This is a genomic window from Arthrobacter silviterrae (assembly GCF_011045165.1).
In the GTDB taxonomy this organism is placed as follows: Bacteria; Actinomycetota; Actinomycetes; order Actinomycetales; family Micrococcaceae; genus Specibacter; species Specibacter silviterrae.
Map to the genome: position 1 here is coordinate 1 of NZ_JAAKZI010000023.1, position 56,507 is coordinate 56,507.

The 56,507-nt window shown below is 66.6% G+C and carries 53 protein-coding genes and 1 pseudogene (1 of these 54 running past the window's edge); 27 read left to right on the forward strand and 27 right to left on the reverse strand.

What is annotated here, in order from left to right:
* Together G6N77_RS12965 and G6N77_RS12970 are read left to right on the forward strand one after the other, a co-directional pair.
* Positions 1-907: carbohydrate ABC transporter permease (locus G6N77_RS12965; RefSeq protein WP_165182591.1), on the forward strand; the 907-nt coding region annotated here is incomplete at its 5' end.
* Positions 908-1,011: 104 nt separating this feature from the next.
* Entirely contained in the window at positions 1,012-1,803 is a 792-nt protein-coding gene (locus tag G6N77_RS12970; protein WP_240902135.1) for a carbohydrate ABC transporter permease, read from the forward strand.
* Positions 1,804-1,923: 120 nt separating this feature from the next.
* Here the strand turns inward: G6N77_RS12970 and G6N77_RS12975 are convergent, their stop codons facing one another.
* Positions 1,924-2,496 (reverse strand): CGNR zinc finger domain-containing protein, encoded by a 573-nt coding sequence (locus G6N77_RS12975; protein WP_165182593.1) that lies wholly within the window; start codon positions 2,494-2,496, stop codon positions 1,924-1,926.
* Positions 2,497-2,569: 73 nt separating this feature from the next.
* On the opposite strand from G6N77_RS12975, the gene G6N77_RS12980 reads away from it, so the two are divergent.
* Positions 2,570-3,601 carry an EamA family transporter gene (locus G6N77_RS12980; protein ID WP_165182594.1) on the forward strand — a complete coding sequence of 344 codons (1,032 nt, stop codon included), beginning with the start codon at positions 2,570-2,572 and terminating at the stop codon, positions 3,599-3,601.
* A 4-nt stretch (positions 3,602-3,605) separates the two neighbouring features.
* On the opposite strand, the gene G6N77_RS12985 is transcribed toward G6N77_RS12980, so the two are convergent.
* The 4 genes from G6N77_RS12985 to G6N77_RS13000 form a co-directional block, all read right to left on the reverse strand.
* Positions 3,606-4,298 (reverse strand): SDR family oxidoreductase, encoded by a 693-nt coding sequence (locus tag G6N77_RS12985; RefSeq protein ID WP_165182595.1) that lies wholly within the window; start codon positions 4,296-4,298, stop codon positions 3,606-3,608.
* 84 nt (positions 4,299-4,382) lie between these two features.
* A complete protein-coding gene (locus tag G6N77_RS12990) occupies positions 4,383-6,758 on the reverse strand; it encodes a heavy metal translocating P-type ATPase (RefSeq protein WP_165182596.1) in 2,376 nt (791 codons plus the stop codon).
* Between the two features lie 18 nt (positions 6,759-6,776).
* On the reverse strand, positions 6,777-7,004 hold the full coding sequence (locus G6N77_RS12995) for a heavy-metal-associated domain-containing protein (RefSeq protein WP_165182597.1): 228 nt from the start codon (positions 7,002-7,004) through the stop codon (positions 6,777-6,779).
* Between the two features lie 4 nt (positions 7,005-7,008).
* Complete coding sequence (locus G6N77_RS13000; RefSeq protein WP_165182598.1) at positions 7,009-7,332, reverse strand: metal-sensitive transcriptional regulator; 324 nt, start codon at positions 7,330-7,332, stop codon at positions 7,009-7,011.
* Between the two features lie 136 nt (positions 7,333-7,468).
* On the opposite strand from G6N77_RS13000, the gene G6N77_RS13005 reads away from it, so the two are divergent.
* A complete protein-coding gene (locus G6N77_RS13005) occupies positions 7,469-8,581 on the forward strand; it encodes a WD40/YVTN/BNR-like repeat-containing protein (protein WP_165182599.1) in 1,113 nt (370 codons plus the stop codon).
* Positions 8,582-8,591: 10 nt separating this feature from the next.
* Positions 8,592-8,879, forward strand: a complete 288-nt coding sequence (locus tag G6N77_RS13010; RefSeq protein WP_165182600.1) for a MoaD/ThiS family protein — start codon at positions 8,592-8,594, stop codon at positions 8,877-8,879.
* Between the two features lie 38 nt (positions 8,880-8,917).
* Here G6N77_RS13010 and G6N77_RS13015 read toward each other — a convergent pair whose 3' ends face one another.
* Entirely contained in the window at positions 8,918-9,196 is a 279-nt protein-coding gene (locus G6N77_RS13015) for an HPr family phosphocarrier protein (RefSeq protein WP_165182601.1), read from the reverse strand.
* Positions 9,197-9,259: 63 nt separating this feature from the next.
* A complete protein-coding gene (ptsP, locus tag G6N77_RS13020; protein ID WP_165182602.1) occupies positions 9,260-10,945 on the reverse strand; it encodes a phosphoenolpyruvate--protein phosphotransferase in 1,686 nt (561 codons plus the stop codon).
* Positions 10,946-11,093: 148 nt separating this feature from the next.
* On the opposite strand from ptsP, the gene G6N77_RS13025 reads away from it, so the two are divergent.
* The 4 genes from G6N77_RS13025 (at position 11,094) to G6N77_RS13040 (ending at position 16,892) form a co-directional block, all read left to right on the forward strand.
* Positions 11,094-11,816: a TetR/AcrR family transcriptional regulator gene (locus G6N77_RS13025; RefSeq protein WP_165182603.1), complete on the forward strand. Its 723-nt coding sequence runs from the start codon at positions 11,094-11,096 to the stop codon at positions 11,814-11,816.
* Between the two features lie 63 nt (positions 11,817-11,879).
* A complete protein-coding gene (locus tag G6N77_RS13030; protein ID WP_165182604.1) occupies positions 11,880-13,805 on the forward strand; it encodes a PTS mannitol transporter subunit IICBA in 1,926 nt (641 codons plus the stop codon).
* On the forward strand, positions 13,805-14,950 hold the full coding sequence (locus G6N77_RS13035; protein WP_165182605.1) for a mannitol-1-phosphate 5-dehydrogenase: 1,146 nt from the start codon (positions 13,805-13,807) through the stop codon (positions 14,948-14,950). The genes G6N77_RS13030 and G6N77_RS13035 overlap by 1 nt, the downstream gene beginning before the upstream one ends.
* 193 nt (positions 14,951-15,143) lie before the next feature.
* A complete protein-coding gene (locus G6N77_RS13040) occupies positions 15,144-16,892 on the forward strand; it encodes a pyruvate dehydrogenase (protein WP_165182606.1) in 1,749 nt (582 codons plus the stop codon).
* 32 nt (positions 16,893-16,924) lie between these two features.
* On the opposite strand, the gene G6N77_RS13045 is transcribed toward G6N77_RS13040, so the two are convergent.
* Both G6N77_RS13045 and G6N77_RS13050 read right to left on the reverse strand, forming a co-directional pair.
* The gene (locus tag G6N77_RS13045; RefSeq protein ID WP_165182607.1) at positions 16,925-18,292 is read right to left on the reverse strand and encodes an MFS transporter; all 1,368 of its coding nucleotides are present in this window, start codon (positions 18,290-18,292) and stop codon (positions 16,925-16,927) included.
* A gap of 140 nt (positions 18,293-18,432) precedes the next feature.
* Positions 18,433-18,663 carry a hypothetical protein gene (locus G6N77_RS13050; RefSeq protein ID WP_165182608.1) on the reverse strand — a complete coding sequence of 77 codons (231 nt, stop codon included), beginning with the start codon at positions 18,661-18,663 and terminating at the stop codon, positions 18,433-18,435.
* A gap of 291 nt (positions 18,664-18,954) precedes the next feature.
* Between G6N77_RS13050 and G6N77_RS13055 the strand changes: the two genes are divergently transcribed.
* The 3 genes from G6N77_RS13055 to rlmN all read left to right on the forward strand — a co-directional run bounded on the left by G6N77_RS13055 (position 18,955) and on the right by rlmN (position 21,034).
* Positions 18,955-19,347 carry a DUF1304 domain-containing protein gene (locus G6N77_RS13055; protein WP_165182609.1) on the forward strand — a complete coding sequence of 131 codons (393 nt, stop codon included), beginning with the start codon at positions 18,955-18,957 and terminating at the stop codon, positions 19,345-19,347.
* Between the two features lie 60 nt (positions 19,348-19,407).
* A complete protein-coding gene (locus tag G6N77_RS13060) occupies positions 19,408-19,599 on the forward strand; it encodes a hypothetical protein (RefSeq protein ID WP_165182610.1) in 192 nt (63 codons plus the stop codon).
* 178 nt (positions 19,600-19,777) lie between these two features.
* On the forward strand, positions 19,778-21,034 hold the full coding sequence (gene rlmN, locus G6N77_RS13065) for a dual-specificity RNA methyltransferase RlmN (RefSeq protein WP_165182611.1): 1,257 nt from the start codon (positions 19,778-19,780) through the stop codon (positions 21,032-21,034).
* A 605-nt stretch (positions 21,035-21,639) separates the two neighbouring features.
* On the opposite strand, the gene G6N77_RS13070 is transcribed toward rlmN, so the two are convergent.
* The gene (locus G6N77_RS13070; RefSeq protein WP_306987201.1) at positions 21,640-22,299 is read right to left on the reverse strand and encodes a peptidyl-tRNA hydrolase; all 660 of its coding nucleotides are present in this window, start codon (positions 22,297-22,299) and stop codon (positions 21,640-21,642) included.
* Positions 22,300-22,455: 156 nt separating this feature from the next.
* Here G6N77_RS13070 and G6N77_RS13075 point away from each other — a divergent pair, with 156 nt between their 5' ends.
* From G6N77_RS13075 to G6N77_RS13095, 5 genes are all read left to right on the forward strand, one after another.
* A complete protein-coding gene (locus G6N77_RS13075; protein ID WP_262454486.1) occupies positions 22,456-23,481 on the forward strand; it encodes a LacI family DNA-binding transcriptional regulator in 1,026 nt (341 codons plus the stop codon).
* A gap of 13 nt (positions 23,482-23,494) precedes the next feature.
* Entirely contained in the window at positions 23,495-24,229 is a 735-nt protein-coding gene (locus G6N77_RS13080; protein WP_165182613.1) for an HAD family hydrolase, read from the forward strand.
* Between the two features lie 29 nt (positions 24,230-24,258).
* Complete coding sequence (locus G6N77_RS13085; protein ID WP_165182614.1) at positions 24,259-26,625, forward strand: glycoside hydrolase family 65 protein; 2,367 nt, start codon at positions 24,259-24,261, stop codon at positions 26,623-26,625.
* Positions 26,626-26,717: 92 nt separating this feature from the next.
* A complete protein-coding gene (locus G6N77_RS13090) occupies positions 26,718-27,929 on the forward strand; it encodes an aminotransferase class I/II-fold pyridoxal phosphate-dependent enzyme (RefSeq protein ID WP_165182615.1) in 1,212 nt (403 codons plus the stop codon).
* 120 nt (positions 27,930-28,049) lie between these two features.
* Positions 28,050-28,466 (forward strand): DUF2695 domain-containing protein, encoded by a 417-nt coding sequence (locus G6N77_RS13095; protein ID WP_165182616.1) that lies wholly within the window; start codon positions 28,050-28,052, stop codon positions 28,464-28,466.
* Between the two features lie 14 nt (positions 28,467-28,480).
* On the opposite strand, the gene G6N77_RS13100 is transcribed toward G6N77_RS13095, so the two are convergent.
* Positions 28,481-28,915: an acyl-CoA thioesterase gene (locus G6N77_RS13100; protein ID WP_165182617.1), complete on the reverse strand. Its 435-nt coding sequence runs from the start codon at positions 28,913-28,915 to the stop codon at positions 28,481-28,483.
* Positions 28,916-29,062: 147 nt separating this feature from the next.
* On the opposite strand from G6N77_RS13100, the gene G6N77_RS13105 reads away from it, so the two are divergent.
* Positions 29,063-29,512 carry a hypothetical protein gene (locus G6N77_RS13105; RefSeq protein WP_165182618.1) on the forward strand — a complete coding sequence of 150 codons (450 nt, stop codon included), beginning with the start codon at positions 29,063-29,065 and terminating at the stop codon, positions 29,510-29,512.
* Positions 29,513-29,691: 179 nt separating this feature from the next.
* Complete coding sequence (locus G6N77_RS13110; protein ID WP_165182619.1) at positions 29,692-30,462, forward strand: nuclease-related domain-containing protein; 771 nt, start codon at positions 29,692-29,694, stop codon at positions 30,460-30,462.
* A gap of 106 nt (positions 30,463-30,568) precedes the next feature.
* Here the strand turns inward: G6N77_RS13110 and purB are convergent, their stop codons facing one another.
* A complete protein-coding gene (gene purB, locus G6N77_RS13115) occupies positions 30,569-32,011 on the reverse strand; it encodes an adenylosuccinate lyase (protein WP_165182620.1) in 1,443 nt (480 codons plus the stop codon).
* Positions 32,012-32,145: 134 nt separating this feature from the next.
* Here purB and G6N77_RS13120 point away from each other — a divergent pair, with 134 nt between their 5' ends.
* On the forward strand, positions 32,146-32,466 hold the full coding sequence (locus G6N77_RS13120) for a hypothetical protein (RefSeq protein ID WP_165182621.1): 321 nt from the start codon (positions 32,146-32,148) through the stop codon (positions 32,464-32,466).
* Positions 32,467-32,472: 6 nt separating this feature from the next.
* Positions 32,473-34,065, forward strand: a complete 1,593-nt coding sequence (locus G6N77_RS13125; protein WP_165182622.1) for a hypothetical protein — start codon at positions 32,473-32,475, stop codon at positions 34,063-34,065.
* Between the two features lie 4 nt (positions 34,066-34,069).
* On the opposite strand, the gene G6N77_RS13130 is transcribed toward G6N77_RS13125, so the two are convergent.
* The gene (locus tag G6N77_RS13130; protein WP_165182623.1) at positions 34,070-34,483 is read right to left on the reverse strand and encodes a phage holin family protein; all 414 of its coding nucleotides are present in this window, start codon (positions 34,481-34,483) and stop codon (positions 34,070-34,072) included.
* 64 nt (positions 34,484-34,547) lie between these two features.
* Here G6N77_RS13130 and hisC point away from each other — a divergent pair, with 64 nt between their 5' ends.
* The 5 genes from hisC (at position 34,548) to G6N77_RS13155 (ending at position 40,220) form a co-directional block, all read left to right on the forward strand.
* Positions 34,548-35,669 carry a histidinol-phosphate transaminase gene (gene hisC / locus G6N77_RS13135; RefSeq protein ID WP_165182624.1) on the forward strand — a complete coding sequence of 374 codons (1,122 nt, stop codon included), beginning with the start codon at positions 34,548-34,550 and terminating at the stop codon, positions 35,667-35,669.
* Positions 35,670-35,949: 280 nt separating this feature from the next.
* The gene (gene pdhA, locus G6N77_RS13140; protein ID WP_240902141.1) at positions 35,950-37,059 is read left to right on the forward strand and encodes a pyruvate dehydrogenase (acetyl-transferring) E1 component subunit alpha; all 1,110 of its coding nucleotides are present in this window, start codon (positions 35,950-35,952) and stop codon (positions 37,057-37,059) included.
* Positions 37,056-38,030, forward strand: coding sequence for an alpha-ketoacid dehydrogenase subunit beta (locus G6N77_RS13145; RefSeq protein WP_165182626.1), 975 nt, complete (start codon positions 37,056-37,058; stop codon positions 38,028-38,030). The genes pdhA and G6N77_RS13145 overlap by 4 nt, the downstream gene beginning before the upstream one ends.
* Positions 38,031-38,041: 11 nt before the next feature.
* Complete coding sequence (locus G6N77_RS13150) at positions 38,042-39,355, forward strand: dihydrolipoamide acetyltransferase family protein (RefSeq protein ID WP_165182627.1); 1,314 nt, start codon at positions 38,042-38,044, stop codon at positions 39,353-39,355.
* An 85-nt stretch (positions 39,356-39,440) separates the two neighbouring features.
* Positions 39,441-40,220, forward strand: a complete 780-nt coding sequence (locus G6N77_RS13155) for an SGNH/GDSL hydrolase family protein (RefSeq protein ID WP_165182628.1) — start codon at positions 39,441-39,443, stop codon at positions 40,218-40,220.
* Here the strand turns inward: G6N77_RS13155 and G6N77_RS13160 are convergent.
* The 5 genes from G6N77_RS13160 to ald form a co-directional block, all read right to left on the reverse strand.
* A complete protein-coding gene (locus G6N77_RS13160; protein ID WP_165182629.1) occupies positions 40,217-41,530 on the reverse strand; it encodes an aminotransferase-like domain-containing protein in 1,314 nt (437 codons plus the stop codon). The two genes, G6N77_RS13155 and G6N77_RS13160, sit on opposite strands and share 4 nt — an antisense overlap.
* A 59-nt stretch (positions 41,531-41,589) precedes the next feature.
* A complete protein-coding gene (locus tag G6N77_RS13165; RefSeq protein WP_165182630.1) occupies positions 41,590-42,231 on the reverse strand; it encodes a hypothetical protein in 642 nt (213 codons plus the stop codon).
* A 123-nt stretch (positions 42,232-42,354) separates the two neighbouring features.
* Positions 42,355-42,975: a dihydrofolate reductase family protein gene (locus tag G6N77_RS13170; RefSeq protein ID WP_165182631.1), complete on the reverse strand. Its 621-nt coding sequence runs from the start codon at positions 42,973-42,975 to the stop codon at positions 42,355-42,357.
* Entirely contained in the window at positions 42,972-43,763 is a 792-nt protein-coding gene (locus G6N77_RS13175) for an alpha/beta fold hydrolase (RefSeq protein ID WP_165182632.1), read from the reverse strand. Before G6N77_RS13175 ends, G6N77_RS13170 begins: the two co-directional genes overlap by 4 nt.
* 74 nt (positions 43,764-43,837) lie before the next feature.
* Positions 43,838-44,950, reverse strand: a complete 1,113-nt coding sequence (gene ald, locus G6N77_RS13180; RefSeq protein WP_165182633.1) for an alanine dehydrogenase — start codon at positions 44,948-44,950, stop codon at positions 43,838-43,840.
* Between the two features lie 231 nt (positions 44,951-45,181).
* On the opposite strand from ald, the gene G6N77_RS13185 reads away from it, so the two are divergent.
* Positions 45,182-46,408, forward strand: a complete 1,227-nt coding sequence (locus tag G6N77_RS13185) for a PucR family transcriptional regulator (protein WP_165182634.1) — start codon at positions 45,182-45,184, stop codon at positions 46,406-46,408.
* Positions 46,409-46,411: 3 nt separating this feature from the next.
* Here the strand turns inward: G6N77_RS13185 and sucB are convergent.
* The 9 genes and pseudogenes from sucB to aceB all read right to left on the reverse strand — a co-directional run.
* A pseudogene (sucB, locus tag G6N77_RS13190) lies at positions 46,412-47,827 on the reverse strand (2-oxoglutarate dehydrogenase, E2 component, dihydrolipoamide succinyltransferase); the annotation flags it as partial.
* Positions 47,709-49,100 (reverse strand): allantoinase AllB, encoded by a 1,392-nt coding sequence (gene allB / locus G6N77_RS13195; RefSeq protein WP_165182636.1) that lies wholly within the window; start codon positions 49,098-49,100, stop codon positions 47,709-47,711. The gene allB and the pseudogene sucB, both read right to left, overlap by 119 nt.
* Complete coding sequence (locus tag G6N77_RS13200; protein WP_165182637.1) at positions 49,093-50,247, reverse strand: glycerate kinase; 1,155 nt, start codon at positions 50,245-50,247, stop codon at positions 49,093-49,095. The genes allB and G6N77_RS13200 overlap by 8 nt, the downstream gene beginning before the upstream one ends.
* Before the next feature lie 9 nt (positions 50,248-50,256).
* On the reverse strand, positions 50,257-52,041 hold the full coding sequence (gene gcl, locus G6N77_RS13205) for a glyoxylate carboligase (protein ID WP_165182638.1): 1,785 nt from the start codon (positions 52,039-52,041) through the stop codon (positions 50,257-50,259).
* Between the two features lie 49 nt (positions 52,042-52,090).
* A complete protein-coding gene (locus G6N77_RS13210; protein WP_262454489.1) occupies positions 52,091-53,029 on the reverse strand; it encodes a 2-hydroxy-3-oxopropionate reductase in 939 nt (312 codons plus the stop codon).
* Positions 52,996-53,787 carry a hydroxypyruvate isomerase family protein gene (locus G6N77_RS13215; protein ID WP_165182640.1) on the reverse strand — a complete coding sequence of 264 codons (792 nt, stop codon included), beginning with the start codon at positions 53,785-53,787 and terminating at the stop codon, positions 52,996-52,998. Before G6N77_RS13215 ends, G6N77_RS13210 begins: the two co-directional genes overlap by 34 nt.
* Positions 53,788-54,063: 276 nt before the next feature.
* Positions 54,064-54,876 carry a bifunctional allantoicase/(S)-ureidoglycine aminohydrolase gene (locus G6N77_RS13220; protein ID WP_165182641.1) on the reverse strand — a complete coding sequence of 271 codons (813 nt, stop codon included), beginning with the start codon at positions 54,874-54,876 and terminating at the stop codon, positions 54,064-54,066.
* 11 nt (positions 54,877-54,887) lie between these two features.
* Entirely contained in the window at positions 54,888-56,156 is a 1,269-nt protein-coding gene (locus G6N77_RS13225; RefSeq protein ID WP_165182642.1) for a DUF6986 family protein, read from the reverse strand.
* A protein-coding gene (gene aceB, locus G6N77_RS13230) for a malate synthase A (RefSeq protein WP_165182643.1) crosses the window boundary here: on the reverse strand, positions 56,153-56,507 show its end. The gene runs 1,265 nt beyond the window's last position; 355 of the gene's 1,620 nt are visible here — the last part of the coding sequence; its start codon lies off the right edge, out of view — the gene reads right to left on this strand; it ends in the stop codon at positions 56,153-56,155. Before aceB ends, G6N77_RS13225 begins: the two co-directional genes overlap by 4 nt.

A 56,507-nucleotide genomic window follows, 5' to 3' on the forward strand; every position in this document is an offset into this window, starting at 1 on the left:
CAGCTTCATGGTGGTCTTTTTGGGGCTGCCCCTGGTGATCTACCTGGTCTTCGTGATCTCGCCTTTCGTCCAGGCGATGTACTACTCGCTGACCAACTGGAGCGGCTTCAGCGACAAAATGCCGTTCGTCGGGTTCGACAACTATGTCAAGCTCTTCCACGACGACATCTTCATGCTTTCGGTGCGCAACAGCATCATCCTGGCCATCTTCCTGCCCATCATCACCGTGATCCTGTCCCTGGTGCTGGCCACGCTCGTCACCATTGGCGGCAGCAGCCGGGGGCAGATCAAGGGCCTGAAGGGATCCGGCTTCTACCGGATTGTCTCCTTCTTCCCCTACGTGATCCCCGCCGTCGTCATTGGCATTATCTGGGCGCAGATTTATGATCCAAGTTCCGGCCTCCTCAATGGCATCCTGACCGGCCTCGGTTTTGACGGACTGAAGTCGTATCCCTGGCTGGGAGACCCCCGCACGGCCATGATCGCCTCCATGGTGGTCATTGTCTGGGGCTTTGTGGGTTTTTACATGATTCTGTTCATCGCCGCCATCAAGGGAATTCCGGCCGAAACGTTCGAGGCTGCACGCATTGACGGTGCAGGCCGCTTCCGCACGGCCACCACCATCACCATTCCCCTGATCCGCGACAACATCCAGACGGCCTACGTCTACATGGGCATCCTGGCGCTGGACGCCTTCGTGTACATGTCGGTGCTGAACTCCACCGGCGGGCCGGCGAACTCCACCCTGGTCATGTCTCAAAAGCTGTTCACCACGGCGTTCTCTAAGGGCCAGTTTGGCCTGGCCTGTGCCATGGGCGTGGTGCTGGCCGCAATTACCCTGCTCTTCTCGGCGCTGGTCTTTCTGGTGAACCGGATCACCGGCGGCAAACAGGATGTGTCTGAATAATGTCACTCAAACTTTCCAAGAAGTCTCCGGCCGTCACAGGCCATGTGGAACGGAAGTCCCAGGAAACCAAGGGCGACAAGGTCGTGGCGGGCGTCTCGCACACCATGCTCGGCCTGTGGTCCCTGATGGTCCTGATTCCCCTGCTGTGGACCTTGATGTCGTCCTTCAAGACGACCAGCGAAATCTTCGCCTCGCCGTTCTCCCTGCCCAAGGTCTGGCAATTCAAGAACTACGTCAGTGCCTGGAACACGGCGGGAATCGGCCTCTACTTCTTCAATACTGTGATCGTGGTTGGCTTTGCGCTGGTCATTGTGATGGTGCTGGGATCCATGTGCGCCTACGTCTTGGCCCGCTATGTCTTCCCAGGCCACCGGATCATCTACTACCTGATGCTTGCCGGCCTCACGTTCCCGATCTTCCTGGCCATCGTGCCCCTGTTCTTCATCCTGAAAAACATGGGACTGCTGAACACGCTGCCTGGCCTGATCATTGTCTACGTGGCGTTTGCGCTTCCCTTCACCGTGTTTTTCCTGTTCTCCTTCTTCAAGGCCCTCCCGGGTGAAATTGCCGAAGCTGCCCAGATTGACGGTGCCGGTGAATGGCGCACCTTCTTCCAGGTGATGCTGCCCATGGCGAAGCCCGGCCTGGCGTCGGTGGCCATCTTCAACTTCCTGGGACTCTGGAACCAGTACCTGATCCCGGTGGCCATTAACACCGACCCCCAAAAGAAGGTGTTGTCCCAGGGCATCGCGGCGTTTGCCGGCCAGCAGGGCTACGCGGTGGACTTCGGTTCGCTCTTTGCCGCCTCCGTGATCGTGGTGGTGCCGGTGCTGATCGCCTACATCATCTTCCAACGCCAGCTGCAGGGCTCGGTGTCCGCGGGCACCATGAAGTAGGCAACCTTCCGCACCACCCCACCCCGACCGCACCACCCCTCCCGACCACCCCACCCCTCCCCGAACGGGCACTTAACGTGGATGTTTTCGAAAAACATCCACGTTAAGTGCCCGTTCGGGCTAGGTTTGGGCGGATTTTCTACGCCGGTACGCGGCCACGTGGGCGCGGTTGCCGCAATTGCCCGTGTCGCAATACCGCCGCGACCGGTTCTTGGACAGGTCGATCAGCACGGCCCGGCAGTCACCGGCGGCGCACACCTTCAGGCGCCCCAGTTCCTTGCTGCGGATCACGTCCACCAGGGCCATGGCCGCCTCCACACCCATGCGCTGCGCCAGCGGTGCTGCCGGCGCCGTCGCATGCAGGTGCCAGTCCCACTGGTCGTGCCTGACCAGCTGGGGGAGGGCGCGTGCACCGGCCAGCAGCGCGTTGACCCGTTCGACGGCGGTGTCCTCGCCGGCGGTCCAGATGGTGCGCAGTTCCGCGCGCATATCCCGCACGGCCGCCAGCTCGGCGGCGGAGTGTTCGCGCGAGCCGGAGAACTGCTCCGCCGCCACGAAGGCATCCAGTTCGGCCAGGGTGGCCAGCCTGTCCGCACCGGACACGCTCCCGTCCGGCAGTAGGTCGATGGGCGCCGAGTTGATCAGGTTCACGGCGGACTGCAGCGCCACTTCCGTGTCATTGCTAAAGACCATGTTGACTCCTGACATTCGACGGGCGTAATGTCATGAGTCTAACTCCTTTGACTGCTGACATACGGACACGCCCATGACTATTTCACGAAATGCCGCCACGGCACCGCCCGGGACCGGTCCTGCCCGGATCGCCTCGCCCGCACTGCTCTTTGCCTTTGCCTCGGCGGCCACTTTCGCCCTGTCCGGCCCGTTCGCGAAGTCCTTGTTCGAGGCCGGCTGGTCGCCCGGGGCTGCCGTGGCCGCCCGCATAGGCGGCGCCGCCGCGGTGCTCCTGATACCGGCGGCCATCGCCCTGGTCCGGCAGTGGGCCCAGGTCAAGGGGTCCCTGCTGCGCATCGCCGTGTATGGGATTGTGCCGATCGCACTGTGCCAGCTGTTTTACTTCAACGCCGTGTCGCACCTCTCCGTGGGCGTGGCGCTGCTGCTGGAATACCTTTCCCCCGTGCTGCTGGTGGGTTGGGCCTGGCTGAGCACCCGGACCAGCCCGCGGTTGCTGACCATCCTCGGCGCCGTCTGCGCCATGTCCGGCCTGGTGCTGGTGCTGGATTTGGCCGGCAGCACCAAGGTCAGCGTCACCGGCATCCTGTGGGGCCTGGCCGCCGCGGTGTGCTCGGCGGTGTTCTTCATCATGTCCTCCCGCAGCAATGACAACGTCCCGCCCATCCTCATGGCCGGCGGCGGCATGGCCGTGGGTGCCGTGCTGATTTTCGCGCTGGGCCTGGCCGGGCTCATGCCCCTGGCATTCACCACCGCAGATGTCGGCTTTGCCGGGCACCAGGTGTCGTGGCTGGTGCCCGTGCTGGGACTGGTCCTGGTCACCACCGTCTTCGCCTACGTGGCAGGGATCATCGCCACGCGCGGGCTCGGCTCCAAGGTGGCATCCTTCGTGGCCCTGTTCGAGGTGCTGTTTGCCGTGCTGTGGGCCTGGATCCTGCTGGGGGAAATGCCCCGGTTCATCCAGCTGGTGGGCGGGCTGTGCATCATGGCCGGCGTGGTGATGGTCCGGCTCGACGAGCTGCGCGGCCCCCGTCAGCGCGGCGCGTCCTATGCCGTGGACCTGGACGCCGTGCCGGCGGGTGCCCCGGCGCGAGGGGAACCCAACTAAGGGGCTACCAGGGGAGCGGCCCCGACCGGTCCGTGTACGTTCCCGTAGGCCCGTCGGGTCCGGCCAGGGCAGCCTTGACGATGACCTCGGCACCCTCCTCAACGGTTTGGGTGCCACGGTTGCCGTTGAATTCCGTTTTCGTGTAGCCCCGATCCACGGCATTGATCCGCAGCTCCGGGAACGCCTTCGCGTACTGGGTGGTCAGCATGTTTACCGCAGACTTCGACGACGAATACACCACCGAGTGCAGCGCCGATTCGCCTCGGGCGGGGTCGGAGGTGATGGTGATCGAGCCCATGCCCGAGCTGACATTGACGATTGTCCCGGCCGATTCCCGCAGCAGCGGCAGGAAGGCATGAATCATCCGCACCGTGCCGAGGACATTCACGTCGTAGACCTGCAGCATTGACTCTGCCGTGACATCGGCGGGGTCCGTGAACCCGCCGGAGATGCCTGCATTGTTCACCAGGACGTCCAGCCGGCCGGCCTCTCCGCGGATCCGCTGCGCAGCAGCTGCCACGGAAGCGTCCGAGGTGACGTCAAGCTCAATGAATTGCCCGCCGGCGGATTTCGCGGCGGCCAGGCCGCGCCCGGAATCACGGCAGCCAAGATATACGGTGTGACCGGCTGCCGCGAGCTGCCGGGCAGTTTCAAATCCGAGGCCCTTGTTGGCCCCGGTAATCAGGGTGGTTGTCATGATTCCAGTGTGCGCCTGTGGCGGGCCGTCACATAGGGAAGCCCGCCCCCAAAATCTTGGAGGCGGGCCGTGGAGAGGGGTCCGTTAGCGCCCGAAGCGGCGCAGCCGCAGGGAGTTGGCCACCACCAGCACTGAGCTGGCGGCCATCGCGGCCCCGGCGATCATCGGGTTCAGCAGCCCCAGTGCGGCCACCGGAATGCCGATCGCGTTGTAGAAGAACGCCCAGAACAGGTTCACCTTGATGGTGCCCAGCGTCCGGCGGGACAGTGCAATGGCCGTGGCCACCTGGCCCAAATCGCTGCCCATGACGGTCAGGTCCGCGGCAGCAATGGCCACATCCGTGCCCGAACCCATGGCGATGCCGAGGTCCGCCTGCGCCAGGGCCGCGGCGTCGTTCACGCCGTCGCCGGCCATGGCCACCGTGGCGCCGTCGGCCTGCAACCCCTTGACCGCCTCAACCTTGCCCTCGGGCAGGACCTCTGCGTAGACATCCTCCCGTGCAATTCCGACGGCGGCCGCCACCTGTGCTGCCACGGCGGCGTTGTCGCCGGTCAGCAGGATGGGGCGCAGGCCCAGGTCCTTCAACTTGGCGATGGCATCCTTCGAGCCGGCCTTGATGGTGTCCTTGAGGGCGATGAGCCCCGCAGCCTCGCCGTCCACCGCAACCCAGATGGCCGTGGTGCCGCGCTGCTGCTGCTCCGCCAATGACGCCCGGGCCCCCGAGGAAAGCACGACGCCGTTTTCCTCCAGCCAGCCCGCCCGGCCGGCCAGCACGGCGCGTCCTTCGATGACGGCGCGGACGCCGCCGCCCGGTGCGGACGTGAAGTCGTTCAGCTCGGGGAGTGTGCCTGCTTCGCGGGCATGGGCTGTGATGGCGTGCGCGATGGGGTGCTCGCTGTGGGACTCGACGGCACCGGCAAGGCGCAGGATTTCGGCGGCGGGCACCTGGGTGAGGGGGACGACGTCGACCACTGAGAGGCGGCCTTCGGTGACGGTGCCGGTCTTGTCCAGCAGGATGGTGTCCACCGTGCGGGTGTCCTCCAGGACCTGCGGGCCCTTGATCAGGATGCCCAGCTGGGCCGCGCGGCCGGTGCCTGTCAGCAGGCCCACGGGCGTGGCCAGGCCCAGGGCGCAGGGGCAGGCAATGATCAGCACGGCCACGGCGGCCGTGAAGGCGCGCTGGATTTCGGCAGGCTCAATCACCGGGCCGCTCAGCAGCAGCCACAGCGCGAAAGTCAGGACGGCGATGACCAGCACGACCGGCACGAACACGGAGCTGATCCGGTCCGCCAGCCGGGCGATGGGGGCCTTGGCGGCCTGCGCGGCGCTGACCAGCATGCCCATCTGGGCCAGGGTGGTTTCGCTGCCCACGCGGGTGGCCTTAACCAGCAGGCGCCCGGAGGTGTTGATGGTGGCGCCGGTGACGGTGTCGCCGGCCGTGACGTCGACGGGCAGGGATTCGCCCGTGATGAGGGAGGTGTCCACGGCGGAGGTGCCGTCGGTGACGATGCCATCCGTGGCGATCTTCTCGCCGGGGCGGACCACGAAGACCTCGTCCACGGCCAGCTCAGCAGCCGGGATCTTGACCTCCACGCCGTTGCGCAGCACGGTGGCTTCCTTCGCGCCCAGGTTCAGCAGTGCCTTGAGGGCGTCGCCGGCCTTGGACTTGGCGCGGGCTTCCAGGTAGCGGCCCAACAGCAGGAAGGTTACCACCACGGAAGAGACCTCAAAATACAGCGGGGCATGCCCCTCCATGGCCGAACCGTGGGCGGTCATCGACGGGTCCAGGGCCAGTTCGACGGCGGAAAACACGAACGCCGCCGTGACGCCGATGGAGACCAGGGTGTCCATGGTGGAGGCGAAATGGCGGGCGTTGATGGCCGCCGCACGATGGAACGGCCAAGCCGACCAGGTGACCACGGGCAGCGCCAGGATGCCGGCCACCCAGCCCCATTGCGGGAACTGCAGGGCCGGGAACATGGAGACCAGGAAGACCGGGACAGTCAGGATGGCCGCCAGGATGAGGCGCGGGCGCAGCGTGGCGGCGGTGCCGCCGTGGGCCATATGGTCTTCATGTGAATCATGGCCGCCGTGCGCGGCACCCTCCTGCGCGGCACCCTCCTGCGCGGCACCCTCCTGCGCGGCACCCGGGTGGGAGTCGTGCGAGAGGTGGGTAACGGCGTCGTGCTTCATGGCGGGCGGCGCGGGGGGATTTTTCAGCGTGGCCGTGTAGCCGGTGGCCTTGACGGTGTCGATGATTTGCTGGTCGGTAATGCCGGCGGGGACCGTGACCTGGGCTGTTTCCAGCGGGAGGTTCACGGAGGCGCTGACGCCTTCGAGCTTGCCCAGCTTGCGTTCCACCCGGCTGACGCACGATGCACAGGTCATGCCCTGGATGTCGATTTCGACGGTGCGGGGTCCGGGGGAGGCGGTCTGGGACAAGATTTCTGCGGCGCTCATGGCGCTCCTTAGTGTTGTTTAAGCGTTGTTGGCGACAACCAGGTAGCCGGCTTCCGCCACGGCCTCGCTGATTTCTGCCGGATCCAGGGTGAGGGTGGAGGTGATGGTGACCTCGGAGATGCCGCCGGCGTTAAGGTCGACGGCGACGTTTTCCACGCCCTTCAAATCGGAGAGTTCCTCGGTGACGGAGCTGACACAGTGTCCGCAGGTCATGCCGGAAACGTTGATGGTGGTGGTGTGGCTCATGGCTTTAGCTCCTGAGTAGGCGGGATATTGCGGCGGTGGCTTCGGATACTTTTCCGGAAACGATTTCCGGGTTGCCGGATGACTGGGATTCATGGGCGGCATTGACCACGCAGTGCGCGATGTGGTCTTCGAGCAGGCCGATGCTGACGGCGTGCAGGGCCTTGTTGACGGCGGCCATCTGGGTGAGGATGTCGATGCAGTACTTGTCTTCCTCCACCATCCGGGCGATGCCGCGGACCTGGCCCTCGGCACGCTTCAGCCGGCGCAGGTAGGCCTGCTTCTGCTCGGAGTAGCCATAGGGGCCGGCGGGTTCCTCTTCATTGCTCATGGTCTCAAGGTATACCCCCATGGGGTATGTGTCAAATACCCTGTGGGGGTATCTTGGAAACGATGCGGGCCCCGGAACGAAAGTTACCTGCCGGAAAGTCTTGCCGCCGGGGGCCTACATGACAAGACTTGACCCCATGGCTACCAACGGAGATACGTCAAAGACAACCTACCTGCTGGCCGTGGGCACCAAAAAGGGCCTGTGGCTCGGCACCAGCACGGACCGTTCGAACTACTCTTTTACCGGTCCGCACTTCCTGATGAATGAGATTCCAAGCATCGGCATCGATACCCGCAACGGCGCCACGCGCATATTGGTGGGCGTGCGCAGCGAGCACTGGGGACCCACCGTGGCGCACTCGGACGACCTCGGGGCAACGTGGAGCGAACCGGAAAACGGCGCCATCACCTTCCCTGCCGACACGGAGGCCGCACTGGAACGCGTGTGGCAGCTGCAGCCGGACACGGCGGAGCGGCCCGGCGTGGTGTGGGCCGGCTGCGAGCCCATCTCGGTCTGGAAATCCACCGACGGCGGCGAGCACTTTGAGCTCAACCGCGGGCTGTGGGACCATCCCCACCGGACGGAATGGGGTGCCGGCTTTGGCGGCGCCGCCGCCCACACCGTGCTGCCCAGCCCTTCGGACCCCAACACCATCCATATCGCCATGAGCACCGGCGGCGTCTACCGCAGCACCGACGGCGGGGAGTCCTGGGAGCCGCGGAACAGGGGGATTGGCGCCGACTTCATGCCGGACGAGACACCCGAATTTGGCCAGTGCGTGCACAAGGTGGCCCGGGACGCGGTCAAGCCGGAGGTGCTTTACGCCCAGAACCACGGCGGGGTGTACCGCACGGATGACAACGGCGACACCTGGACGTCCATCGCGGAGGGCCTGCCGGCGGACTTCGGCTTCACCATGATGGCGCACCCGCGCCGCTCCGGGACCGCCTGGGTGGTGCCGATCACTGCCGACAGCGAGCGGATTCCGCCGGGCGGCCAGCTGGCCGTGCACCGCACGGACGACGGCGGCGCCTCGTGGACGCGCCTGGCCGAAGGCGTGGTGGAGCCGGACTACAATGTGGTGCTCAGGGACGCGGCATCCGTGGACACGGCCGAGCCCGTGGGCGTGTACTTCGGCACCCGCGGCGGCACGGTTTACGCCAGCGCCGACGAGGGCAACACCTTCACGCCCGTCCTCAAGCAGCTGCCGGACGTATTGTGCGTCCGCGCGGCCGCCGTCGAACTCTAAGGGAGGGCACATGCCGGAGGTGACGGTGCTCATCCCCAGCCTGCTGCGCCCGCTCACCGGCGGGCAGGAGCAGCTGCGCCTGGACGTGGGCGGCGGCGCCACGGTGGCGGAACTGCTGGACGCCATCGGCGGAGGCTTCCCCACCTTTGGCCGGCGGGTCCGCGACGAAACCGGGGCGCTGCGCCGCTTTGTGAACATTTACCTTGACGGCGACGACGTCCGGCGCATGGCCGGGCTGGCCACGCCCGTGGCCGCCGGCCAGGAACTGATGATCATCCAGTCCGTGGCCGGCGGCTGACGCGCGGCCGGCGCTTGCGTGCCGGCAGGTGGAAGGGCCTAGACGGCGTCCAGGTCCGTTTCCAGCATGGCCGCGAGCTTGTCGAGCGCCGCATCGGCGCCGTCGCCCTCGGCACGCAGCACCACCACGCTGCCGTGCTCGGCGCCCAGGGTCATGAGCGAGAGGATGCTGCTGGCGTCCATGGCGTCCTCGGCCGGCGCCCCGTCCATGGCGATGGTGACTTCCACGCCCACTTCGCCGGCGGCTGCGGCGAACAGTGAGGCGGGGCGGGCGTGCAGCCCGGAGCTGCTGGCTACGGTTGCTTTGCGTTCGGACATGGTTCCTCCTGTGGGACGGGGTGGATCAGGCGGGTCCGGAAAGGCCCCGCCAGGTGTGTCTGCTCATAGCCCAAGCTTGGCAAGGATGGGCAGCTTCTCCCGCGCCCAGTCCTTTGCCTGCGCGGGACTGTTTGCCGAGAGTGCCAGTGTAGCGATTTCCTGCGCCTCTTTCAGCGTCACTGTGGCCAGGACCGCGCCGACGGCAGCCAGCGAGCGGGCCGTCATGGACAGGGTGGACACGCCCAGCCCCACCAGCACGACGGCGAGGGCCGGGTCCGCGGCAGCCTCGCCGCAGACGCCCACCGGCTTCCCACTGCCCTCGGCCAGGGCCCCGGCCACCGTGAGGCGCACCAGCTGGAGCACGGCGGGCTGCCACGGGTTGTTCAGGGCGGCCAGGGGGCCCAGCTGGCGGTCCGCGGCCATGGTGTACTGCGTGAGATCGTTGGTGCCCAGGCTGGCAAAGGCCACCTCCCGCAGGATGGACTCGCTGGTCACGGCGGCAGAGGGGACTTCCACCATGACGCCGGGAACCTTCAGGCCGGCCGCCGTGCACATGGCGGCAAAATCGGCGGCCTCCGCCGGGGTGGAGATCATGGGCGCCATGACCCACACGTCCGCCTCGGAGCCGCCGGCGGCTTCGGCGACGGCGGCAAGCTGGCGTTCCAGCACGCCCGGTGAGGAGGTGTCCGTGCGGTAGCCGCGCACACCCAGGGCGGGGTTTGGCTCCGTGGCGTCGGTGAGGAAGGGCAGGGGCTTGTCTGCGCCGGCGTCGAGCGTGCGGAGCACCACTTTCTTGCCGGGGAAGGCGTCAAAAACCCCGCGGTAGGCAGCCACCTGTTCCTCGCGGCTGGGCTCGGTGTCGCGTTCAAGGAAGCAGAATTCGGTGCGCAGCAGCCCCACGCCCTGGGCGCCGGCCGCGGCGGCCTTGACGGCGTCCGCAGCCCCGCCCACATTGGCGAGCAAGGGCACCAGGTGGCCGTCCGCCGTGGTGCCGTTGCCGTCAAAGACCGACAAAAGGGAGGAGTTCGCGGCCCAGGCGGCGGCAGCGGCGCGCTCTGCCTCGCCGGGTTGGGTGGTGATGGTGCCGGCCGCGCCGTCCACGTACACCTCGGTGCCGTCGGGCAGCTGGTCAATGCCGACGGCGGCCACCACTGCGGGCAGGCCCAGGGACCGGGCGATGATGGCGGTGTGGGATTGCGGGCCGCCTCCTGCCGTGAGGAGCGCCGTGACCTTTTCCGGATCCAGCGTGGCGGTGTCGGCCGGGGCCAGGTCCTCGGCAACGAGGATGAACGGCTGGTCCGAGGAGGGGATGCCAGGTGCCGGGACGCCGCGCAGGGACGCGACAATGCGTGCGCGCACATCCAGCACGTCGGTGGCACGCTCGGCCATGTAGCCTCCCAGGTTCACCAGCATGGCGGCGACAGCTTCGGCAGCCTCCCAGACGGCGCGTTCGGCGGAGGTCCCGGCGTTGACCAGCTTGACGGCGGACTTGATGAGCATGGGGTCCACGGCCATCAGGGCGGTGGCTTCCAGCACTGCCTTGGCGTCGGCCCGGGCCGTGGCGGCCCGCGCCTGCAGCTCCGCCTGGACGGCCTTGGATGCCGTCTGGAGTGCTGCCGTGGCGGTGGCAGCATCGGTTCCCGCTGCCAGTTTCTCCCCGGCGGGAGGCTCCGCCAGCGGCCGCGGCATCTGCTTGATGGTCCCCGTGATGCGTCCGGGGCTGACGCCAACTCCTGGGAAACTCTGCATTGAAATTCCTCAATTCCTGTGTCTGGCCTTGGCGCCGGCCGGCGGGCCGCTGTGCCTGCCGTGGGACGCCCCGCGGGTGGGGGTTTCCTTTAAAGATAACTTGTGATTCACTTCATATAGCAATGCTATAGATGCTAGGGTAGCAGTCATGAACTTCAACGGCCAGCTTCCGCCCAAGACCCGGTTGCTGAACGCGGCGGCACAACTGCTCGCCGACTCAGATGGCGCCCCTGTCTCCACTCGGCAGATCACCGAGATGGCCGGGGTGACTGCACCAACGCTGTACCACCACTTTGGTGACAAGGAGGGGCTGTTCAACGCAGTCCTTGATGCGGGCTTTGAGGAGTATGTGGCAGGAGAGCGCAATTTTGCGCCGACCGGCCAACCGCTTCAGGATGTCCGCCGGATGTGGGACAACCACATCCAGTTCGGCCTGGACAGGCCGCAGCTTTATGCGGTGATGTTTGGCAACATTCGTCCCGGCAGCCGCTCGTCACGGGTTGCCGAAGCCGAGGCGTACATGGAGGAGATGCTGGACAAGGCGGCTTCGGCCGGCCAGCTCAGCGTCCCGCCCCGCGAGGCCGCCCGCAGCATTTTGGCGGCCAATGTGGGGGTGACGCTGATGCTCATCGCCGAGCCGGTGGCGGACCGCAACTTCGAGTTGTCAACCATGACTCGGGAGGCTGTGATTTCCGCCGTTTCATCGGATGCCGAGCTGGCATCGGCACCCACCCCCGTGGCGGCGCCGTCGGTGGTGGTGGCAGCCATCGCCTTGAACGCAGCCCTTGAATCCTCCCACCCCGAGCAGCTATCCAGCACGGAGCTGAAGATGTTCCTGGAGTGGCTGGACCGCATCGCCAAAACTTCATAGTTCCACCACCACGCAATACCAACATTCCTGCATTGGTGCAGGCTTTACGGTTAGGAAACTCTCATGGCAACACCATCAGTGACCGCCACAAAGGGCGGCGCCAGGGTCAAGGTGCAGAGGTTCGGCACTTTCCTCTCTGGCATGATCATGCCCAACATTGGGGCATTCATTGCCTGGGGCATAGTCACCGCCTTCTTCATCCCCACGGGCTTCACCCCCAACGGGACGCTGAACGAGATGGTGGGCCCCATGATCACCTACCTGCTGCCCCTGCTGATCGCGTACACGGGCGGAAAGATGGTCCATGGCGTCCGCGGCGGCGTGGTCGGCGCCGCAGCAACCATGGGTGTCATTGTCGGTACCGACATCCCCATGTTCATTGGTGCCATGCTCATGGGTCCGCTGACGGCATGGCTCATGATGAAGCTCGACAAGATCTGGGAAGGCCGCATCAAGCCCGGCTTTGAGATGCTAATCGACAACTTCTCCGCCGGCATCCTGGCCGCCATCATGGCGATCATCGGCAAGCTGGTGGTGGGGCCGGTGGTGATCGCCTTCAGCAACGGTGCCGGCAACGTGGTCCAGTTCCTGGTCCATCACGGCCTGCTGCCGTTTACCAGTATCTTCATTGAACCCGCCAAGGTCCTGTTCCTGAACAACGCCGTCAACCACGGCATCCTGACCCCGCTGGGCACCGAACAGGCACTGCAGCAGGGCAAGTCCATCCTGTTCCTGCTGGAAGCCAACCCCGGCCCCGGCCTGGGCCTGCTGCTGGCCTACGCGATCTTCGGCAAGGGCCTGGCGAAGGCCTCCGCCCCCGGCGCCGCGCTGATCCAGTTCCTGGGCGGCATCCACGAAATCTACTTCCCGTACGTGCTGATGAAGCCCGTCATGATCCTGGCCACCATTGGCGGCGGCATGACAGGCATCTTCATGCTGGTCATCACCGGTTCCGGGCTGCGCGCCCCAGCCGCCCCTGGCAGCATCTTCGCCGTATACGCCATGACGGCCAGTGACAGCTATGTGGGCGTGACCTTGTCCGTGGTGCTGGCCGCCACAGTCTCCTTCCTGATCGGCTCCTTCATCCTCAGGATCAGCCCCGTTCCGGCGGAATCCGACAACCTGGGCGAGGCCACGGCCAAGATGGAGGCCATGAAGGGCAAGAAGAGCTCCGTTGCCTCGATGCTCGCCGGTGCCGCCACCAAGGGCCCCATCTCCACCGTTGTCTTCGCCTGCGACGCCGGCATGGGCTCGAGTGCCATGGGCGCCTCGGTGCTGCGGAACATGATCAAGAAGGCCGGCTTCCCGGAGGTCAAGGTGACCAATTCGGCCATCGCGAACCTGACGGACAGCTACGACGTGGTGGTCACCCACCAGGACCTGGCCGAACGCGCGGCGCCGTACACCACCAGCGCGGCCCACTTCTCCGTGGACAACTTCATGAACAGCCCGCGCTATGCGGAAATCGTGGAGCTGGTCAAGGCCAGCAACGGCGCGGGCGCGGCACCTGCAACGGCAGCCGCCGTCGTGCCTGGGGATGATGAGGCACTCGCCGCAGGTTCCATCCTGGCCCGCGAAAGCGTGGTCCTGAACGGGACCGCCGGCACCCGGGATGCGGCCATTGACGAGGCCGGCGCGCTGCTGCTGGCCCGCGGGGCAGTGAATGCCGCGTACGTGGCAGCCATGCATGAGCGCGAGGAATCGGTGTCCACCTACATGGGCAACTTCCTGGCCATCCCGCACGGGACCAATGAGGCCAAGGGGAACATCTCCAGCTCTGCCGTCTCCATCATCCGGTACCCGGAAGGCATCGACTGGAACGGCAAGCCCGTGAAGTTTGTGGTGGGCGTGGCCGGAGTGAACAACGAGCACCTGGCCATCCTGTCCTCCATCGCCCGGGTCTTCACCGACAAGGACCAGGTGGCCCGCCTGGAGGCCGCCTCCTCGGTGGATGAAGTCCTGGACATCTTCCGGAAGGTCAACGCATAGTGAAAACAGTTCATTTTGGGGCCGGGAACATTGGCCGCGGATTTGTTGGCCTGCTGCTGCACAACGCCGGCTACGAGATTGTCTTTGCCGACGTGGCCGCTGCGCTCATCGACCAGCTGGCCGCGGCGGACAGCTATCAGGTGCACGAGGTGGGCGAGAACCCGGCCGTGCACACGGTGGACAACTTCAGGGCACTGAATTCGGCTGCCGCACCGGACGCCGTGGTCGCGGAAATTGCGACGGCGGACATGGTCACCACCGCGGTGGGCCCGAACATCCTCAAGTTCGTGGCGCCGTTGATTGCCCGCGGCATTGCGGCCCGGGATGCCGGGCTGGCGCCCTTGCAGGTCATGGCCTGCGAGAACGCCATCAATGCCACGGACATCCTGGAGGCGGCAGTCCGCGCCGACGGGGCAGCGGGGCAGGCCGCCGTGGATTCGGCGGCCGTGTTTGCCAACACGGCAGTGGACCGGATTGTGCCCAACCAGGCACCGGGCCAGGGGCTGGACGTCACGGTGGAGACGTTCTTTGAATGGGTCATCGACAAGACCCCGTTCCGCGGGGCTGAACCGGCCATTCCGGGCGTCACGTTTGTGGACAGCCTTGGCCCGTACATTGAACGCAAGCTGTTCACTGTGAACACGGGACACGCGTCCACGGCCTACTTTGGCCGGGCCGCCGGGCTGGAGAAAATTTCCGACGCCATGGCTGACCCGTCCGTCCAGGCCAGGGTCCGCGCCGTGCTGGAAGAAACGAAGCAGCTGCTGGTGGCGAAGCACGGTTTTGCCGAGGCGGAACAGGAAGCCTATGTGCAAAAGATCCTGGTCCGGTTCGCCAACGAACACCTGCCTGACACCGTGGTGCGGGTGGGCCGGGCGCCCCTGCGCAAGCTCAGCCGCCATGAGCGCTTCATTGGCCCTGCGGCCGAGCTCGCGGAAAACGGCGTGAAACCTGCGGCCCTGCTGGAGGCCATCGGCGCGGCACTGCGGTTTGACGATCCAGGTGACGCCGAGGCCGTGGAATTGGCGTCCATCCTGGCTGACAACCCCGCGGCGGCCGCCACGGAACGCATCACGGGGCTGGCCCCGGCGCACCCGCTGTTCGCCGCCGTCAACGCCGTGGTGGAAGCGGCGCAGGCGCGGTAACTGCTCATTGCGGATCCAGCCGCGTTTGTGGAACGTGAAGGGCCCGGCACCGGGGGTGCCGGGCCCTTCCGTCTGTGGGTCAGGCCCTGACGGCGGCAGAAAACAGGCCACCATGCCATGCTCCGGGCACATCCCTGCGGTAGGTTGGCGGTAACAGTTCGTGCGGATCAGCTTCCGGTTGAAGGATGTGCCCATGGCCAAGGAACTTGCCACCCAACTCATTGAACAGTTGCAGTTTGCCGGAGTGCGGCGCATCTACGGGATTGTGGGCGACAGCCTTAACCCGCTGGTGGACGCCGTGCGGAAAACCGGGGGTGCCAGCAACGGAGGAATCGACTGGATCCACGTCCGGCACGAGGAAGCGGCCGCTTTCGCCGCCGGCGCCGAAGCGCAGCTCACGGGGGAACTGGCCGTGTGCGCGGGTTCCTGCGGCCCCGGGAACCTGCACCTGATGAACGGGCTGTACGACGCCAACCGCACCGGTGCGCCCGTGCTGGCCATCGCCTCCCACATCCCCAGCAAGCAGATCGGCAGCGGGTTTTTCCAGGAAACCCACCCCGACAGGATCTTTGACGAATGCTCCGTGTATTCGGAGCTGGTCAGCACCGCGGAGCAGGCACCCAGGGTCATGCGCAGCGCCATTTCCCATGCCATCGGCCTGAGGGGTGTCGCCGTCGTGACCTTGCCGGGCGACATCGCAAGCCTTCCTGCCAGCGCACCCACGCCACACCGGCGCCCCTACACCCGCGCGTCACTGGTGCCCGCCCAGGAAAGCGTGAAGGAGCTGGCCGACGCCATTAACAGGGCGCAAAAGGTGGCCATCTTTGCCGGTGCCGGTGTGGAGGGCGCCCACGACGAAGTCATTGCGCTCGCGGAACTGGTCAAGGCGCCCATCGGGCACAGCCTGCGGGGCAAGGACTTCATCCAGTACGGCAACCCCTTCGACATCGGCATGACGGGGCTGCTGGGCTACGGTGCAGCCGCCGAGGGCATTGCCGACGCCGAGCTGCTGATCCTGCTCGGCACCGACTTCCCGTACGACCAATTCCTGCCCGGCACCCGCACCGCACAGGTGGACCGGGCCCCGGAACACCTGGGCCGGCGCACCGACGTCGAAATTGCCGTGCACGGCGACGTGCTGCCCACCCTGCAGGCCCTGATCCCACTGGTGGAGCCGAAGAACAATTCACGTTTCCTGGACCAGATGCTGAAGAAACATGACCGGCTCATGAACAAGGCGGTGGGTGCCTACACGCGCAACGCGGACAGGCTGGTGCCCATCCACCCCGAATACGCGGCCTCCCTGCTGGATGAAATTGCGGCCAAGGATGCCATCTTCACGGCGGACACGGGCATGTGCAATGTGTGGACGGCACGCTACATCAACCCCCTGGGGACGCGCCGGCTGATCGGCTCCTACCTGCACGGATCCATGGCGAATGCGCTGCCGCAGGCCATCGGAGTCCAGTCCGCCTACCCGGACCGGCAGGTCATCTCGGTGTCCGGCGACGGCGGCCTGTCGATGCTCCTCGGCGAGCTCATCACGGCGGCCGCGCACAAGCTCCCCATCAACGTGGTGGTGTTCAACAACTCCACGCTGGGCATGGTCAAGCTGGAAATGCTGGTGGACGGCCTGGCCGACTTCGGCGTTGACGTTCCGGACACGAACTACGCCGCCATTGCCGCTGCCATGGGTTTCCATGCCGTCCGTGTAACGGACCCAGCGGGCATTGCGGACGCCTACCGGGCGGCGTTTGCGTACGATGGCCCGTCTCTGGTGGAACTGGTCACGGACCCGAACGCGCTGTCAATCCCGCCGAAGATCAAGGGCGGGCAGGTGCTGGGGTTTGCCACGGCCATGTCCAAGATTGTGCTGAACAAGGGTGCGGGGGAGGCTGTCAGCATGGCCCGGAGCAACTTGCGCAACATCCCGCGCGGCTGACCCCGGTCCGGGGCCGGCCCCGCGGGAGGTGTTTATGCGGCGACGGAGTCGTCGTGGACCACGGCGCGTGCGGGGATGGGTTCCAGTTTCCCCATGAGGAGGATGTAGGAGAGGAGGCCGCCGACCAGGGCGACGCCGCCGATGATGAAGGCGAAGGCGAAGCTGCCGGTGATGTCGACGACCATGCCGGTGACGATGGGTGCGGCGACGCCGGCGAGCAGGTTGACGCAGTTGACGATGGCGGCCAGGGAGCCGGCGCTGCCTTCGGGGGCGATGAGCGCCGGGAGGGAGTTGCTGGTGACGTAGACGAGGGCGATTCCGGCGCTGCCGGCGGCGATCCAGATGATGGCGGTGGTGGCGCTGTGGCTGAAGGCGGCACCGACGGTGAGCAGGGCGACTATCATGCCGGCGACGATGATGCCTTTGCGGACTTTGTCGGCGTTGGCGCCGCGGCCGATGACCCGGTCCACCCACCAGCCGCCGATGGTCAGTTCGGAGATGAACATGGCCAGGGCGGGGACGGCGGCGTAGATGCCGCTTTGCAGGATGCTCTGGTCCATGCTTTTTTGCATGTAGCCCGGCAGCCAGGTCAGCAGCATCCAGAGGACGTAGCCGGCCCCGGCGAGTCCGAGGGAGAGGCCCCAGACCTTGCGCTGGCGCAGCAGGTAGCCGACGGTGGCCAGGTCGCTTTTGGGGCGGACTGATTCGGAGGAGGCGCCGCCGTCGACAATGTAGTTGTATTCCTCCTGGCTCATGCGCGCCTTCTTCAGGCGGGCTGCGGGTCCGCTGTACTTCCAGAGGAATGCGGCGAGGAAGACCAGTGACAGCCCGGCCTGGACCCAGAATGCTTCGCGCCAGCCCCAGGTGGCCACGGTGAAGGCGATCAGGGGCAGGCCCAGGACGTTGGCCAGGCGGGTGCCGCTGTCGAAGATGGCGGTGCACAGTCCGCGTTCGTGGCGGGGGAACCACAGGCCGGTGGCCTTCATGGCGCCGGGGAAGGCGGGGGCTTCGGCCACGCCGAGGAGAACGCGGGCCACGATGATGATCCACGCGCCGGAGGCAACTGCGGTCAGCACGGAGGCGATGAACCACAGCACGGCGCTGGCGCCCCAGATCTTTTTCACCCCGAAGCGGTCCAGGAGCATGCCGGAGGGGATCTGCATGATCGCGTAGGACCACAGGAACGCGGAGGAGAGCACACCGAATTCGGTGGCCGTGAGGCCGAATTCGTGCGAAAGCGGTGTCTGCGTGACGGAGATCGAAAGCCGGTCAATGTAGTTGATCAGGATGCCGAAGCCCATGAGCAGGGCAATGTTCCACCGCGCCTTGCCCCGGGGTTTCGCGGGGGCGCTGTGGGTGGTGGACTGGATTTTTTGGTGGTTTTCAACTGTCTTGGACATGGAGAATCCTCAGGACGGAAAGTTTTGGGCGGTACCCTGCCTGTGCGGCTTCATTGCCGGGACAGGGCGCGGACCCCGGTCGTAGGGTGTGGACGCGTGCTGCTTGGGCACCGCGGCGCGCACCGGGAATGGCTGCATGGCTAGCGGCGGGCGTGGTTGGCCAATGCCAGGACAGGCGTTCGGTGGGTGGCGGATCTCGCCGCGAGGGCCAGGGCGGTCAGTGTTGCTGCCGCCAGGACGGATTCCATGCCCCACATGAGTGGCGAATGACCGGCGTTCAGCCACAAATGGCCAAATATTGTCAATGCCACCGTGGCGAACAGAATCTGGCAGAAGGCCAGGCTGCGGGGCCTGGCCTTCTGCGGGTGCATCGAACTCGCCTTCAATGCACCGTTTTCAGAATTTTTCATCGGACTTCAACCAATCAAGTAACGGATTGTCGATGTTGCGCACCTCACATTTTGAGGATGTATCGACTCTAAAACTTTCCAGCATCTTCCACAAGAGGAAATATGATTTTCACATAGTGGAAGTATGGAATCGTGTTAAATCGGTGCTCGAGGAGTTCTGCCGCCCGGCGGACATGACCCCGTATCCTTGAGTTCCCGGACGGGCCGGGACCGGGGGCGCGGCCCCCGGAATCTGCGAGGGACAGGTTCCAGATGCTCACAACTGCAATTGTCTTTGCTGTTTTGGCAGCGGCACTCCACGTCTACATATTTGCGTTGGAATCATTTCGCTGGACTGCGGTGTCGACGCGAAAAACATTCGGCACCACGGCCGAGGAAGCGAACGCAACGAAGGAATTGGCCTTCAACCAGGGCTTCTACAATCTCTTTCTTGCCATTGTGACGCTTGCCGGCGTCATCGCTGCCGCATCCGGCCATCATTCCGTCGGTGCGGCGCTGGTCCTGGCCGGGGCTGGTTCCATGCTCGCCGCGGGACTGGTGCTGCTGATTTCCTCGCCGTCCAAGGCGAAGGCGGCCTTGGTGCAGCTCACCCTGCCGCTGGTCGCCGTCGTGCTTGTCCTGGTGTGGCTGCCGACAAACGTTTAAGCATTGAAAGGCGCCCGGAACGGGCATAGCGTTTAAGGACATCCTAAGGGGGTGCCCGAAGTGGAAATTCATCTGTGGTGGCTTGAAATGGACCTGGCGGCCAAGGAGTGGCTGCGCGAAAACCTGGAAGCGGAGACGGTTCCCGAGCACGTGCTGGCTGCTGTCAGGGCGGCCGGTGGCGAGGTGGTGGGCGGCACGCTCACGCGGCGCGAGTGGGCGTTCATTGAGACGCAATCGGAGTTTGTCGACTGACGCCGTTCCTGTTCCATCCCGTTCCTTCGCCGAGATAGCGGAAGAGCGCCGAATCCGGCAAGAATTTTCCGCACGTCTCGGCGCGGTACCGCTATCTCGGCGGGGTGCGGGGCGGGCGGAATGTGATCTTCGCGGCCCGGGCGGGACATGCGGGGCGTTGTAGTGGACAATGGAAAGGATGACTTCCCCCAAAAACGCCCCCAGCCCTGTTGCCGCGCCCGCCGTGACTGCCACCTCCACGCGCCCCACCCGCCGTCCGGCACAGGTCAAGCCTGCCACCGAGGGCTGGAAGCAGGCCACGGGACCCGAGGGACGCCCGCTGCTGCAGTTCAAGTCCCCGCGTGTTTCGCAGCCGCCAACCCACCTGGCGGACCTGACGCTGCCCGAACGCGAGGCGAAGTTCAAGGAGCTGGGCCTGCCGGCATTCCGCGCCAAGCAGCTCTCCGTGCACTACTTCCAGCACTTCACCACCGATCCCGAGCGCATGAGCGACCTCCCCAAGGAACGCCGCGCCGAAATTGTGGACACCATGTTCCCGAAGCTGCTGACCGAGGTCAAGCGCCTCACCACGGACAACGGCGACACCATCAAGTTCCTGTGGCGCCTTTTTGACGGCTCGCTGGTGGAGTCGGTGCTGATGCGCTACCCCGGCCGCGTCACCCTCTGCGTGTCCAGCCAGTGCGGCTGCGGCATGAACTGCCCGTTCTGCGCCACCGGACAGGCCGGGCTGACCCGCAACATGTCCACGGCGGAGATCCTGGACCAGATTGTCCAAGCCAACCGGGTTATCGCCGAGGGCGGGCTGGGCAACCTCCGCCGCGACGGCGGGCACGACGCCGAGCGCGTCACCAACATTGTCTTCATGGGCATGGGCGAGCCCCTCGCCAACTACAAGCGCGTCATGAATGCCGTGCACCGCATGGTCGCCGAGGCGCCCGAGGGCCTGGGCATGTCCGCCCGCGGCATCACGGTCTCCACCGTGGGCCTGGTCCCGGCCATCAACAAGCTGGCCCAGGAAGGCGTGGCCGTCACCTTTGCGCTGTCCCTGCACGCGCCCGACGACGAACTCCGCGACGACCTGATCCCCGTCAATGACAAGTGGAAGGTGGACGACGCCCTTGACGCCGCCTACAACTACTACAAAGTCACCGGGCGCCGCGTCTCCATTGAATACGCGTTGATCAAGGACATGAACGACCACCCCTGGCGCGCCGAGCTCCTTGCGAAGAAGCTGAACCAGCGCGGCCGCGGCTGGGTCCACGTGAACCCGATCCCGCTGAACCCGACCCCCGGCTCCATCTGGACCTCCTCCGAGCCGCACGTCATGCAGGAGTTCATCGACACGCTGATCGAGCACGGCATCCCCACCACGCTGCGCGACACGCGCGGCAAGGAGATCGACGGCGCCTGCGGCCAGCTCGCCGCTGCCGAGTAGCGCCCCCGCTGTCCCCACGTTTCCAAGGAACGACGCCGGAACCCGGGTTCCGGCGTCGTTCCTTGCTTGAGGCGTGGGTCCTCCACAGGCGTGGCCGGCCGCCCCGTCGTCCACATTTCGGTACGGGGCCATGGTGTGGGTCGCCTCCCGGCGCAATGCTTGAATTTCAGGCAAGGAGTCGGCATGAACACAGCGCAGCACATGGACGGGGCCCTTCCCGCAGCCGCCAGGCCCGCGGATCCCGTGCCCGGGGAATGCTTGGCTTGCTATATCCGCCGGCGGCTGCATGGCGGGTGCCACGGCCACGAACTGTTGGTGCGCTTCACCCTCCGGCGCCCGGGCCTGTCCCTGCCGGCGAACGTGCGCGGCTCCCCGTGCGACTGTGAAATTGTCCGCAAGATCTACGAACCATTCGTTTTCCAGATCAGGGCGGACGATGGCCGAGGCATTCCTCCCCGCCCGCTCGCCGAAGTTCGGGCCTGCCCGGGCGTGCCTTCACACTCAGCGGGTCCGTGCGGCCTGTGGGCCCCGACAATGGTCCACGCCGGGCCGCCCTGGAGCTGGTCGGTCCAATCCGAATGCCACTGCCGGGCTTGTCGCGGACCCTAGTGCCGGCCGAACTCCGTGACCACATAGGCGGTGGTGGAGCCTGGTTCGATTTCGGTGCGCCCGGCGTCCTGGATGACAGGCCCGGCCGCGCGGCGCGCGCCCTTGCGGAATTCCCGGGCGCCCGCATGAACAATGCCGACCGGGAACCCGGCATCCGCCCACGCAGCCACGGCGGGCTGTCCGGCGTCGAGCAGCCAGGCAAACAGGGCATGGGCGGCCTGCGCGGCGGCCTTCCCGGTGGACATGTCCAGCGAGCCGTTGAGCACGATGGTTAGCGGCTGGGGCGGGAGGGGTTCGCCGTCGGGCAGCCGGGTGCCGGAAACCTGGAGCTTGGCCAGCAGCTTTGGCATCGTATCGGCCGGCATGGGGGGCAGGCCTGCGGCGCGGGCGGCGCCCACCTCGGCCAGGGCGTGGTCGGGGAAGGCCGCCAGCACCTTGGCGAACATTTTCGCGTCCGCCCGGCGCACGGACTTCGCGAAGGCGCCTTCCGCCCAGGCGCGCCAATCGGGGTTGTCAGGCCCCAGCAGGTACGCCCGGACCGACGCCAGGGCGGCCGCGGCAATGCCGGCATCCTGGCCCGCCGGGTCCACCCGGTCCACGAGCAAAATGATGGGCTGGACCAGCTCGCGGGGCCTGCGTTCGGTAAATTCAGTCACCCGTCAAGACTATGCCGTGGGCGCGACAGGGGTTGCGCCGGAATTCGCCGCCGGATCGTATTGACGGCGGAAAATATAAGCGCTTACAGTGGTCCTTGACGGTGCGGCATGTCCACCGGAAAACACTTTTCGGAAAGGTCTGGTCCGCATCAATTGGTGATATCCCAGCGCGCCACCATCCAGGACGTCGCCCTGCTGTCGGGGCTGTCCATTTGCACTGTTTCACGGGCCCTGAGAAATCTGCCCAACGTCTCCGAAAAATCCCAGCAGCTGGTGGCGCAGGCGGCGGAGAAACTGGGCTACAAGGCATCCTCCGCCGCGGCACGGCTGGCCGGCGGGAGCACCGGCTCCGTGGCCATTGTTGCCCCGACGGCCACCTCCTGGTTCTTCGCACAGGCCGTGGAGGCCGCCGAAGAAGTGTTTGCCGACAGCGGGTGGGACCCCCTGCTAATCAGCCTGCGCAACAAGCCAAGCGTCCGCAAGCAGCTCTTTGGCGACTTGACCGCCCTGTCCCAGCGGGTGGACGGCGTGCTGCTGCTGAACGTGGACCTCGACGCCGATGAAATTGCCGCCCTCCATGCCTCCCCGCTGGCTGTGGTCAGCGTTGGCATGAGCCACGTGCCGTGGGACAACGTGGGGATCGATGACGAGCAGGCTGCCTGGACAGCCACCGGCCACCTGTTGGACCTGGGGCACTGGGACCTGGCCGTGCTCACGGGCCACGAAATGTCCGGGACGTCAGTGTGTTCCTCCCGGGACCGGCTGGCCGGATTCCACCGCGCCCTGGACTCCCATGACCTCACTGTCCACCCCGACCTGGTGGTGGCGGCCGGCTCCACCATTGAAGGCGGGCGCCGTGCCATGACGGAAATCCTGGCCAACCGTTCGCTGCCCACGGCGGTGTTCGCGGCCTGCGATGAGGCCGCGTTTGGCGCGCTCATGGCGCTGCGGGAGCACGGAAAGTCTGCGCCCCGGGACGTATCCGTGGTGGGCCTGGACGACCACCCCATGAGCTGGTTCATGGGGCTGAGCACTGTGGCCCAGCCCGTGGCAGACCAGGGCGCCTTCGCCGCCAACCTGATGTGTGAAAGGCTTCAGGATCCCCTCGTCCCGACTGAAGGGTCCCGGCATATGCTGGGAGTGAAGCTCATTGAACGCAAGACCACCCGCCGCAAGCGCTGAAGGAGCCGGAACCATGACTGAAAACACCAAACGCGACTGGACCACCGCCACTGCCCTTCTCTTTGACCTCGACGGCGTGCTGACCCCCACCGCCCTGGTCCACGAACTGGCGTGGCAGCAGCTCTTTGACGGCTATCTGGCACAGACGGGGCACCGCGGCTACAGCGGCAACGACTACTTCGACTTCATCGACGGCAAACCGCGCTTTGACGGCGTCCGGGACTTCCTAGCCTCGCGCGGGATCACCCTGCCGGAGGGGCCCCTGGACGACGACCCGGCCCACGACACCGTCCACGGGCTGGGCAACCGCAAGAACCTTGTGTTCAACTCCATCATCGCCTCCGACGGCGTGGCGCCCTACCCGGGGTCGGTGAGGTTCGTGGAAGCCGCACTGGCCCGCGGACTCAAGCTCGCCGTCGTCTCTTCCTCGCGGAACGCGCCCGCCGTGCTGAAGGCCGCCGGGCTCGACGGCGACTTCCCCGTGGTGGTGGACGGGCAGGTCGCGGCCAGGCACGGGCTGCCAGGCAAGCCGGACCACGCCACGTTCACGTACGCGGCGGAACTGCTGGGCGTGCCCACGCGCGACTGCATCGTGGTGGAGGACGCCGTCTCCGGCGTGCAGGCCGGCAGCTCGGGTGACTTCCGCGCCGTGATCGGCGTGGACCGCGGCGCCGGCCACCAGACACTGCTCGACGCCGGCGCCACCTTCGTGGTGGACGACCTCTCCGAGCTCCTCCCGACACCCTGACCGCAGCTTTTTCGAAGGAAAACCATCCCATGGCATTGATCAGCTCAGACCGCCGCCGCTTCCCCTGCGATCCGTGGAAGCTGGTGGAGGCGTCCCACAACCCCGACGACGACGGCACCATGGAAACGCTTATGGCGCTCGGCAACGGCCACCTGGGCATCCGCGGCTCGTACACCCTGGGCGGAAGCGGCGTGCTCCCCGGCACCTTCATCAACGGCTTTTATGAAACGTGGGACATCAAGCACGCCGAGAACGCCTACGGCTTTGCCCGCACGGGGCAGCGGATTGTCTACGTCCCCGACGCCAGCAACTTCACCGTCAGCATTGACGGCGAGCAGCTGTCGCTGGCGGAATCCGCGGTGCTGGAATACCGGCGCAGCATTGACTTTGCCTCGGGCATTTACGAATGCGCCGTCACCTGGGCGGCCCGCTCCGGGGCAACGGTGAAGACCAGGGTGCGCCGCGCCGTCGGCTTTGAGGCGCGCGGGCTGCTCGGCATTGAACTGGAGATTTCCGCGGACCGGGAGGTGTACGCGGACGTGGTGTCCGCCGTCGTCGACCGCCAGGACCAGCCGGCCAGCGACCAGGCACTCAGCGACCCGCGCCGCCCCGGCCGGCACGCCGACAGGATCCTGCAGCCGCTGCACCTGGAAGGCACGGACGGGACCTTGCACCTGGCATGGGAGACGGCGGCCTCGCACCAGCGCGTGGCCGTGGCCGTGGAACACCAGATCAACTCCGACGTCCAGCCCTTTGAAACCGTGGTGGCGCCGGACGAATCCACCGTCCGCTACGTCCTGGCCATTGAGCAGGGCGAAACGTTCCGGCTGGCAAAAAGCGTCAGCTACGCCGTTGCCGGGGAGAGTGCTGCCGAGGACCGCGGCGAGGAACTGGCGGCAACCGCAGCCGCGGCGCTCATCAGCGTTGACGACATCTTCGCCGACAGCACGGCCCACTACCGGCAGTATTGGGACACTGCCGACATTGTCATTGGCGGCGAGCCCGAACTGCAGCAGGCTGTCCGCTGGAACCTGTTCCAACTGGCGCAGGCCACCTCGCGGGCTGGCGTCTCCGGCATCCCCGCCAAGGGCGTCACCGGTTCCGGCTATGAGGGGCACTACTTCTGGGACCAGGAAATCTACCTCCTGCCGTACCTGACTTACACCAATCCGCAGGCTGCGCGCCAGGTGCTTGAATCCCGCCACCAGATGCTGCCCACCGCCCGGCGGCGCGCCGCCGAGCTCAGCGTGGACGGCGCCCTTTTTGCGTGGCGGACCATCAACGGGCTGGAGGCCAGCGCCTACTATGCGGCCGGCACCGCACAGTTCCACATTGCCTCCGCCATTGCCTTTGCCGCGAACCGCTACGAATGGGCCACCGAGGACCCCACCTTCCAGCAGGAGATTGGCGACGACCTGCTCATTGAGACGGCGCGCATGTGGGTGTCGCTGGGCTTCTTCGGCAAGGACGGCATGTTCCACATCCATGGCGTGACCGGCCCGGATGAATACACGGCCGTGGTCAATGACAACCTCTACACGAACGTCATGGCCCGCTTCAACCTGCGCAAGGCGGCCGCCGTCAAGGGCCGCCCGGACGTCACGGAGCGCGAGCAGCAGGTGTGGGCGCAGGCCGCCGCGCGCATGGCCCTGCCGTACGATTCCCACCTGGGCGTTTTCAGCCAGGACGCCGACTTCATGACCCTGGAGCCGTGGGACTGGGCCACGCCGCGGGAGAAGTACCCGCTGCTGCTGCACTTCCACCCGCTGGTCATCTACCGCCACCAGGTCCTCAAGCAGGCGGACACCGTGCTGGCCATGTTCCTGCAGTGGCAGGACTTCACGGCAGAGGAAAAGCAGCGCGCCTTTGACTTCTACGACCCCATCACCACGGGCGACTCCACCCTGTCCGCGTGTGTGCAGGGCATCATGGCAGCCGAGGTGGGCTACGGCCACACCGCGCTGAAGCACTTCACCGACGCCGTGTTCATCGACCTGGACAACACCCATGCCAACACGATTGACGGGGTGCACATCGCCTCCGCAGGGGGGATCTGGAGTTCGCTGGTGTGCGGCTTCGCCGGCATGCGCGACCAGGCCGACATGCTCCACTTCGACCCCCGCCTGCCTGCCGGCTGGGACAGCCTGTCCTTCAAGCTGACGGTCCGCGGCGTGCTGCTCTCCGTGGTGCTGGTCCAGGACTCCATCACCTTCAGCCTTGCCGGAGGGCACGACGCCGGCCCGCTCACCGTCGCCGTGCGCGGCACCACCGTCGAACTCATCCCGGGCGACGACGCCAAGGTGGCCCTTGAACCGGCACCTGTGGCCTCGCCGTCGATCTTCCCCAGCGCCTTCCCGACGACAGGAATCCCGATTATCGGCAAGGGGCTCTCCTAAGGAGCGCCGTGGCGTCCATGTGGCACGCTTGAGGGGGCGGCATCGCTTTCGTTTGGCCGCCGCATGCCGCCGTCGAACGCCAGGAGCCTGCCATGAACCGTCCGCTGACCGTTGCCGCACGGGCCAAGGTCCCGCCGTTCCAGGTCATGGACATCCTGTCCCGCGTGGCCGAGCTCCGGGCCGCGGGCAGGGACGTCATCTCACTGTGCGCGGGGGAACCAGGCGGGGGAGCGCCGTCGGACGTCTCTGCGGCGGCCGCGGCGGTTCATGCCGCGGGCACACCCTTGACGTATACGCCCGCCCTCGGCATCGCGGAGCTCCGGGACGCCATCGCCGGGCACTATCGGCGCTGGTACGGCCTGGACATCCCGGCCCGCAACGTGGCCGTGACCACGGGATCCTCCGGCGCGTTCCTGCTGACATTCCTCTCTGCCTTCAACGCCGGCGACCGCGTGGCACTGGCCCGCCCCGGCTACCCCGCCTACAAGAACATCCTTAGGGCCCTGGGCATCGAGGTCATTGAGCTGGACTGCGGCCCTGAATCCAGGTTCCAGCCCACCCCGGAATTGCTCGACGCCGCGGCCAGGGCACACGGTCCGCTCGCCGGGCTCATGCTCGCCTCACCCGCCAACCCCACCGGCACCATGGTCTCGCGGCCCGAGCTGTCGAAACTGGCCGCCTGGTGCGCGGACCACTCTGCCCGGCTCATCAGCGACGAAATCTACCACGGCATCACCTACCCGGAACCGGGTGCACCCGACCCCCGCGGCGTCTGCGCCTGGGAGCTGGACCGGACATCCGTGGTGATCTCCAGCTTTTCTAAGTACTGGGGAATGACGGGGTGGCGGCTTGGTTGGGCCATCGTCCCGGACGACCTCAAAGACGTAGTTGATGCGCTCGCCGGCAATGTGGCGCTGTGCCCGCCGGCTCCTGCCCAGCTGGCGGCCGTCCAGGCTTTCACCGGGCAGTCTTATGCCGAGGCGGAGCGGGCCGTTGCGGAGTTTGCACGCACCCGGGATTACCTGCTGGCGAACATGGGGCGGCTGGGCTGGGTCGACGTGGCGCCCGCCGACGGCGCGTTCTACCTTTACGCCGGCCTCGGTTCCGCGATGGACGGCTTCGCCAGTTCCCTCGACTATTGTTCGGCCGTCCTGGAGTCCGCCGGGGTTGCCGTGGTGCCGGGCCCGGACTTTGATTCCGTGGGCGGGCGGGGGGCTGTGCGGCTGAGTTTTGCCGCCGGGTACGACGCCGTCCGCGAGGGTTTTGAGCGGATCGTTGCGTTCCAGGAGGCGCGGGTCAGGTGACGTGTGGGCCCCTCGGCCCTGCACAGGCGGGGCCAGGGGAGCCCTTGTCCACAATTTCCCTGGGGTGCCTGTTGGAGGGCCATGGTGCGGGCAATTATTGGTCCATGGAAAGGAATACCCATGGAATCTGAATTGCCGATCGAAGTGCAGCGTGAACTTGCCGAGCTTGGCGTCGACCTGACGCGCATCCTCGAGAATGAATGCTTATTTTGTTATGTGTATCGAATGGTGGAACTCCACGGCTGCTTCAGCTTCCAGTGGGCCCAGCAATATTTGGACATCCGGGCGCCCCGGTCGCGGGGGACACTGCGAAAGCTGGAAGCCTGCGGAGGATTTTGTGACTGCGAAATCATCATGAATGTTGTCAGCGCCAACGAGCCCCTCTGGAACGTTCAGGACTATGGGGACGACTTCGACGGCTTTGGGATGTCGGAGCCGGAGGACAAGCCACCGTGCCACGGAGTCGGCACAGGCTCCGTCAGCCCCTGTGCACTGTGGGACGGCAGGGGGGCCTTCCGGAGGGGAAGTTACCACTAACCGGCCGGGCGGCTTCAGTCTTGGGGATGGAACTGCTCCAGGTGCTTGGTGGGCACCCTGTCACGATCGTACGTGATGGTGTCATAGCCGTGCGGGGCGGGCTTGCCATCCGCCCCGAGGTTCACGAAGACGATCTTTTCGATGGTCAGGATGGACTCGCGGGTAAACATGTTGCGCACTTCGGCGCGCATGGTCAGTGAGGTCCGGCCAAAATGGGTGGCCGTGAGGCCCATCTCGATGAGGTCGCCCTGCACGGCAGAGGAGACAAAGTTGATCTCCGACATGTACTTCGTCACGGCCAGGCCGTTGCCCAGCTGGACGATCGCATAGATTGCCGCTTCCTCGTCAATCCAGCGGAGCAGGCTCCCGCCAAAAAGGGTGCCATTGGCGTTGAGGTCCTCGGGACGGACCCATTTGCGGGTGTGAAACGTAATATCGCCGTTGCTCATGAGCTGAATTTACCGTTGAAACCGGTGAAGACAGGCATTGAGTCCTCCACTGGCGGGGCTGGCTGGCACCTTTCCCACAATTTTGGATGGGTCCCTTTTGCCATGCTCCCCGGGTTGGGAGGGTGGAATTGTCGAAAGGAAAAGTCCATGGAAGACAACTACGGGCCGGGCGCTGTTGGGCCAGGTGGAACAGATAATGAAGTGGCGCAGGTGTTCAGGGAATTGACCGGCACCTTCATGGTTCCCCACCCCAACGAGTGCCTGATCTGCTTTCTCATGCGGGGCATGTCCTTGTTGAAGCAGTCCGGCTTTGAAATGACAGCCATCTATCAGAAGTTCAACGCACCGAGGGCCACGCAACTACACCGGCGGCTCCTGGGGATGGGGGTGTACGGTGACTGCCACCTTCTTCAGCGCGGCGTGACGTTCAATGCGGCCGTCTGGGAACCGGACTGCTGCCCGGATTGCGGCCTACCCTATGCTGCGCCGAACTGCTTGGAAGTCCGGCACGGTTCCACCCAGCCGTGCAAATTGTGGCGGTGGCGCCGGGACGTGGAGCGCGAGAGGTTCAATGCCCTGTGGGACGGCCGGTATTGACGCAACGGGAGGCGCTGGCCGTCCCGCTCCGGGTGCCGTAGGGTCATGGAACCAGGCGGACCAAGCCATGACACTGCAGTCGGGCATTTTTCCCGCCGGGCAGGGGAAATCAATTGGCACCCAGCGTCGAAGGCGAATCAGGCAGCGGCCGGCCAGGGCCAGGAGACCTGCGGGACAGGATGCCCGCACAGTCAGTCATCGCCGAACTGTTGGATGGGCAGTCGCTTGTTCCGCCCCGCGGTTTCATGCGGCGCCTTTTTGGGGTCGACCCGCTGTCCCGGGAAACGAAATCCTGGTACCGTGGCGCCCTGGGCGAGCTCGAAGTGGCGCGCGTCCTGGCCGGATTGGGTCCGGAATACACGGTGCTGCATGCTGTTCCGGTGGGCGCGGGAACGTCGGACATCGACCACATAGTTATTGGCCCGACCGGTGTCTTCACGGTGAACACAAAGAACCACTCCGGGAAAAAGGTTTGGGTTGCGGGCCGGACACTCATGGTCAGCGGCGCCAGGCAGCCCCACATCCGCGATTCCGTGTTTGAGGCAAAGCGGGCAGCCAAGCTCCTCAGCCAGGCAATCGGACAGCCCGTGGCAGTGACGCCTCTCATAGTGGTGGTTGACCCAGCCGAGCTAAATGTGAAGGAAAAACCTGATGGGGTGGAAGTGCTCTCCAGCCGCAGCTTGCTGCGATGGTTCAGCCGGGGGCCCCGGCTCCTTTCAGCCGGGGAGGCACAAGGGATTGCGGCGGCGGCTTGCCGTCCCGGCCTTTGGCACCGTGATTCTCCGGATGACGGCGACCCAGTGGCGTTGATGGCCCGCTTCGAAACGCTGCGCCGTGCCGTCCGGAGCGCCTACCGGCGACGGATCGGGTGGGCGTTTGCGATGCTGGCCGGCCTCTTTGTTTCCATACTGGCCGCGTACCAGGTGTATCTTGGCCTGCTGGTCCGTTAGCGCTCGCAGCAGCCTAAATTATTGAATCCACGTTTCCCGAACCGGCACTTAACGGGGATGTTGGGCCGCAACACACCCGTTAAGTGCCCGTTCGGGGAGGGAGTGGCTACTTCGCCAGGTGGTCCACCAGAGATTCGGCAATGCCGATGTACTTGCCCGGCGTGAGTGCCAGCAGGCGTTCCTGGGCGCCGTCGGACAGGCCCAGGCCGGAAACGAACTCCTGCATGCGGGCGGCGTCCACGCGGTGGCCGCGGGTGAGGTCCTTGAGTCGCTCATAAGGGTCCTCCATGCCGGGGACCCCGGCGATGGCCTCCGCGCGCATCACCATCTGGACGGCCTCGGCGAGCACCTCCCAATTGTGGTCAAGGTCGTTGGCCAGCACGGCTTCCGCAGTGTCGAGCCGGCCCAAGCCGCCAAGGACGTTGCTGATGGCAAGCAGCGAGTGGCCGAAGGCGACGCCGATGTTGCGCTGGCTCGAGGAGTCGGTGAGGTCCCGCTGCCAGCGGCTGGTGACGAGCGTGGCGCCCAAGGTGTCGAGCAGGGCGTTGGAGATCTCCAGGTTCGCCTCGGCATTTTCAAAGCGGATCGGGTTCACCTTGTGCGGCATGGTGGAGGAGCCGGTGGCGCCGGGCACCGGGATCTGCGCGAAGTAGCCGATGGAGATGTAGCTCCACACATCCGTGCACAGGTTGTGCAGGATCCGGTTGAAGCGCGCCACATCGGCGTAGAGCTCGGCCTGCCAGTCGTGGGACTCGATCTGGGTGGTCAGGGGGTTCCAGGTCAGGCCCAGGCCCTCGACGAAGTTCCGGGCCACGTCCTGCCAGTTGGCTTCCGGCACGGACGCATAATGCGCGGCGTAGGTGCCGGTGGCCCCGTTGATCTTGCCCAGGTATTCAGTTTTGGCGATGCGGTCCAGCTGGCGGGTCAGGCGGTGTGCCGTGACTGCCAGTTCCTTGCCCAGCGTGGTGGGCGTGGCGGGCTGGCCGTGCGTGCGGGACAACATCGGGACGGCGCGGTTTTCCTCGGCCATCTCCGCGATCTTGGCGACCAAGGTACGGGCTGCGGGCAGCCAGACGTCCTCCACGGCACCCTTGACGCCCACGGCGTAGGAGAGGTTGTTGATGTCTTCGCTGGTGCAGCCGAAGTGGACCAGCGGCTTCAGGCGCTCCAGGCCGAGGGCGGCCAGGCGCTTGCCAATGAAGTACTCCACGGCCTTGACGTCATGGACAGTGACTTTTTCAAGGTCTGCCAGTTCCTTCACCGATGAGGTGTCAAACTCGGTGACAATTTTGCGCAGCCCGGCCTGTTGCTCCGCCGTCAACGGTCCCGTGCCGGGCAACACGGCATTGTCGCTGAGGTGAATGAACCACTCAACTTCCACGCCCACGCGGTCGCGGTTGAGCGCCGCTTCGGAAAGGTAGTCGACCAGCGGCGCCACGGCGCCCGAGTATCGGCCGTCAAGGGGCCCCAAGGCAACGTGCTCGGAGGAAGCGGCCAGGGACAGGCGGCCGGAAGGGATGCGGGTGGTGGCAGGTGCGGTCTCAGACATGTCCCGATTCTTTCATGAACCGCCGTTTCCTCCACAGCGGGGGTGGCGCCCGGACTTGTTCACATTTGGACAAGAAGCCCTGGCGGGGAGGTTTGCTGGTCCTTAGGGTCGAAATGTAAAGGATGGTGGGGGCGGTGAACACAGGACAGAACGGGCCGGCACAGTGCACCGGGCCCGCGGCGAATTGGCTTGTCGGCTCGTCACTGGCGGACGTCCAGTCGTTGGCTGGCAGGCTGGCGCTGCTTGCGGAGGAAGTTGACGGCGCAAGTTCAAGGTTGCAGGGAGCGGCCTCGCTTGAATGGCAGTCCATGGCCGCCGAGGCCTTCAGATCGGAATGCCAGTCGAAAATGGGTGAGCTCAGCACGGTGTCCGCACAAGTCAGGGAGGCCTCGGCAGCCGTGGCCGCCTACGCGAGGATGCTGGGAACAATGGCCGCAGCGGGGATGGGTGGTTGAGGCGGCATGGGCGACAACAATGGGCCGGACACCACGTTCACCATCACCGGCGGCCCCGGGCGAATTCAGTACACGGTCTCCGCGATTGAAGCAACAAGCCGCGGAATTTCCCTGGTGGGCCAGGAACTTCACGAGATTGCCCTGACGCTGGAGGCGGAGTCCCGCTGGCTTGCCAGCGTATCGGAAAGCCTGGTGGCAACCTCGCCCGCGGGCAGGTATGCGTCACCCTTTCACGCAACCCCTGCCCTGGACGCCATCACCTCCGCCAGGCGTTCGGCCGGAAATGCCGGGGAAAGTGTGGAAGAACTTGCACGCCACGCGGCTGCGGCAGCGGAGCGCTACGTGGCCACCGAGGGATCCGTGGCGTCCATGGAAACGGCCAAGCGGATGCAGGCACTCAGGGACGGAAGCCAGGCCTGGGCGTGGGGCCCGCTGGCCCCGGTAGTGGCGGGCGGCCAGGCGTGGAAAACGTTGCATGACGGAAGCAGGGACGGCATGCGGGACAAGGTCGAGGACATGCTCAACGACGGGCCGGCCTACCTTGCCGGATTGTTGGGGCCGGGAGTGGCGGTGCCCTACCTGCTGGGCCATTGGAACGCCAAGGGCAGGGAAGGCAACGGCGTGGTACCGGCAATCATCGCCAGGAAGCTTTTCGACTGGGCAGGGGCCGACAGGCCCGGCCACCTGGTGATGCACCAGGTTCCTTCGGGGGAGTGGGGTGATGAGCCAGAGTCCTGGGGGCCGCCGGGCCGCGCCATGCCCGACGCGTACGACGGCGTCGCCGGTGAGGTGGCCGCCACCTTCGAGTCGATGCTCGCCGGGAGCAGGGGCGCCTACTCCTATCCGCCCGGGTCCATAGTGGTACTTCAGCTTGACCGCCCGGACGGGACCCGCGCCTGGATCGTGCACCTGCCCGGGACGGAGGACTGGTCCACGCCGGACAGCAGCAACCCTTGGGACCTAGAAGGCGACCTGGAAGCCATGACCGCCGAACAGAGGAACCTTTTTGTCCAGAAAAAGATCCTGATTCAGGAACTCATCGAAGGGGCGCTGGCAGACGCCGGCGCCTTGCCCACCGACGAGGTGATGATGACCGGGCACAGCGGTGGCGGCATCCACGCGGCCTCGGCGGCCTCGGATCCGGCGTTCCTGGCCAAGGTCAACGTCACCATGGTTGTCATGGCCGGTTCCCCCGGCGCGAACCACCGGGTGGCCCCGGGAATTGATGTCCTGGACATCGAAAACGACGGCGATGTGGTGACAGCCGCAGACTACGGTCCACCGCCCGACACCCCGAACTGGGTCACCGTGACCACCCACCGGCCCGGTCCCCAAGGCGGGGTGGGCGGGGCGCACAGCGTTGACAAGTACGTCGACGACGCCGGGGAACTGGACCGCAGCGCGGACCCGGGGATCGGACGGCTGCGGGACAAGCTCAACCTGTTCCTGATGCCCGGGTTGCCCGGAGGGCCCGTGAAAGTGAGGAAGCTGGTGTACCAAGGCACTGATGTGGACGATCCAAGGCCCAAACCGCCGCCCCCACCGCCGGGACCGCCGCCACCGCCAGCGAAGGAGGGGCGCGGTGCCGGAGGGAGGTGAGTGGCTACCGGCGGTTGTCCGACTTGGTCAGCCCGCTCATCAGCATCGAGACGATGCTGATGACCACAGCGGCAAGAATTGCCGTCCAGAAGAAGCTGTCAATGGTGAAGTGGACGGGGGTGTATGAGCTCAGCCATGCCGTCAGCCACAGCATGGCGGCGTTGATGACTATGGTGAACAAGCCGAGGGTCAGGATGGTGACGGGGAGCGAAAACACTTTCACAATCGGCTTCACCAGTGCGTTGACCACGCCAAAGACCAGGCCGATGAACAGGTAGGCAAGGGCAGTGTTGAGCGTGGCATTAGACGTTTCAAGCCCGCCGTTCCCCGTGGTGGTGACGGAAATTCCGGGCAGGATCCAGCCGGCAATCCACAGGGCCACCGCATTGACAAGGACTCGAACCACTATTTTCCTCATGGGGACATGCTTTCACAGTCCCCTTGCGGCACGCTGGCAGCATCCCTGTCTTAAGCTTGGGACTATGACTTCCATTTCCGCATCCCAGCAGTCCGGCGCGCACCCGCGCCCCGTCGTGGGCCGGTTGCCCAAGTACGCGGCGGGCAAGCCGCCCGTGGCCATTCCGGGGCTGGATAGCTTCAAGCTGTCCTCCAACGAGAACCCACTGGGCCCGGTCCCGGCAGTCCTGGAACTTTTGCACGGAACGTTGGAGGTGCACCGGTACCCCGACACGAGCTGCACGGCCCTGCGCAACGCCTTGGCTGAATTCCTGGAAGTGCCCGCCGACGACGTTGTCACGGGTGCCGGCTCACTCGGCGCCTTGAACCAGATTCTGGCCGCGTTTGCAGGACAGAACGACGACGGCTCCCAGGACGAGGTTGTCTACGCCTGGCGCTCCTTTGAGGCCTACCCCATTTGCGTGGGCCTGGCCGGGGCAAAGAGCATCCAGGTTCCCGTCACGGCGGACGGACGCCACGACCTTGCCGCGATGGCTGCCGCGGTCACCGACCGGACCAAGGTGGTGCTGCTCTGCACGCCCAACAATCCCACCGGCCCGGCCCTTGGCGCGTCGGAAACTGAAGACTTCATCCGCGCTGTACCTTCCGACGTGGTGGTTGTCATCGACGAGGCCTACCAGGAGTTTGTCCGCCAGGACGGCGTGGTGGACGGCATCGCCACGTACCGCAAGTACCCCAACGTGGTGGTGCTGCGGACGTTCTCCAAGGCGCACGGCCTGGCCGGCTTGAGGGTGGGCTATTCCGTCTCCCACCCGGAACTCACCCAATACCTCCGCCTGGCGGCCACCCCGTTTGCCGTCTCCGGGATCGCGGAGCAGGCGGCCGTGGCATCACTTGAAAACTACGCCCAGGTTGTGGAAAGGGTACAAAGCCTGGTGGATGAACGAGACCGGGTCACCGCGGGTCTCAAGGAGCTGGGATGGGATGTTCCGGAGGCCCAGGGGAACTTTGTGTGGCTGGCGCTGGGTGCCAATACGCCAGACTTTGCCGCCGTCGCCGCCAGCCACGGCCTGTCTGTGCGGGCCTTCGGCGAAGAGGGAGTGCGCGTGAGCATCGGAGAGGTTGAGGCCAATACCCGTTTTCTCCAGATCTGTGCGGCCTATACAAAAGCGCCACGTCGTTCCTAGCGATTAACAAACCGCGCAAATCGGCACCGTGCGGATACAGTGGTAAATCGAAAATGGAAATATATGCACTTCGCGGAATAGATTCCCGTAGCGGCATATATTGACACCAACGAGTTGGCGCAGCGGGCCGTGTGGCACGCCGTGGGTCAGCAAACGAGGAGACCGTATGGGCGCTGCCCAGCAATCTGCCACCGGCATCGGATCTGAGAACGGAACCCGGGTGGGCCCCGCGGGCGCATCTGCGGGTGTCCTGCAACCCCACACCGTGGGGGAGCGGGACATGGTCCAGCTCCTGGACGCCGCCGGTAACCGCCGGCATGAGGACACCTTCGGCCCCTACGTGGATGAGCTGGACGCGGAGACCCTGCGCGGTTTCTACCGCGACATGGCGGTGGTGCGGCGCTTCGACGCAGAGGCGACGGCACTGCAGCGCCAAGGTGAACTGGCCCTGTGGGTGCCCGTGGTGGGCCAGGAAGCCGCCCAAATCGGTTCCGGCCGAGCCATGCGCCCGGCCGACTACGCGTTTCCCACCTACCGTGAGCATGGCGTGGCCCTGACCCGCGGCCTGGACCTGGCGGATCTGCTGAAGCTGTTCCGCGGCATTTCCAACGGCGGCTGGGACCCCCGGGAGAACAACTTCCACCTTTACACGCTGGTGCTTGCCGCCCAGACCCTGCACGCCGTGGGGTACGCCATGGGCATCCAGCGCGACGCGGCTGCGGACAGCGCAAGCGAGCCGGCCGCCGTCGTCGCCTATTTTGGGGACGGGGCCAGCAGCGAAGGCGATGTCCACGAATCCATGGTGTTTGCCGCCTCCTTCAACGCCCCCGTGGTGTTCTTCTGCCAAAACAACAACTGGGCCATTTCCGTGCCGTTTGAGGTGCAGTCGAAGGTGCCGCTGGTGAACCGGGCCGGCGGCTACGGCTTCCCCGGCATCCGGGTGGACGGCAATGACGTCCTGGCTGTCTACGCCGTGACCCAGTGGGCGCTTGACCATGCCCGCAGCGGCAAGGGCCCCGTGCTGATCGAGGCCTCCACCTACCGCGTGGGCGCCCACACCACGGCCGACGACCCCACCAAATACCGCGCCAGCGCTGAGGAGGAGGCGTGGAGGGCAAAGGATCCGCTGCAGCGGCTGGAGACCTATCTGCGCGCCGAAGGCCTGGCCGATGACGACTTTTTCGCCCAGGTGAAGAACGACGGCGACGAGCTGGCTTCCCATGTCCGCCGCGCCACGCTGGCCTTGGGTGGCGCCAACATCCGGCAAAAATTTGCCACCGTCTACGCCGAGGCGCATCCGCTGGTTGCCGAGGAACTGGCCTGGTTCGAGAACTATGAGGCGGGCTTTGCCGCCGCCGACACACAGACTTCCCAGGGCGGTGCCGCATGAAGACAATGACCATTGCCAAGGCGATCAATGAAGGCCTGCGCGCCACGCTGGCCAACGATGCCAAAAGCTTCCTCATGGGTGAGGACATCGGCTCCCTGGGCGGGGTCTACCGGGTCACCGAGGGCCTCAAGGCGGAATTTGGCGCCCACCGCGTCATGGACACGCCGCTGGCCGAGTCCGGGATCATCGGCACCGCGATCGGCATGGCCCTGCGCGGACACCGCCCCATCTGCGAGATCCAGTTTGACGGCTTTGTCTTCCCCGGTTTCAACCAGATCACCACGCAGCTGGCCAAGATCCATACCCGTTCCGACGGCCAGCTCAGCGCCCCCGTGGTGATCCGCATCCCCTACGGCGGCGGCATCGGCTCCATTGAGCACCACTCCGAATCCCCGGAAGCCCTGTTTGCCCACACGGCCGGGCTGCGCATCATCACCCCCTCCAACGCCAACGACGCCTACTGGATGATCCAGCAGGCCGTTTCGTGCAAGGACCCCGTGATCGTGTTTGAACCCAAGCGCCGCTACTGGCTCAAGGGCGAGGTCGACACGGAAAACAACCCCGGTGACCCGTTCACCGCCCACGTGGTCCGCGAGGGCAGCGACGCCACCATTGTCGCGTACGGTCCGCTGGTCCCCGTGGCCCTGGCGGCCGCCAATGCCGCGGCCGACGACGGGCACAGTGTGGAAGTCATTGACCTGCGCTCCATCTCGCCCATCGACTTCGACACCGTGGAAGCGTCGGTCAACAAGACCGGCCGGCTCATCGTTGCCCATGAAGCCCCCACCTTTGGCGGCATTGGCGGCGAAATTGCCGCACGCATCAGCGAACGCTGCTTTTACTCCCTGGAAGCCCCGGCCATCCGCGTGGGCGGCTTCCACATGCCCTACCCGGTGGCACGCGTGGAGGAACACTACCTGCCGGACATTGACCGCATGCTGGAGGCGCTGGACCGCGCCTTCGCATACTAGGAAGGCCACGCATGTCGACCTCGAATATTTTCAAGCTGCCGGACGTCGGCGAAGGCCTGGTGGAGGCCGAAATCGTTGCCTGGCAGGTCAAGGCCGGGGACATTGTGGCGGTCAACGACGTGCTGGTGGAGATTGAAACGGCCAAGTCCATTGTGGAGCTGCCCTCCCCCTATGCGGGTGTGGTGGCGGAACTGTTGGTGGCCGACGGCGACACCGTGGAGGTGGGAACCCCCATCATCCGCATCGGCGGCTCCGCCGCGGCTCCGGAGGAATCCGCCTCCCCGGCGACGCCCGCCGACGTGCCAGCCGAGGCCCCTGCCATGAAGCCGCTGGTTGGTTCAGGCCCCAAGGCCGACGCCGTTCGCCGCCGCCCGCGGGCAGGCTCCCCGGCCGCTGTGGAGGCAGCCCCTGCCGCCCCGGCAGCCCCGGCCCCCGCAAACCGCGTGCTGGCCAAGCCGCCCGTGCGCAAGGCCGCCAAGGACCTGGGCATCAACCTGGCGGACGTGGCCCCCACGGGCCTGCGCGGGGAGGTCACGAAAAAGGACCTGCTCAGCCACCGGGACCAGCAGGCCGCAGGGCCAGCAGCGGCGGGAGACTTCTGGGCGCACGCCCCCGGCCCGGCAGTGGCGGAGGACCCCCGTATCGAGCGCATCAAGGTCAAGGGCGTGCGCAAGGCCACGGCCAAGGCCATGGTGGACAGCGCGTTTTCCGCCCCGCACGTGAGCATTTTTGTTGACGTGGATGCCTCCCGCACCATGGAGTTCGTCAAGCGGCTGAAGGTCTCCAGGGACTTTGAGGGCATCAAGGTCTCCCCCCTGCTGATCCTGGCGAAGGCAGTGATCTGGGCGGCCGCGCGCAACCCCTCCGTCAATGCCACGTGGACGGGGGATGAGATCATCATCAAGCACTTCATGAACCTGGGCATTGCCGCCGCCACCCCGCGGGGGCTCATGGTGCCAAACATCAAGGACGCGCAGGAGCTGTCACTGAAGGAACTTGCCATTGCGCTGAACGCGCTGGCCACCACGGCGCGGGCGGGCAAGACGCAGCCTGCCGACATGGCCGGCGGCTCGCTGACTGTCACCAACATCGGAGCCCTGGGCATTGACACGGGCACGCCCATCATCAATCCGGGCGAGGTGGCGATAGTGGCGTTCGGCACCATCAAACAGAAGCCGTGGGTGGTCGAAGGGGAAGTGGTGCCACGCTGGGTCACCACTCTCGGCGGTTCCTTCGACCACCGCGTGGTGGACGGGGACCTCTCAGCCCGCTTCATGGCAGACGTCGCAGCCATCATGGAGGAGCCGGCGTTGCTCCTGGACTGACCCGGGCCCGGGCAGCACAGGCTTTCACAGCCAACCTCCAGCAGTCGTTGTGGTCCCCTGCGGTCAGGGTGGCTACGCTTAACGCATGACAATCCGCCGATACCACCGAGCCGGCAGGCTTGCCAGATGGCAAGGCGGGGCCGTCCTGGCCCTCACCGTGCTGGTGCTGGTGGTGGTGGCCATTGCCGCAGCGTCGGCCTCGGGGGTCCCCACGGTTGATCCGGTCAAGGCCGTCCAAGTTGACATCATTGGGGATTCCCTGAGCACCGGGTTCAAGACTCCGGGCGACACCTGGCCGGCCCAGGCCCAGGCGCTGGTCGAATCGATGGGCCTGAAGGCGAACATCACCAACGCGTCGGAAAACGGCGCGGGCTACGTCCAGCAGGGCGAGGGAGCCGATGTTTACCTGGACCTGGTCAACCGCATAGTGAACTCCCAGTCCCAGGTGGTCATGCTGTTTGGCTCGGACAACGACACTGGCGCCTCAGGCGTGGATGGGGCCATGCAGCAGACCCTGGCCCGGGTCAAGGTGCTGGCCCCAGATGCCAAGGTCATAGTGGTGGGGCCGACGTCGGAGTCCAATGACACCGCCGGCCAGCTCACCGGGATTCGCCAGTCACTGGCCAAGCAGGCATCCGCCATAGGTGCACGGTTCATTGACCCGGTGGCACTGGGCTGGTTCCAGGGCGAAGGTGCGAAAAACCTTGCGGATGACCTGGAGCATCCCAACAGTGCCGGGGAGAAGTTCCTGGCCCAGGCCATGACAGCGATCCTGGCGCCTGACATCAAGTCCGCCATGCGCCAGGACCAGCTGAAAAAGGCCATCTCCGGGAAGGTGCTGCTGGGCACCCCGCAGAAGGGCTAGTTTGCGGCGATGGCCTCCGCGAGGACCGGGGCCAGCCGGCGCACGCCTTCGCGCAGCGATTCGGGCGGCACGGCACTGAAGGCCAGGCGCAGCTTGTTGCTGGGGCCCTCGGCTGCCGAGAAGGCCGCGCCGGGCACAAACACCACCCCGGCGTCGATGCCCTTGTAGAGCAGCGGGTAGGTGTCGATCCCTTCCGGCAGTGTAAGCCAGACAAAGAAGCCGCCTTCGGGGCGCGTCCAGGTGACGCCGTCCGGCATGAACTCATCCAGCGCGGCAAGCAGGGCCGTGCAGCGTTCCTCGTACAGCTTGCGGTACGTGCTGATTTGGCCCATCCAGTCGTAGTTGCGCAGGTAGTCGCTGACCAGCATTTGGTTGAAGGTGGGCGGGCACAGGGTGACTGCCTCGCTGGCCAGGTAGTACCGCTGCTTCAAGTGGGCCGGCACCAGCGCCCACCCTATGCGCAGGCCGGGGGCGAAAATCTTGGAGAAGGAGCCCAGGTAGAGCACGTCCTCAGGGTTCGCCGCGCGCAGCGGTGCCGGCAGGACGCCGTCGAACTTCAGCAGGCCGTAGGGGTTGTCCTCCACGACAAGGATATTCGCCTCGCGGCATATATCCACGATTTCCTGGCGGCGCTCCGGGGCCAGCATCACCCCGGAGGGGTTGTTGAAATTGGGGATGGTGTAGAGCAGCTTGATGCGCTTGCCAGCGGCTTGTAGCGCGGCAATGCGTTCGCGCAGCAGGGACGGGATGATGCCGTGGCCATCGCCTGCCACAGGCTGGACATCAACCTCGTAGGCCTCGAAGGTGTTCAGCGCGCCCACATAGGTGGGGTCCTCGAGCAGGATGACGTCGCCGGGGTTGCAGAACACCTTGGCGGCCACATCCTGGGCGGACTGTGACCCGGCCGTGATGACCACATTCTCCGGGTCGGCGTCGGGAATGCCTTCGGCCGCCATGACTTCGCAGATCTGCGTCCGCAATTCCAGGGTGCCCTGGCCGCCGCCGTACTGCAGGGCCTCCAGGCCGTGTTCGGCAATGATTGCCGCGGCAGTGGCGCCCAGACGTTCCAGGGGAAGCGACTGAAGGTACGGGTTGCCGCCGGCCAGCGAGACGAGCCCGGGCTGCATGGAAATCTCAAATACGTCGCGCACGGCGGACTGCTTGATGTTTGCGGCACGCTCGGAAAGCAGGGCGTCGTGGCGGTGTGGGGGCGTGGCCGTGGCGGTGGCATGGGCCCGGCCCAGTGCGTCGACGGCTTCTTCGGACAGGGTTTCGGCGGCTGCATTGGCGCCGGCGGCTGGAGTGTTCACCGTGTCAGGATACAACCATTGTTGCTAAATAGGCATCAAAAGTTTTTACAGGAATGCTTCTATTTCAAACTCAGGGCATCTTTCAACGTTTTTCCGTTGATGGTGATGGCAACGGGTGTGCCGGCGGCCTGCTTTGCCGTCAGCAGGAGCTGCTGTTCCACCCTGGGGATGTCGCATTCCCCGCCCATCGCCAGCGTTCCTGTCAGGTGGGCCGTGACGGCGGGGCCGCTGCGGTCCACGGATTCCACCGAGAGCTGCGACTGCCACAGGGCGTTGTCCAATCCGGACTGGCCCAGCTGCCGGGAATGGTCGGACAGCAGGGCCCGGAGTGCGCCCTCCACGGGGTCGGTGTAGCTGATCGACGCACTGGTCACGGCCACCGCGCTGTCGCCGCAGCCCACCAGCGGGCCGGAGGCGCCGCCGTCGCCTTGGGCGATGTAGAACAAGGTGACCGAGGCCGTGGTGGGAAGGACGGTGGGTTCGTCCGTTGCTGTCGGCGGGACGGGCGCCATCGCCGAAGTCCCTTGGGTGGCCGCCGCCGTGGACGACGCCGTTGCCTGGCTATGTCCTGTTCCCCCGCCCCCCGTCGGGGTGCCGCTGGCCGCCGGGCCGGCAGGCGTTCCCGTGCATCCGGCCAGGGCAATGGCAGAGCCGGCCAGCAGGGCCAGCCATGGGTGCGGGGTGTGGCGTGTCCGGAACATGGGATCCTCCTCGGCGGGTCCCTTCACCTTGCGGACCCGGTCCCACGAGCCTACGGGCGCGGCAGGTGGAACCCTAGGGAGCCGGGGGAAAGGGGGCCGAAGAGCAACCTCATTGCGGCGCAGTCACGGAGTGGTGCGCCTGTATGTCAGATGGGTCACGAGGCGGGTGGCGCGGGCTCCAAGTTGCTCGAACTCCGTGAGGGGCAGTCCGGAAAAAAGCCGCTCTCCGGCCCCGAGCACCACGGGGGCGACATGGAGGCGCAGCTCGTCGATCAGGCCCGCAGCCAGGTATTGGTTGATGGTTGCGGCGCCTCCGCCAATGGCGACGTTGCGCTCCCCGGCGGCTCGGCGGGCCAATTCCATCGCTGCCTCCGGGCCGTCCGCAACGAAATGGAACGTGGTGCCGCCAGCCATTTCAATGGACTGGTGGGGGTGGTGGGTGAGCACAAAGACGGGAGCGTGGTACGGCGGGTCCTCGCCCCACCAGCCGCGCCACGGGCCGTTTGCCGCGCCGTCCCAGGACTCCCATGGGCCGCGCACGGGGCCGAACATGTTCCGGCCCATGATGAACGCGCCCGCGTCGGTGATGGCCGCCAGCTCCGGCGCATTTGCGTCGGGATCGTCAAACATCCATGTGTGCAGGACAGTGCCGGCGCCGACGCCGAGGGGGTGCTCCAGGCTCTGGTCCGGGCCGGCCACATAGCCGTCCATCGAAATGCCCACATCACAGGAAACCAAGCTCATGCCAGGCTCCCCAGAAACGCCGCGATCCTGGTGGCCATCACGTCCGGCTCCCAGCTGTGGTTCGCGGCAGGGATGACGCCGGTGCTTCCGTGGGGCACGTTGGCGGCGATGGAGTCGGCGGCCGGCGGCATGATGGGCAGCGTCTGTTCGCCGACAAGGGCCAGCGTGGGTGCCTGGATGGACGCCCACAATTCGGCGCGCGGGGCCGACTGGGTCCAGGCCAGCGACTCCGTGTCCGCTTCCAGTGACGGCCCCATGGAGGTCATGACCGGCCAGCCGGGACTGCTCCGGGCGCCCTCCAGCCATTCCGGCGGCATGTCCTTCATGTAGTAGGCGATGACGTCATCGCCGTCCCCCGCCGCAAGTTTCTCGCGCAGGCCAGCCAGGTTGGCCGCGCTGTCGGTGCCCAGTTCCTCACCCAGCGGGGTCTCCCACAGCACCATGGCTGTGACGGGCAGTCCGGCTGCGGCGGCAGCCAGGCAGATTGAGCCGCCGGAGGAACTGCCGAACAGCGCCGACGGCGCCCCGGCCGCGTCGATGAGCGCACGGAGGTCCTCAATGGTGTCCGCCAGCGTAAACGAGGGCGCCTGGGCGCTTTCACCGCGTCCCCGGCGGTCGAAGTTGATCACCGTGTACCCGCGGGCGGCCAGGAGCTTGGCCATGGCAACGGTGTTGGAGTCGAAGCCGCGGAACTGCATGGCGCCGCCCACCAGGATGACGGGCGGGCCCGATCCGTCGGCGTCGTAGGCGATCCTGGTGCCGTCGCTGGAAGTGGCGAAACTGCTCATGGCAAACGCTCCTTAAGGTTCTCTGGACGGCACGCTACGCTGCTGCGCGCGTGCCGTCCAGCACTTTTTGCCCCCTAGACCAGCTGGCGCCAGTCGTCCGCCAGCGGCAGGCCGTGTGCGGTGGAAACAGAGTGGTGGGCCACCTGCCCGCCCGCCACGTTGAGGCCCGCAACCAGTGCCGGGTCTGCCTCCAGCGCGGCGGCGGCCCCCTTGTTGGCCAGCGCAAGCGCGTAGCGGAGAGTGACATTCGTCAGCGCGTAGGTGGAGGTGTTGGGCACGGCGCCGGGCATGTTCGCCACGCAGTAAAACACGGAGTTGTGGACCGTGAACGTGGGGTTTTCGTGCGTGGTGGGGTGTGTGTCCTCGAAGCAGCCGCCCTGGTCCACGGCAATGTCCACCAGCACGGAGCCGGGCTTCATCTTGGCCACGAGCTCATTGGTGACGAGCTTGGGCGCCTTGGCGCCGGGAATCAGCACCGAGCCTATGACCAGGTCCGCCTGCAGCAGGGCGCGCTCGATTTCCAGCGAATTGGAGGCCACTGTCTTCAGCCGGCCCTGGTAGTGGTCGTCGAGCTGGTGCAGCCGGTCAATGTTGATGTCCAGGATGGTCACGTCCGCGCCGGCGCCGATGGCCATGGCCGCCGCATTGGTGCCGGACACGCCCGCGCCCAGGATCACCACATTGGCGGGCCGGACGCCGGGGACGCCGCCAAGCAGGATGCCCTTGCCGCCGGCGGGGGCCGTCAGGCATTGCGCGCCGACCTGCACCGAAAGCCGGCCCGCCACCTCGGACATGGGCGCCAGCAGCGGCAGGGCCCGGCCGATCTGCACCGTTTCGTAGGCGATGGCGGTGACGCCGCTGTCCATGAGGGCGCGGGTCAGCTCCGGCTCGGCCGCCAGGTGCAGGTAGGTGAACAGTACCAGGCCCTTGCGGAAGTACGGGTATTCAATGCTGATGGGCTCCTTGACCTTGACCACCATGTCGGCACGGCCCCAGACCTCGGCCGCGTCGGTGACCAGTTCGGCGCCGGCGCCGGCATATTCCTCATCCGTGATGCTTGAGCCGGTCCCGGCGCCGCGCTCCACCAGCACAGTGTGGCCCTGGCGGGTGAATTCGTGCACGCCGGAAGCCGTCATGGCCACGCGGAATTCGTTGTTCTTGATTTCCTTGGGAACGCCGATGATCATTGTTTTTCCTTCTCAATGGGCCGATGCGGGCCGTCATTTCCGGTGCGGCTGGTGTCCGCCTTGATACAGCCCACACTATGTCCGGATTGTGGGTCAGCTCATGGCCGGCGGAGGTGCCCGGGCAGTGGAAACCGCGCCATTGCTGGACTCCTTGGATCCCCAGCCCGACATTTGTCGAATCCCGCAGGGCCAAGTGTCGCCCACTGTCTGTTCTGCCCGTACGCTGAAACCATGCGAAACCAGGAGATCGAGGACCTTGTGGAACAGCTTGCGCTGGAACTGGGCCGCGGGCTCTCCCTGGAGGACCTTGACGGGCTGTTGCTGGCGTACAGCGCCAACCAGTCCCATGCCGACCGGGTGCGGGTGAACTTCCTGCTCAGCAAGCGCGTTCCCGCGGACGTCAGCAGCTGGCAGCTTTCCCATGGCATCGCCGCCGCCGTGCGGCCCGTGGTGGTCCCCGCCAATGCGGAACTGGGCATGCTGGGGCGGGTCTGTGTGCCGCTGCTGGTCCGCGGATTCCGCGTGGGGTACCTCTGGGTCCAGCAGGACGTCCAGGAGCAAAGCGCGACGGCGATCCTCGCCCAGCTGCCCCAAGTCCGGGATTCGCTGGACCTCCTGGCCACCCTGCTGCTGGATTCCAACACGGCCGAATCCAGCCAGCGCCGCGCCCGCGAACAGCAGTTCCTGGCAGCCGCGGACGGCGACAGGCACGCCGTGGACATTGTCGGCGAATGGCCCGAGGTCCGGCAGCGCGGGCCGTGGCAGGCGGCCACCGTGTATGCCTCCCCGGGCATGCCTCTGGACCGGCCCAAACAACGTCCTGTGCGGGACCCGCTCGCCGCAGCCCTGGTGCACCGCAGCGCCGGGCTGCAGGCCACCGTCGGCATCGACACTGCCCTGTTTACGGCAGGCCTGGGCTCGCACACGGTGATGCTGCTGCGCTCCACGCAGGGCCGCACTGCCCATGCCGCGGTGCTGGGGCGCTACGCAAGTGAGCTGGCCAAGCGGACGGGGGAGCCGGCGTCGAACGTGGTGATGGGCATCAGCGAGCCGTTCGCCTCGCTGCGGGCCCTGGCCGCGGCGTACCGGGAATCGCGGATCGCGGCGCAGGCGGCGGTGGTGGACCCCGTCCTGGGGGAAATCCTGGATGTGCGCGGCGCCGGCGTGTATGAGGTGCTGGCCGGGGGTTCGGCGGATCCTGAAGACAGCGTCTACTACCGGCTGATCAGGGGGCGGCCGGATGCCGATGAGCTGTTTCCCGTGCTGGAGCTGCTGTATGACAACGACGGCGCCGTGGCCGGGATTGCCGAGCGCCTCCACCTGCACCGCTCCACCGTGTACAACAGGATTTCCCGGGTCCGCGGGATCATCGGCGCGGACCCGCTGGCCGGCCGGGTCAGGCTCGAATTGCACCTGGCCCTGAAGGCGGCCCGCTGGGCGGGCCGCCCCCGGATCTAGCGGCTACGCGTCGAACTCGGCAGCTTCCAGTCGCCGGGTCACGGCCTGCAGGAAGCGGCCCGCGTCTGCACCGTCCACCAGGCGGTGGTCGTACGTCAGGCACAGGTACATCATGTGCCGGATGCCCAGCACGTCCGCCCCGTCCCGGTCCCTCACCACGCCGGGGCGCTTGACGATGGCGCCGACGCCGAGGATGCCCACCTGCGGCTGGTTGATGATCGGGGTGTCGAACAATGCCCCGACGCTGCCGATGTTCGTGATCGAGAACGTGCCGCCGGAGAGCTCATCGGCGGCGACCGATCCGGCGCGCGTGCGGGCGGCGACATCCGCGATGCCACGTGCCATGCCGGCCAGGTTCAGGGTGCCCGCGTCCCTGACCACGGGCACCAGCAGCCCCTTCGGCGTGTCCACGGCGAACGCGAGGTGCTCGGCGCCGTGGTATGTAATTGTGCCGGCAGCTTCGTCAAACTCTGCATTGAGCACGGGATGCTGCTTCAGCGCCCCGGCCACGGCCACTGCGATGAACGGCAGGAACGTCAGCTTCACGCCGTTCCGGTCCGCGAAGCCGGCCTTGGAGGCCTCGCGCAGGCGGACCAGTGCCGTCACGTCAACCTCGTGCACCTGGGTCAGCTGCGTCGAGGCGTTCAGCGATTCGCGCATGCGCCGGGCAATGACCTGGCGGATCCGCGGCGCCTTCACGGTGGTGCCGCAAAGCGATGAGGGCACGACGGCGGCCGCCGGCCTGGGTGCCGGCGCGGCAGCTGCCGCCGGGGCCGTGGGGGCCGCCGATGCCGAGGAAGCGGCAGCGAGGATGTCCTGCTTGCGGATGCGCCCGCCCACGCCGGTTCCCGTGACAGCGGAAAGCTTCACGCCGTGCTGCCGGGCCAGTCTGCGCACCAGCGGCGTGACGTAGCTGGCCGGGGTTTCGACCTGCTCGACTACCGGCGGCGGAGGAGCCGGCATTTTTGTAGGCGACGTAAAGGAGGGCGGAAGGCCGCCCGCGGCCGACGCAGCCGGAAAGCCGGACGGAAAATGCCGGTCCGGAGCCCCGGTCTCGACCAACGGGGCAGGCGGGGCGCCGATGTGGGCCAGCACCTGGCCAATCTCCGCCGTCTGGTCTTCGCGGACCAGGATGGCTTCGAGGACGCCGGCAAAGGGGGAGGGTAGCTCGGTGTCGACCTTGTCGGTGGAGACCTCCAGGAGCGGCTCGTCCAGCTCGACGGTGTCGCCCACCTCCTTCAGCCACCGGGTGACGGTGCCTTCGGTGACGCTTTCGCCCAGGGCGGGCAGCAGGACGGCCTCAGGCACGGGACTCCCTGGTCTCGACAGCCGGAACTGCCGGATTGCGCAGCAGCTTGCCCGTGGGGGTGACGCCGTCAATCTCGGCACCGGCCAGGAAGGTGCGCCGGACCACGCCGGTCAGGGATGCGCCGTCGTACGGGGTGATGGGGTTCTTGTGCTTGAGCCGGGTCACGTCCACCACCTGGGATTCGTCGGCGGCGAAGATGGAGAAGTCGGCGTCGGCGCCCACGGCCAGGCGGCCCTTGGCCTCGAGCCCCACCAGCTTGGCCGGTGCGGATGACATCCAGCCGACCACTGTTTCCAGCGGGATGCCGCGCTTGCGGGCCTCGGTCCAGATGAGCGGCAGGCCCAGCTGGAGCGAGGACACGCCGCCCCAGGCCACGGCGAAGTCGCCGTTTTCCAGGTCCTTCAGGTCCAGGGTGCTGGGGGAGTGGTCGGAGACGATGCAGTCGATGGTGCCGTCTTCCAGACCCTGCCAGAGCTGTTCGCGGTTGCCGGCCTCGCGGATGGGCGGGCAGCACTTGTACGCGGTGGCGCCGTCCGGCACGTCCTCGGCCTGCAGGGTGAGGTAGTGCGGGCAGGTCTCCACGGTGATCCGGACGCCGTCGGCCTTCGCAGCCGCGATCAGCGGGAGCGCCTCGGCGGAGGAGAGGTGCAGGATGTGGGCGCGGGCGCCGGTGCGGCGGGCCGCGCCGATAACCTGGGCGATGGCAGTGTTCTCGGCGGAACGGGGGCGCGAGGCGAGGAAATCGGCGTAGTGCCGGCCGGGCACGGCCGGGGCCTCCTCGATGGTCCGCGAGTCCTCGGCATGGACAATGAGCAGTGAACCGAAGGAGCCGATCTCCGCCAGGTCAGTCTCCATTTCCGCGGCTTCCAGGTGCGGGAACTCGTCCACGCCGGAGTGGATGAGGAAGCACTTGAAGCCGAATACACCCTCGTCGTGGAGGGGGTGGAGGTCCGCGGTGTTGCCCGGGATGGCCCCTCCCCAGAAGCCCACGTTGACAAACGTCTGCCCGTCGGCGGCCTGGCGCTTGAGCTCGAGGTGGGCCACCGTGGTCGTGGGCGGGATGCTGTTCAGCGGCATGTCCACCACGGTGGTGACGCCGCCGGCAGCCGCGGCCCGGGTGGCGGAGGCGAAGCCCTCCCAGTCCGTGCGCCCGGGCTCGTTGATGTGGACATGGCTGTCCACCAGGCCCGGCAGCAGGGTTTCGTCCGCGGCCAGCTCAAGGGTTTCGCGGCCTGTCAGGCCCGCGCCGAGGGGCACGACGGCGGCAATCACGCCGGCGTTCACGCCCACCTCAAATGCGCCGGTGCCTGTCGGGGTGAGGACGTTCGCGCCGCGGATGACGAGGTCAAAAGTTGTTGAGTCAGGCTGTGTTGTTTCAGACAAGGGAGGTCTCCTCTTTCAGGGCCGCGGCCAGTTCCAATCCAATGGTGGCACCGATCCGCTCCAACAGCTCCCCCGCATGGCTCATGCAGCGGGAGGTGTCGGGCTCAAGGTCGGTCAGCGCGAACGTCCGGGCAAAGCCGGCGCCGCGCAGTGTTGATTCATTCAGCGTGGTGCGCCCGCAAACGGCCAGCGTCCGGACCCCGGCCAGCTGTGCCGCGGCGGCAACCCCCACAGGGGCCTTGCCGCGCAGGCTTTGGTGGTCCAGGCTGCCCTCGCCGGTAATGACGACGGCGGCACCCGGGATCCGCTGCGCCAGTGCAGTCAGCTCCATGACCACGTCAATTCCCGGGCGGCGGGAAGCATTCAGCACGGCCAGGGCCGCAAAGCCAACGCCGCCCGCGGCGCCGGAACCCGGGTGGTCGCTGGCGTCCACCGAGTGCATGCCCAGTTCATTGGACAGCACCCGGAAGTAGCGTTCCAGCGCGTTTTCCAGCTGGTCCACCTGGGCCAGGGAGGCACCCTTCTGCGGGGCGAAGACGGCGGCTGTGCCGTCCGGCCCCAGGAGCGGGTTGTCCACGTCGCTGGCCAGGGTGAAGTGCGTGCCGGCCAGCCGGGGGTCCAGGGTTTCCAGCACGATCCGCGACACGGCGGCCAGTGCAGCCCCGCCCCGGGGGATGGGCCGCTCCCGCGCGTCCAGCAGCTTCGCGCCGAGGGCGGCCAGCATGCCGGCGCCGCCGTCGGTGCAGGCGCTGCCGCCCACGCCCAGGACAATTTCCGTGCAGCCGTGGTCCAGCGCCGCCGTCACTAGCTGGCCCGTGCCGAAACTGGACGCTGTCAGCGGGACCAGGGTGCCGCCGTCGAGCACGTTCAGGCCGGAGGCCGCTGCCATCTCGATGACGGCCGTGGCACCCTGGACGGCGTAGTCCGCTTCAACGGCGCCACCCGTGGGTCCCTCCACCGTGGCGGTGACCCGGGTGAACCCGGCTGCGATGGCGGCCTCAACCGTGCCTTCGCCGCCGTCGCCCAGCGGGACCAGCTCAATCTCCAGGCCCGGGTTCGCCGAGCGGAGGCCCGCAGCCAGGTGGTGGGCCACCTCAGGAGCGGACAGGGACCCCTTGAATTTGTCCGGGGCTAGGATGACGCGCATGGCACGGCCCTAACCCAGCATCGACAGCGCCATGATGGCGGTCGGTGCGTCGGCTGCCGTCTCGGCCAGGTCGTTGAACTCGTTGACGTTGTCCAGCTCGGTGCCCATCGCGATGTTGGTGACGCGCTCCAGGATGGCCTCGACCACCACGGGAACCTGGAACTCGTCCATGAGCCGCTTGGCTTCGGCGAACGCGGCGGGCATGTCCTCAGGGCGCTCCACGCGGACCGCCTTGCAGCCCAGGCCCTCGGCGACCTTGATGTGGTCCACGCCGTAGCCGTTGGTTTCCGGGGAGTTGATGTTCTCGAACGCCAGCGACACGTGGTAGTCCATCTTGAAGCCGCGCTGCGACTGGCGGATCAGGCCCAGGTAGGAGTTGTTGACCACCACGTGGATGTACGGCAGCTTGAACTGGGCGCCGACGGCCAGTTCCTCGATCATGAACTGGAAGTCGTAGTCGCCGGACAGGGCGACGACGGGCTGGCCGGGCTTGCCGCGGACCACGCCGAGGGCTGCCGGGCCGGTCCAGCCCAGGGGGCCCGCCTGGCCGGCGTTGATCCAGCGGCGCGGGCCGAAGACGTGCAGCATCTGCGCGCCGGCAATCTGGGACAGGCCGATCGTGGACACGTACGTGGTGTCCTCGCCGAATGCCTTGTTCATCTCCTCGTACACGCGCTGGGGCTTCATGGGCACGTTGTCGAAGTGCGTCTTGCGCTGCAGGCTGCCCTTGCGGGCGGCGCACTCGTTGGCCCAGGAGGTGTAGTCCGGGACGGTGCCTGCGGCCTTGCGCCCGCGGGCCGCCTCCAGCAGCACGTCCAGGGCGGCTGCGGCGTCGGAAACGATGCCCAGGTCCGGGGCGAAGACACGGCCGATCTGGGTCGGTTCGATGTCCACGTGGACGAACTTGCGGCCCTTGGTGTAGGTGTCCAGGCCGCCGGTGTGGCGGTTGGCCCAGCGGTTGCCGATGCCGATGACTGCGTCGGACTCCAGGAACGTGGCGTTGCCGTAGCGGTGGGCGGTCTGCAGTCCCACCATGCCCGCCATCAGCGGGTGGTTGTCCGGGATGGCGCCCCAGCCCATCAGCGTGGGGATGACGGGGATGGACAGCAGCTCGGCCAGCTCCACCAGCTGGGCGGAGGCCTCGGCACTGATGACGCCGCCGCCGGCCACGATCAGGGGGTGCTTGCCGGCCAGCAGGATGTCCAGGGCCTTCTCGGCCTGCTTGCGGGTGGCGGCCGGCTTGTTCGGGGCCAGCGGCTCGTAGGCGTCAATGTCGAATTCGATCTCGGCCATCTGCACGTCGATGGGCAGGTCCAGCAGGACCGGGCCGGGACGGCCGGAACGCATCAGGTAAAACGCCTTCTGGAAGGCGCCGGGAATCTGGCCCGGTTCCTTGACCGTCATGGCCAGCTTGGTGACCGGGGCGGCGATGGTTTCGATGTCCACGGCCTGGAAGTCTTCCTTGTGCAGCTTGGCCACGGGGGCCTGGCCGGTGATGCACAGCATCGGGACCGAATCGGCCCAGGCCGCGTACAGGCCGGTGATCATGTCGGTGCCTGCGGGGCCGGAGGTGCCGGTGCAGACGCCGATGTTCCCTTCGGCGGCGCGGGAGTAGCCGTCCGCCATGTGGGAGGCGCCTTCAACGTGGCGGGCCAGGGTGTGGTTGATGCCGCCGTGGTCCTTCATGGCGGAATAGAACGGGTTGATGGCCGCGCCGGGCAGTCCGAAGATTTCCGTGGCGCCTTCCTTCTCCAAGATCAGGATGGCTGCGTCAACGGTGCGCATTTTAGTCATGGGGTGCTCCTTGAAAAGCAGGTGGGAAAGTCAGTGGGTGGGGGTGGTGCTACTTGCGCCCGGATGAGGCCAGGGCCTGCTTGAAGAGGCCTGAGTGGTCCAGGGCGCCGTCGCCCTGGGCCACCATGGAGGTGACCAGCTGGGCCACGGCCGAGCCAAGCGGTACGGTGACGCCTGCTTCGCGGGCGGCGGCGGTGACAATGCCCAGGTCCTTGTTGTGGAGGGCCAGGCGGAAGCCGGGGTCGAAGTTGCGGGCCAGCATCTTCGCACCCTTTTGGTCCAGGACCTTGGAGCCGGCAAGTCCGCCGCCGAGCACCTTGAGGGCGGCGTCGGTGTCAACGCCGTAGGCCTCGAGGAAGACAATGGCTTCGGAGAGTGCCTGGATGTTGACGGCCACGATCAGCTGGTTTGCAGCTTTCACTGTCTGGCCGGAGCCGGAGGGGCCGACGTGGACGATCGTCTTGCCGACGGCGTTGAGCACGTCCTGGGCGTCCGCGAAATCCTTCGCGTCGCCGCCCACCATGATGGAGAGCACGCCGTCGATGGCGCCCTGCTCTCCCCCGGAAACGGGGGCGTCGAGGGGGCGGATGCCGGCCGCCACGGCGTCGTCGGAGAGGCGCTTGGCCACGTCCGGGCGGATGGAACTGGCGTCGATCCACAGGGTGCCCTTGGCGGCGTTGGCGAAGACGCCGTCGGCACCGGAAACCACTGCCTCGACGTCGGGGGAGTCAGGGACCATGGTGATGACGACGTCGGCGTCCTTGACGGCGTCGGCAATGCTGGTGGCGCCGCGGCCTCCGGCGGCGGCAAGCTTGTCAATGGCACCTTGGCTGCGGTTGTAGCCGGTGACCGTGTGGCCTGCCTTGACGAGGTTGACTGCCATGGGAAGGCCCATGATTCCGAGACCGATAACTGCAACGTTGCTCATTGTGTGTCCTTTGCGTGAAGTGCGGGTTAGTTGCTGGCGGCGGGCTGGCGGATGGCCCAGGTGAAGGCGTCCGCTGCGGCGGCCTTGTATTCAAGCCCGATGTGGCCGGTGTAGCCCAGTTCGCGGCTGCGGGTGATCCACTCGCCGAGGGGGAGGGTTCCCGTGCCGGGGGCGCCGCGGCCGGGGTTGTCAGCGATTTGGATGTGGCCGAAGTCCTTGGCGTGGTTTTCAATGACGGCGGCAACGTCGTCGCCGTTGACGGCCAGGTGGTAGAAGTCGGCGAGCAGCTTGATGTTCTCCGCCCCGGCGTTGGCGATGACGTCCAGGGCGTCCTGGGCCGTTTTGATCGGGTAGGCGGGGGTGCCGGAGACCGGTTCCAGCAGCACGGTGCCGCCGATGGCGGCGACGCCCTTGGCGGCTGCCCGGAGGTTCTCCAGTGCTGTCTCGTCCTGCGCCTGCGCCGAGGTGCCGTCTTGGCGGTTGCCGTAGAGGGCGTTGAAGCCCTTGCAGCCCAGGCGGCCGCCGATGCCCGCGACAACGTCAATGTTGTCCAGGAACTCCTTCTCGCGGCCTGTCCAGGAAACCAGTCCGCGGTCACCGGCGGGCATGTCCCCGGCGTTGAAGTTCAGGCCCGTGAGCTGCACGCCGGCGTCGGTGATGGCGCGTTCAAAGGCGGTGACCTCGGCGTCAGCCGGGACGGAGGAGGCGAAGGGCCACCAGAATTCCACGGCGTCGAAACCGGCAGCCTTGGCGGCTGCGGGGCGTTCCAGCAGGGGCAGCTCCGTGAGGAGGATGGAGCAGTTCACTGTGTACGTCATCGTGGGGTCCTTCCCGTGGAACGTCGGCGTTCCGTTGTGGCTTGTCATTCCCTTTGATTTTCATCTAGTGGAATTTAGATTCTGCTTTATGAAAAGTCTAGGCAAGGTGTGGCGCGTAGTCAAGGGGGCTGCGGGTGTTTGATGTGTCCCACTTCATCATCCGCAGGGAAACGCCTGTCCTGACCCTCCCAAACGCAAAAATGCCGCCGCTCCCGCAAAATGCCACCGGTGGAGCGGCGGCAAAATACGGGAACGGCGGCAAAAGCCGCGGGAACGCTACGTCAGCTTGATCTGGCGGTTCATGTCCTTGTACAGCAGGTAGCGGAATTCGCCCGGGCCGCCGGCGTAGCAGGCCTGGGGGCAGAAGGCGCGCAGCCACATGAAGTCGCCGGCCTCCACCTCAACCCAGTCGTTGTTGAGCAGGTACATGGCCTTGCCCTCCAGCACGTACAGGCCGTGCTCCATGACGTGGGTCTCCGGGAACGGGATCACGCCGCCGGGCTGGAACGTGACAATGTTGACCTGCATGTCGTGGGCCAGATCGGAGGAGTCCGTGAAGCGGGTGGTCTTCCAGGCGCCGTTGGTGTCCGGCATCGCGGTGGGTTCCACCTCGGAATCGCTCGTGACGAAGGACTTTGCCTCGTAGCCCTCAAGGCGCTCATAGGCCTTGCGGATCCACTGGAAAGTGACCGGGCCGTCGGAGACGTTCTCCAGGCCCCAGCTGGAACCGGCGGCCAGGTACGCGTAGCCGCCCTCCTCGAGTGCGTGCAGTTCGCCCTCGAGGGTCAGGTTGACCTTGCCCTTGGTGACAAAGATGACGCCCTCCACACCGGGCTCAAACTCGGCGCGCGGCGCACCGCCGCCGGCTCCGATCTCCACAATCAGCTGCGAGAACGTGGTGGCGAAGCCGGAGATCGGGCGTGCGATGATCCAGGCCCGGGTGTTGGTGAACCCGGGCAGGTTGCTCGTCACAATGTCCGTCATGACGCCCTTGGGGATGACGGTGTACGCCTCCGTGACAATGGCGCGCTCGGTGGTCAGGTGTGTCTGCGGCGGAAGCCCGCCTGCGGGGGAATAGTACTTGCCCATCAATGAGTCCTTTACTGGTGGACGGTGGCGAGCCGCGGGTGGGCCAGCGCCGTCAATTGTGATTGGTCAAGGCCTGCCTGGGCCTGCACTTCGTCGGCGCCGACGGCTCCGCACACCACGCCGCGCAGCACAAAGTTGGCCAGCGCGCGGGCCGTGGCGGGCTCGTCCATGACGGCGCCTTCGGTGCGGGAAACGTAGTTGGCCAGCCGGGCCGCCGCGGCCGGCAGGCCCTGGCGGTAGAAGGCATACGTGGCGGAAAAGCGGCTGGGCAGGTGTGCCGGGTGCATGTCCCAGCCCTGGTAGTAGCCGCGTTCCAGCGAACGGCGCACCAGGCGGCCGTGCAGGCGCCAGGCGTCCTCCGTGCCGTCCCCCATCGGGATGACGTTGGTGGAGCCGTCGGAGAGCCGGATGCCGGTCCCGGCCACGGCCAGCTGCATGACTTCCTTGGCAAAGTCCGCCACGGGGTGCTCCATGGACTGGTACTGCGCACTGATTTCCAGCGATGCGCTGTAATCATAGGTGCCGTAGTGCAAGGCGGTGATCCGCCCCGGCACCTCGTGCGCCAGCCGGGCCACCGGCGAGGTGCCGTCCGCGCCTATGATCAGCTGCGGTGTTTCCACCTGCACCTCAAAGCGGAGCCTGCCCGCCGGCAGCGAGTGCGCCGTCTCGAGACGCCCGACGGCGAACTCCATCGCCTTGACCTGGTCCACCGTGGTGACCTTGGGCAGTGTCAGGACAAGGCCTGCCGGCAGTTCGCCGGCGTCGGCCAGTGTGGAAACAAAGAGGTCAAGGGTGCGCAGCCCGCGGGCACGCGTGGCTTCCTCAAAGCACTTGAAGCGGATGCCGATGAACGGCGGGGCCGTCCCGGCGGCAACTGCTGCGGCCACGGCCTGGCCTGCCTTGACGGCGTCGGCGTCCTCCGCCTCGTCGCCGCGGTTGCCGTAGCCGTCCTCAAAGTCCAGGCGCAGGTCCTCGATGGGCTCGGCGGCCAGCTTGGCGGCAACGCGCGGTGCCACCTCGGCGGCCAGGGCGGCATCCTGGCCCAGCAGCGCGCCGAGGTGCTCCAGCCCGCCGTTGGCCTCGACCGTGGCCAGGGCCTGCCGGCCCCAGTCCGCGGCCAGGTCGGGGGTGAACCTGTCAGCCGGAACGTAGACGGTGTGCACGGGCTGACGGGATCCGTCGTCGCCCGGGTAGTTGCCCTCCAGCAGCCGGTCCGTGTCCTTCAGGGACGCGTCGATCTGGGCGAGGTCCGCCGCCGAAAGTGCCGGCGTCGGACTCATGAGGCCGCCGCCAGTTCGTAGGCCGGGACGGTCAGGAAGTCTGCGTAGTCCTCGGAGAGGACGATGTCGGCGATGAGGTCGCTGGCCGGCTTGTAATACTTGGCGAAGGCGGCGTCTCCCACTTCACCGTGCAGCTTGGCAGTTTCCTCGGCCAGGATTTCCGTGACCAGTTCGCGGGTGACGGTCTTGCCGGAGTCCGCGAGGGTGGCGGCGTTGTGGATCTGCTGCCACACCTGGGACCGGGAGATTTCCGCGGTGGCGGCGTCCTCCATGAGGTTGTGGATGGCCACGGCGCCGCTGCCCGAGAGCCAGACGGCCGTGTAGGCGACGGCAACGTACAGGTTCAGGCGC

Bases quoted from the DNA above. Each gene is read 5' to 3' on its own strand.
- G6N77_RS12970 (WP_240902135.1), top strand. From the start codon at position 1,012: ATGCTCGGCCTGTGGTCCCTGATGGTCCTGATTCCCCTGCTGTGGACC.
- G6N77_RS12975 (WP_165182593.1), bottom strand. From the start codon at position 2,496: ATGGTCTTTAGCAATGACACGGAAGTGGCGCTGCAGTCCGCCGTGAAC.
- G6N77_RS12980 (WP_165182594.1), top strand. From the start codon at position 2,570: ATGACTATTTCACGAAATGCCGCCACGGCACCGCCCGGGACCGGTCCT.
- G6N77_RS12985 (WP_165182595.1), bottom strand. From the start codon at position 4,298: ATGACAACCACCCTGATTACCGGGGCCAACAAGGGCCTCGGATTTGAA.
- G6N77_RS12990 (WP_165182596.1), bottom strand. From the start codon at position 6,758: ATGAGCGCCGCAGAAATCTTGTCCCAGACCGCCTCCCCCGGACCCCGC.
- G6N77_RS12995 (WP_165182597.1), bottom strand. From the start codon at position 7,004: ATGAGCCACACCACCACCATCAACGTTTCCGGCATGACCTGCGGACAC.
- G6N77_RS13000 (WP_165182598.1), bottom strand. From the start codon at position 7,332: ATGAGCAATGAAGAGGAACCCGCCGGCCCCTATGGCTACTCCGAGCAG.
- G6N77_RS13005 (WP_165182599.1), top strand. From the start codon at position 7,469: ATGGCTACCAACGGAGATACGTCAAAGACAACCTACCTGCTGGCCGTG.
- G6N77_RS13010 (WP_165182600.1), top strand. From the start codon at position 8,592: ATGCCGGAGGTGACGGTGCTCATCCCCAGCCTGCTGCGCCCGCTCACC.
- G6N77_RS13015 (WP_165182601.1), bottom strand. From the start codon at position 9,196: ATGTCCGAACGCAAAGCAACCGTAGCCAGCAGCTCCGGGCTGCACGCC.
- ptsP (WP_165182602.1), bottom strand. From the start codon at position 10,945: ATGCAGAGTTTCCCAGGAGTTGGCGTCAGCCCCGGACGCATCACGGGG.
- G6N77_RS13025 (WP_165182603.1), top strand. From the start codon at position 11,094: ATGAACTTCAACGGCCAGCTTCCGCCCAAGACCCGGTTGCTGAACGCG.
- G6N77_RS13030 (WP_165182604.1), top strand. From the start codon at position 11,880: ATGGCAACACCATCAGTGACCGCCACAAAGGGCGGCGCCAGGGTCAAG.
- G6N77_RS13040 (WP_165182606.1), top strand. From the start codon at position 15,144: ATGGCCAAGGAACTTGCCACCCAACTCATTGAACAGTTGCAGTTTGCC.
- G6N77_RS13045 (WP_165182607.1), bottom strand. From the start codon at position 18,292: ATGTCCAAGACAGTTGAAAACCACCAAAAAATCCAGTCCACCACCCAC.
- G6N77_RS13050 (WP_165182608.1), bottom strand. From the start codon at position 18,663: ATGCACCCGCAGAAGGCCAGGCCCCGCAGCCTGGCCTTCTGCCAGATT.
- G6N77_RS13055 (WP_165182609.1), top strand. From the start codon at position 18,955: ATGCTCACAACTGCAATTGTCTTTGCTGTTTTGGCAGCGGCACTCCAC.
- rlmN (WP_165182611.1), top strand. From the start codon at position 19,778: ATGACTTCCCCCAAAAACGCCCCCAGCCCTGTTGCCGCGCCCGCCGTG.
- G6N77_RS13080 (WP_165182613.1), top strand. From the start codon at position 23,495: ATGACTGAAAACACCAAACGCGACTGGACCACCGCCACTGCCCTTCTC.
- G6N77_RS13085 (WP_165182614.1), top strand. From the start codon at position 24,259: ATGGCATTGATCAGCTCAGACCGCCGCCGCTTCCCCTGCGATCCGTGG.
- G6N77_RS13090 (WP_165182615.1), top strand. From the start codon at position 26,718: ATGAACCGTCCGCTGACCGTTGCCGCACGGGCCAAGGTCCCGCCGTTC.
- G6N77_RS13095 (WP_165182616.1), top strand. From the start codon at position 28,050: ATGGAATCTGAATTGCCGATCGAAGTGCAGCGTGAACTTGCCGAGCTT.
- G6N77_RS13100 (WP_165182617.1), bottom strand. From the start codon at position 28,915: ATGAGCAACGGCGATATTACGTTTCACACCCGCAAATGGGTCCGTCCC.
- G6N77_RS13105 (WP_165182618.1), top strand. From the start codon at position 29,063: ATGGAAGACAACTACGGGCCGGGCGCTGTTGGGCCAGGTGGAACAGAT.
- G6N77_RS13110 (WP_165182619.1), top strand. From the start codon at position 29,692: ATGCCCGCACAGTCAGTCATCGCCGAACTGTTGGATGGGCAGTCGCTT.
- purB (WP_165182620.1), bottom strand. From the start codon at position 32,011: ATGTCTGAGACCGCACCTGCCACCACCCGCATCCCTTCCGGCCGCCTG.
- G6N77_RS13125 (WP_165182622.1), top strand. From the start codon at position 32,473: ATGGGCGACAACAATGGGCCGGACACCACGTTCACCATCACCGGCGGC.
- G6N77_RS13130 (WP_165182623.1), bottom strand. From the start codon at position 34,483: ATGAGGAAAATAGTGGTTCGAGTCCTTGTCAATGCGGTGGCCCTGTGG.
- hisC (WP_165182624.1), top strand. From the start codon at position 34,548: ATGACTTCCATTTCCGCATCCCAGCAGTCCGGCGCGCACCCGCGCCCC.
- pdhA (WP_240902141.1), top strand. From the start codon at position 35,950: ATGGTCCAGCTCCTGGACGCCGCCGGTAACCGCCGGCATGAGGACACC.
- G6N77_RS13145 (WP_165182626.1), top strand. From the start codon at position 37,056: ATGAAGACAATGACCATTGCCAAGGCGATCAATGAAGGCCTGCGCGCC.
- G6N77_RS13150 (WP_165182627.1), top strand. From the start codon at position 38,042: ATGTCGACCTCGAATATTTTCAAGCTGCCGGACGTCGGCGAAGGCCTG.
- G6N77_RS13155 (WP_165182628.1), top strand. From the start codon at position 39,441: ATGACAATCCGCCGATACCACCGAGCCGGCAGGCTTGCCAGATGGCAA.
- G6N77_RS13165 (WP_165182630.1), bottom strand. From the start codon at position 42,231: ATGTTCCGGACACGCCACACCCCGCACCCATGGCTGGCCCTGCTGGCC.
- G6N77_RS13170 (WP_165182631.1), bottom strand. From the start codon at position 42,975: ATGAGCTTGGTTTCCTGTGATGTGGGCATTTCGATGGACGGCTATGTG.
- G6N77_RS13175 (WP_165182632.1), bottom strand. From the start codon at position 43,763: ATGAGCAGTTTCGCCACTTCCAGCGACGGCACCAGGATCGCCTACGAC.
- ald (WP_165182633.1), bottom strand. From the start codon at position 44,950: ATGATCATCGGCGTTCCCAAGGAAATCAAGAACAACGAATTCCGCGTG.
- G6N77_RS13185 (WP_165182634.1), top strand. From the start codon at position 45,182: ATGCGAAACCAGGAGATCGAGGACCTTGTGGAACAGCTTGCGCTGGAA.
- G6N77_RS13200 (WP_165182637.1), bottom strand. From the start codon at position 50,247: ATGCGCGTCATCCTAGCCCCGGACAAATTCAAGGGGTCCCTGTCCGCT.
- gcl (WP_165182638.1), bottom strand. From the start codon at position 52,041: ATGACTAAAATGCGCACCGTTGACGCAGCCATCCTGATCTTGGAGAAG.
- G6N77_RS13215 (WP_165182640.1), bottom strand. From the start codon at position 53,787: ATGACGTACACAGTGAACTGCTCCATCCTCCTCACGGAGCTGCCCCTG.
- G6N77_RS13220 (WP_165182641.1), bottom strand. From the start codon at position 54,876: ATGGGCAAGTACTATTCCCCCGCAGGCGGGCTTCCGCCGCAGACACAC.
- G6N77_RS13225 (WP_165182642.1), bottom strand. From the start codon at position 56,156: ATGAGTCCGACGCCGGCACTTTCGGCGGCGGACCTCGCCCAGATCGAC.